Consider the following 46,622-nt stretch of genomic DNA (forward strand, 5'->3'; position numbering starts at 1 on the left):
CGATCGGCACGGCAACCGGGTTAGGCATGCCCTAACCCTTACCCTACTGCCACCGATTTAACGACTCATGACACTAGAGTGACCTCTCCAGCAGCCTCGAAAACACGGGACCGAAGTACCCGAGAATCCAGCCTGCCGGCGTTAGCCGAGGTGTTCCGGGAGCACGGGTATGACGGCGCATCGCTGAGTGTCATTTCGGCCGCTACCGGGCTCACCAACGGCAGCCTCTACCACTTCTTTCCCGGCGGTAAGGACGGGATGCTCGCGGCCGTCCTCATGAGCCTCCAGGCCTGGTCCGACACTCACCTGTTCAACCCGCTCAGGAGCGTCCCGGCGGACGACCCGGCCGCGGCCCGGCAGGCGCTGCTGGACATGGCCGCGGCGGTCAGCGACTACTTCCGGTCGGGTAAGCGCGCCTGCCTACTCGGGGTGTTATCGCTCAGCTTCCACCGCGACCGGTTCGCCACGGCGGTGGCGAGCTACTTTGACGCCTGGATCGACGCCCTTGCCCACGCACTCACCGTCTCTGGGTCGGCCGACCCACGAGGCCAGGCCAAGATGATCATCGCGGCCGTGCAGGGCGCCATCGTCCTGGCCCACGCGTTCGACGACCCGGAGGTCTTCGACGCCACGCTCAGCCTGGCCCTCAGCGCGCATCACGGCCCACGGGAGGCATGGTCGTGACTACGACACCGCTCCGCTGGCATCCCGGCGAGGAGGCGATGCACCGCCGTCTCCGCGTGCCCTACGAGGACAACCCGACCATCCCCGGTCTGCCCATGGCGTACGGGATGTGGCTGGCTGAGAGCCCGCTGCTCGCCCTCGGCGCCGTCGACCGGGACGGCGATATCTGGACGACGATCCTGGGCGGCGCGGCCGGCGTGACCGTGCCCGGGGCGGCCGGCGCTCTCCGGTTGAGCACCACGGCACACCGGCATGGGCGTACCGGATGGAAGGGTCTCGACCCGGTCCTCGACGCCCTCTTCGCCGACGGTGGGACAGGCCCGGAGCAGCGGGTGTCGGGCCTGGCGATCGACCTGGAGCAGCGGACGCGGGTGAAGCTGGCGGGCCGGATGCTGAGCGGGGTGGCCCAGGAGACTGCGGACGCCGGCCGCGTGGATATCCGGATGACCCTCGCCGTCGACGAGACGCTCGGCAACTGCCCCAAATATCTGAACCGCAAAGTGGTCCGGCCGCACGACGCGTCCCCGCAACTGATCGCCGACACTCTGCCCCTGCCGCCCGAGGCGGTGGACCTGATCGGCCGGGCGGACATCTTCTTCCTCTCCAGCCGGCACGGCGCCGAGAGCATGGACACCAACAACCGGGGCGGCGCACCGGGGTTCGTCCGCGTGTTCAGCAACTCCGACGACGAGGGGGTGACGCTGGTCTATCCGGAATACTCGGGTAACCGTCTTTATCAGACGTTGGGCAACCTCATCACCGATCACGCCGTCGGGATGACTTTCCCGGACTTCGAGACGGGCGACGTCCTCTTTCTCACCGGGCAGGCCGAGATTCTCGTCGGCGCCGAGGCCGCGGCAGTGCTGCCGCACAGCAAGCTGGCCGTCCGGGTCAAGGTCAGGAAAGTACGGTGGGTACGCGACGGGCTGCCGTTCCGTGGTCGCTTTCTGGACCCGTCGCCATACAATCCGCCCGTCCGCAAACTGGCACGCGAGCTGGACGGCGAGGACCCGGCCGCCACGCCGCTGAGCCTGGGGACGGCGACTCTGGTCGACCGGCGTCCGGTTACGCCCACGATCACGCGGTACACGTTCGGTCTGGACCCGGAAATGCCGCCGTGGCGGGCCGGGCAGCACGTCACCCTGGACTTCTCGGCGCAGCTCGACCGCGGCTGGTCACACATGCGCGACCACGATCCCCGGTCGCTCAACGACGACTACGTCCGGTCGTTCACCATCTCGAGCCCCCCGTCCGGGCGTGAGTTCGAGATCACGGTTCGCCGACAGGGGCCGGTCACCGGCCTTCTGGCCCGATGGACCCCGGCCGCGACCGTGCGGGCCACCGTTCTCGGCTTCGGGGGCGGCGACGAGGTGAGCTACATCGACGATCCCGGCGCGGTGGCCGACGTCGTCGTGGTCGCCGCCGGGGTGGGAATCACGCCGCTGCTGGCCCAGGCTCGCCAGGCACTGAAGGCTGGGCCCGGGTTGACCGTGCTGTGGGGCCTGCGGGCGGACGACGTGCCGCTCGCGGCCGACGCCTTCGACGCGATCGACGGGCTGGCCGAGCGCACCACGCTCTTCGTGACCGGCCAGGCCGACGTGCTGCTCGGCGCCAGGGTGCAGCATCGGCGAATGACCCGGGCTGATGTTCTGGGTGTGGGGGTGGCGGGACGGCGGCGTTTCCACGTGTGCGCTGGCCGCGACCTGAGGAACGCGGTGATGGAATGGGCGGCCGGCGAGGAGGTGCGGTCGGAGAGCTTCGACTACTGACCCATGTTGCCCGACTCCGGCCTCCTCGATCGGGCGCTCGGCGCACACCTCGTCGGACTCGTCGGGCTGCGTGCCGGCAAGCACCGGCCGGGGAAGGGGGAGCCTGCCCCGGCCGATGGATTTATCAGCCGGTCAGCCGAAGCGGTACGCCCGGATCACGCTCTGATCGAACGTTGTGCCGGCCGCGTCGGTCGCGTGTAGGCGCAGGGAGACAAATCCCTTGCCTGAGGGATACGTGATCTGGGCCGCGCTGTCGGTGATCGGAGCCTTTTGCCAGGTGGTGCCGTCGTCGAACGAGAAGTCCGCGGTGAGCGACTTCGTGGTGACCTTCCTGCCCGCCTGATCGAGGACTGTCAGAGGGACTGCGCTTCGGTGGCCCGCCTGCGCGGTGTTGTCGGCATCGAGGGTGGGGGTGGCCCGCACGGCGATGACTGGCACCTTGGTCTGATCGGCGGCCGACGAGAAGCCGACGGTGACGTCGATCTTGGTCGCGAGGCCGTCGATGTCACCGGTGGACGACTGGTGCACCCGGTACCGTTCGGTGGTGGCCGGCAGTTGGTCGGCGTACACGCTGATGCTGTCCTCGGAGGCGATCAGCGCGTCACCGCGGTACAGCGTGCTGGTTGTCGGGCGCCGCAAGTCGTAACCGGGGTGCCCGGAGGCGTCGCCGGTCGACGGGACGATGACCCGCATCTCGGCGCCCCGGCGCTCGAACCAGGTTCCGCGGGAGCCCAGGGCGGTGCCGAAGGGTGCCTTTCCCCAGTGCTCCTGGGTCCGCCGGCCAGCGGTGTAGGTGCGTCGTTCGCCGAAGAGGTAGTTGCCCTGGACGCCGACGTCCGTCCGCAGGCCGAGCGTGGTCGTCGCTTCCCAGGACAATCCCGCGCCCGTGCTGAAGTAGTTCGTGCGTGTGCCGGGGGCGTGCATCTGGCTCTCCGCCGTTGCGATGACGTCACCGGTAAGGGACCACAGGTCCTGCCACTGGTAGGCCCGATCGCCGTCGCCTGCGGGGTGCACAATCTGGGCCGAGGTCGCCAGTTCTGCGTGCCGGAAGGTGCGGGCGTAGCCGGCCAGCAGGGTCGCGCCGGAGACCTCCTCGGCGAGGAAGTAGGCGTACGGGCTGTTGTAGCCGTACTCGCCGGTGTCCTTCCTGACCCAGGCGCTGCTGACCCAGCTGGTGAACGGCATCGGGTCGCCGAGATGGCCGACGCGCATGTCCTCGAACCCGGTGCTGCTGTTGCCGTAGACGACGAGGGTGTTTCCCACCGGTGTACTCGTCGTCAGGCTCGCCGCGACCGTCTCTGCCGACCTGTCCGGAGCGGCCTGGCTGACCTTGGTGGTGTCGCGGGCGTCGAATACGACCGTGGTGTCGCGCGTGATGTCGAGGACCGGCTGGAAGATCAGGGCGGACCATTCGCCGGTGCCGTCCGAGCTCGGGTCGAGGTAGGTGCCGACGGTGTACCGGCCGGCCGGGACGCGCAGGGTGACGGTGCCGCTCGGATCGTACGGAAGGTCGAGGTAGTCGCCGTCAGGCTGGAAGATCTGCGTGAGGTAGTTCGGGGCCGCCCGGCCGTCGAGGGCGACATGCTTCAGGGTCAGCTGGTAGCTTTCGGTCTCCTTCTCGATGCCGACCGGGGTGACCACCGAGGTGGAGCCTGCGGTCGCCCGGAGCTGGGCCGCATGCTGGCCGAACGCCACGTCGCCGCGCGTATCGGCGGTGAGGGTCACCGGAGCCGAGCCGCCCGCGGGCACTGTCACCCGGGAGGTGTCGAGCGAGAACGCCGGGTCGGCGATCGCCAGATCCAGGGTCACGGCTGTGTCGCCGTCGTTGTGGTAGGTAACGGTCCGGGAGATCGGCTGGTCGTTGTCGTGCGGCCACTTCTGCAGTCCGAACGACACCGACGACGGCTCGGTGGTCACGGTCTGGGTTATCGCGCGTTCCACGTCGACCCTGCCCGCGCCCTGCTGGAACGCGTTGCCGTCGGGCTGAGGCTCCGCCGCGCTCATCAGCGTGGCCTTCAGCCGGCCGGCCTTCCAGTCCGGGTGTTGCTGGGCCAGCAGGATCGCCGATCCCGCGACATGCGGAGTGGCCATCGAGGTGCCGGTGAGCGCCGTGTAATACTGCCCGGCCGGAGTGCCGGCGTCTGTGCCCGCAGCGCGTGCCGCGACGATGTCGACACCGGGTGCGGTGATGTCGGGCTTGACCGCGCCGTTCTCTCTGCGGGGCCCACGGCTGGAGAACGGGGCCAGCCGGTCCGTCTTGTCGACGGCACCGACGGTCAGAGCCGTGGCCGCGGTGCCCGGGGAGCCGATGGTGTTCGCCCCGTCGCCGGTATTGCCGGCGGCGATGACGAACAGCGCACCTGTCTCGGCCGTCAGCCTGTCGACAGCTTCCTCCACCGGGTCGGTGCCCGGGTCGTCCAGACCGCTGAGGCTCATGTTGATGACCCTGGCGCGCTGATCGACTGCGGCCCACTGCATGCCGGCCAGGATCGCGGAGTCCGGGCACCCATTCAGGTCGCAGACCTTGCCGGAGAGGATGGAGGCCTTAGGAGCGACACCTCTGTAGGTGCCGTTCGAAGCGGCGCCGTCGCCGGCGATCGTGGCAGCCACGTGAGTGCCGTGCCCGATGTGGTCGTTGTTGTCCGCGGTGGTGAAGTGTGCGGAGGTCACCCGGCCGGCGAGGTCCGGGTGAGTGTCGTCGACGCCCGTATCGAGCACGGCGACCGCCATGCCCTCGCCCTGGTAACCGGCGCGCCAGGCGGCCGGTGCACCGATCTGCGGGACGCTGTGGTCGAGGGTGACCTGGCGTTTGCCGTCCAGCCAGATGTTCTGCACGCCGCCACGCAACGTCGACGTGCCGGTGATCGCTTTCCACAGCGAGCCGATGCGCTTCTTGGGCGCGGTGACGGCCGCGCCGCCTACCGCTTTGAGGTCACGGGTCTTGCGGGCGCCGTTGCTGCTCAGGGTAGACGTCATCGCCGCTGCGTCCGCGCCGGTCGCGGTCCGCAGAATAAGCGGTACGGTCGCCTGTCTGGCGTCGTCGTACCCCAGCGAGATCAGCTCCGTCACGTCGAAGAGCCGCTGATCCACCCGCTGTGCGCGAATGAGCGCGGCGGCGTCGCTGGGGATCACCATCAGGCGCCCGCGCGCGGACGACAGAGCGAACGAAATATGCCGGCGCCCGGCGCCGGCCTGTACGGCCCCGGTGAGAGCGCCGGCACTGCCGACGGTCACACGGTCGCCGGTGATCAGGGTGACGGTGTACTTCCCGGTATCAGGGGCGGCAGGGGCAGCGCCGGCCGGAAGGGAGGTGGACAGGCTCAGGACCAGGAAGGCCGCAAGCCCACCGGCCATCAGCCGTCTTGTTCGGGACAGGATCATGACCCGTAGACGGCAATATTCCGGCAAGGGTTCACTGTGGACCGATTGCCGCCACACCCGAACAGGCCCGCTCTCACTCAAGAGGTCGTGATTAACTCAGACCCTGGCCGGCGCATCCCAGATCGGTGAACCTTCACCGGGCCGCGAGCGTCGTGTCTTCTGTGATCAACTCTCGTGATTTACGGCTGCACGCGCCGATCGTCCTTCTCGGCGACAGCAGGTGTTCCGTCGTACGTGACGGGGTGGTGGACATCGGCTATGACGGCAGGATCCGTTACGCAGGCCCGGTCCCGACCGCCCCTGTCTGGGATGGTGAGGTGCGCCGGGTGACGGGCATCCTGCTGCCCGGTTTGATCAACACCCACGCACACAGTGCTATGACAGCCCTGCGTGGCCGCGGTGGTGACCTTCCGCTGATCGACTGGCTCCAGCAGGCCATGTGGCCCGCCGAAGCACTGATGACGCCGGAGGACGCCCGGGCCGGCATGCTGCTCGGCTCCATCGAGATGCTTCGCGGCGGCGTTACCACTAGTTCGGAGATGTATTTCGCCATCGACGAGCATGCAGAAGCAGTCCTCGAGACCGGTGGGCGGGCGATCCTCGCCGAGGTCATCTTCGAGCTTCCCGGCGGGGAGGACTGGGGCGCCGCCGTCGAGCGGGTCAACAAACGCATCGACTACCTTGGTCTGCGTACTGGGCCCGATGAGCGCATCGAGTTCGGCTACGGCCCGCACTCCGCATACATGCTTCCGCCGCACGCGCTGGGCGTCATCGCCGGTCACGCCCGAGACCGTAAGGCGCTGGTCCACATGCACGTTGCCGAGTCGCCCGGCGAGGACGTGGAGCAGCGGTCCCGGTTCGGTTCGGTGCCGCGTCTACTGCAGGAAACCGGGCTACTGGACGCCCGGCTGGTGGCCGCCCATGCGGTGCATCTCTCGGACGCCGACATCGACCTCTTCGCCGCCAGCGGTACCGGAGTCGCGCATTGCCCGGCCTCGAACGCCAAGCTCGCCTCCGGCATCCTGCGCCTGAAGGCGCTGCGCAAGGCGGGTGTGCCGGTCGGGCTCGGCACCGATGGGCCGGCCAGCAACGACCGGCTCGACCTGCTGGACGAGGCGCGTACGGCGGCGCTTCTGGCCCGCGTGAGCACCTCCGACGCACGGACGGTGTCAGCGGCGGACGCTCTGCTGCTTGCCACCCGCTACGGGGCCGAGGCACTCGGTCGCAACGACATCGGCGCGCTCGAGGTGGGCCGCTGGGCCGACATCGTCCACATCGGCGTCGACACGCCCGCTTTCGCGACCGGACTCGACGTCGACGACGAGGAACTGCTCGGCAACCTGATCTGGTCGGCCGGCTCCCGGACCGTCCGAGACGTCTGGGTGGCCGGCGATCGGGTCGTCGCCGACGGGGGGTCGGTCCGCACCGACCGCCAGCGCGCCCAGGCACAGGTGGCAGCGAGCGCCGCACGCCTGCGGGTGCCGCCCGGTCCCGCCGGGCCGTAGGTTCTGAGGTCGGAGTCAGCACTGCATGACGTTACCTGCGAAGTCCGCTCGAAGCGTTGCGTAGTCTCGGCATACTCCCCGCACCCGTGGCCCGACCGTCTCGCGCCAAACCACTGGAGATTCAATGACCAGCCTCCAGATGCGTCTGGTCGCCGCTTATCTGCGATATCAGCGCAAGCCTCAAATGGCCACAGTCGAGCAGGCACGACGGCGGATGGCCCGGACTGCGACACCCGCCGCGCCACCGCTCCGGCTGCTGCGCGCACACCATGTGACCAGCCGCACGGTCAACGGCTTCACGTGCTGGACCGTGGCCCCGCGGGCGCCGTCGGCAACAGCCGTCATCTACCTCCACGGCGGCGCGTACATCGCGCCGATCTCACCCCAGCATTGGGACCTGATCGCGCGACTGGCCGATGCCGGGGTCCGCGTCGAGGTACCGCTCTATGGCCTGGCACCAGCCCACACCTATCGTGACGCGTACCCGCTGCTCATCCAGGTGTACCGAGAGCTTGTCGCCGGCTCGCAGCCGGTGCGGGTACGGATAGCCGGGGACTCCGCCGGTGGTGGGCTGGCACTCGGCTTCGCTCAGGAACTGCTGGAATCTGATCTGCCCGCTCCGGTCGGACTGGTACTGATCTCGCCGTGGCTGGATCTGACCCTGTCCGGTGACGGCGTTGCCGGCGTCGCCGCCTTCGACCCGTGGCTCACGCCGGCCGGGCTGATCGAGGCGGGCCGGGCGTGGGCAGGCGGCGATGACCCGAGCTTGTCCCGCCTCAGCCCGATCAACGGCACGCTCGCAGGGCTTCCGCCGACCGACATCTTCGTCGGCGATCGGGAGGTGATGTACCCCGACGTGATGCGGCTGCGCCGGCTGGCGGCCGAGGCAGGGTGGTCCGCCACCGTCACCGAGGCCCCGGGCGCCGTGCACGACTACCCCCTTGTTCCCGCCCCGGAAGGCCGGCGTGCCCGCAAACGAATCATAGAACTATTGTCGATCGGCCCACCGGAATAGGCAGCTATCAAAGCGGTTCGGCCAAAGTCGGCACACGAGAACGCTGCGAAAAGTCACCCCGTTACCGCGCATGATGGCCGGCGCGCGCTGGAATTGGCGGCTTCGCCCGCCGTGACCACCGAGTCAACGTCGATCGTTCCTCGCAGGTCAACACCAGTGGTGCAGCCGGGCGCGTGGTCCGTGACATCGCCCCACTTCAAACCCACTCATTGGACGGCTTTGAGACGCACCGCATTAGTGGAAGAACGGCGGCTATGGAGAGGATGAGGCTCGGCGGCGGGCGTCTTCGCTGGGGGACAGCCCGAAGAGGCGGCGATACCCACGGCTGAACTGGGAGGGGCTTTCGTAGCCGACGGTATGAGCTGCGGCGGCGATGTCGTCCGGGGCGGCCGCGAGGAGGATTCGGGCCCGTTGCAGGCGTAGTTGCTTCTGGTACTGCACCGGGCTCATGGTGGTGACTTCGCGGAAGTGGCGGTTGAGGGTCGGGACGCTCACGTCGATGTGGCGAGCCAGGTCGTCGGCGCGGATGGGTTGGTCGTAGCGGCTCTCGATCCAGCGGGTCGCGCGGCGCACGAGTGCGAAACGGTCGTCGGCGCGGCCGACCTGTCGCACCAGGGTGCCCAGGGGGCCGGTCAGCAGGCGCCAGTGGATCTCCCGTTCGAGGCCGGGGGAGAGAACCGGGAAGTCGCGGGGCCGTTCGACCAGATGCAGCAGGCGCAGCACCGCGTCGAGCAGGTCCTCGTCGGCCTTGGCCACGCCCAGTGCCGGGCCGACGAGGGGCTCCGCCTCGGGGGCCAGTTCGGCCACCAGGTCGGGGCGCAACGTGAGGCCCACCGCGAGGAACGGATCGGCGCGGGTGCAGTCCGGAGCTCCAACCTCCTGCGAGGTCAGCAGCACGCAGCCCGGAAGCCAGCTGCCACGCGGGGCCAGGGCCTCCAGCCGGGGAATCAGATCGCGCAACTCGGCCAGGGCGTCCTGAGTATGGCACCGGATCTGATCTTGCAACTCTGCTGCCAGCGGCTTTGATCGGATCGTACGTCGATCTGAGCGCATCGTTATAGGTGCGGCGATCGCACGGCCCGAGGATGGAGCGGTCCCCATCGGATGCCCCAACTCCAGGAGCAACCATGACCACTTTTCTCATCACCGGTGCCGGCAGCGGATTCGGCAAAGGCGTCGCTCTGAGGCTGGCCCAGCTCGGCCACAAGGTCATTGCCGGGGTCCAGATCTGGCCCCAGGTCTGGCAGTTGGGCCAGGAGGCCAAGGCCGCCGGGGTTCAGCTGGACGTCATCAAGCTGGACACCACGAACGAGCTCGACCGATCCCACGCCTTCAGCTACGACATCGACGTGCTGTTCAACAACGCGGGCATCATGTACGCCGGTCCGGCCACCGAGGTCCCCGAGTCGCTGTGGCGCGAATCGTTCGACGTCAATCTGTTTGCCGCCATCGGGATGACTCGCGGCTTCATGCCCGCCCTGGTCAAGAAGGGCGCGGGCAAGATCGTCTTCGTCTCCTCCATCGCGGGCTTCGGCAAGGTGCCGTTCCTGGCCCCCTACGCGGCGACCAAGCACGCCTTGGAGGCCTTCGCCGGCATCCTGCGTCAAGAGGTCAAGGACTACGGCATCACCGTCCAGACGGTGAACCCCGGCCCCTACCTGACCGGCTTCAACGACGTGGGCTTCGAGTCGATGTACCAGTGGTTCGACGCCGACACCGCGACCATCGCCGCCCCGCCCGCCTCCTCCGACGACCTCCCGATCACGCAGTACGAGCCGGAGCAGATGGTCACCGCGATGGTCGAGGTGCTGACCGGGAAGTCCAACGCCTACCGCACCATGCTGCCCGCCGAGGTCGAACAGCAGATCAGGGCCGACCAGGCCGCCGAGTGGAACGGCACCGTCTGAAGATCCACCACCCGCAAACCCGACTTCGCAGGAGCTTCCCCATGACCGATCTCAGCCTCGACCGTGCCCGCGGCATCCTCGATGCCGCCCTCACCGCTGCCCATGACGCCGAGGTGTCCTTCAGCATCGCCGTTGTCGACGCCGGCGGACACCTCAAAGCCTTCCTCTCCCAGGACGGCGCCCCGCTGGCCAGCATCGACATCGCCCTCAGGAAAGCCCGCACCGCGCAACTGTTCAAGACGCCCACGGGCACCCTGGGCCAGTACTCCCAACCTGGCGGAGCGCTCTACAACATCGAACTCACCAACGGCGGTCTGGTGACCTTCCCCGGCGGTGTCCCCCTCATGGCCGGCACCACGCTACTGGGGGCCATCGGTGTCAGCGGCGGCCTCAACGAGCAGGACCTGAGTATCGCCACCGCCGGAGCAGCAGCCCTCTGAGCAACCGGCCGCCCCTGTCACCGCGCCTTGGTGTACTCCCACGAGGTGGCTGACCAGTCGGGCTTGGTACCAGAAGGTGCCAGGCCCGACTGCACCCGAATCACCCTGAAACTACCGTCACGAGGCACCCGCGACCGAGGGCCGGACCGGACACCCGCTCGTGTCGGCGATGAACCACGTACTGGAGCGATTCATCATCGGGTCAGGTTGCCGGCGAGGACTCGCCACATCACCGCCGGTTTGAACAATGAGGAGGGCGGTTGCAGCAAACCGGAGACCGCGTCGAAATCTCGGGCCAGGGATTCGTCTTTCTGACTGGCCGCGTGCAACCGGCTCATGTAGGCGCCGATGACCCGCTCGGCGAGTGGCTGTGGCTGACCGAGCTGGGCGCGGTCGGCGGAGCCGACCATCTGCCACACCGGGTCGATCACCTTGGCGGCGGCGGTGAAGTAGCGGCGGCTCAGGTCCTGCGGCCCGGCCGTCAAGGCGTCACGCAGAGCAAGGGCCTCGAGCGCGGCGACGGTCATGCCTTGACCGTATTGCGGATTGAAGCTGCACATTCCGTCGCCGATGACGAGCAGACCCTCGGGGAATCGGTGCAGCTTCTCGTAGTGACGGCGGCGCCCGGCGGGGAAGTGGTGCCGGCGGGGTTCGTCCAGCCACTCGGCTTCGCTGAGCGCCTTGGTGACGAATCCCGGAGCGATACTGGCTGCGAAAGCCTGGAAGTCCTTCAGATCCGCAGGCGGGTGGTCATCTGCGTAACCTCCGAGCGTCACCATGTGACGGTTGTCTTCGTGCTCGAAAAGACCCAAGATCCGGGGCTGGCCCGGCCCCGGGAGGATCAGGACCAGTCTCCGTCCGTCGAGCGCGCCCGGCCGTAGTCGCATGCTCCGGCTCATGTAGGCGAGGTCGATGGCGGATTCTGTCTCTGGGGGAGTCGGATAGCCGAGTTCGCGCAGCCATACCGGAGTGCGTCCACCGCGACCGGTGGCGTCGACGACCAGATCAGCCGTCAGAGCCTGCTCGTCTTCGTCACGTGGCGCAATTTTGACACCGTTGATGCGATCCTCGGATGCCGCCACGGTGAGACCCAGAACCGGACAATCGTCCACCATGTCCACATTGGGTAAACGGCGTATCCGGTCCCGGATCTTGCTGTCCAGATACGGACGGCTCGGTTGCAGACCCGGTATTTTCTCCGATCCGCCGCGGTTGAGAACGGTTACGCCGAACTGCCTCCAGATTTCGGTGCCGTGCTGAGGCCGCGGCACGCCATCGGCGGCCATCTTGTCGCTCAGTGTCGGGAAGAGCTCGTCCAGGATCTGCACCCCTCGGGGTAACAGCGCATGTCCATGCCGATCCTGCGGCACGCCCTTCCGGCTCTCTGCATCGTCCGGGAGTTGATCACGTTCGACGACGGTGACCTTGTCGAAGTGGTCGGAGAGCACTCGCGCGGCGAGCAACCCAGCAATGCTGGCTCCGAGGACGACGGCGTGACGGCCAGAACCACTCATTGATCAACACCTCCGGTTTCTGATCAGCCCTGAAGACGGCAAATACCAGGAAAAGGTTCATGCCACAGCAATCGCCGGTCGGTCAGCATTGGCGCTGCCGCGATCTACTCGGCTACGACGGCGTAGAGGTGGCCGACCCTCGCGCGATCGAGCCGGGCACGGAGGGCGCCCGGCAGCCTGCTCGAACCTGTGCGCCTGCCTGGCGGCCCGGACGGAGAACGTACAACGCCGACGCGGCCGTCGACATGATGGTGTCCTCGCCTCGCGGGCAGCATGGAGAGGACGTAGCCGAGGATTTCGGCGTCGGTGATCTCGGGCTCGTCGTCCAACGGTTTCACGTTTATCTTCATGAAGGTCGACCTGGGCGGCGATCAAATCGGGTGTGGAACACGACAGCCAGATCGGTTGGGGTTCTGCCCGGACGAGGTGCAGTCGACGGTCAGCCAAGCGAGGGTGCCCTCGAATATCGGCAGTGAACCGACGAGCGCAGCTGACGAACCATCGGCCAGGGCCGGCTGCTTTGCCAACGTTGGAAATCAATGGGACGGAAACCTTCCCACTACATTGACTGACATCTATGGTCAGGTCATGGCCTCGCGACGGGACTTCCTCAGGACGGCCGGACTCGCGGTGGGTGGCGCCGCGGCCGGAAAGACGTTGTCGGTCCAGGCCGCGGAGAGCCTCGCGGACTACGCGAGCCACACCGCGGACGGCCGCACGGTGACGGTGACCAGCACCAGCGGGCAGCGCCTGCGGATCACCGCGTACGGGGGTCACATCGTACGGGTGCGCTACGCCCGAGCCGGCGAAACCTTTTTCGCCGACACGCGCTACGAAATGGTCGATCCGGCCGCCCACGCCGGAATGGGCGGCTCGCTGACGGTCGCCGACAGCGCCGACGCCCTGACCATCAGCACGGTCCCGGCCGACGGCATCACGGTCGTGGTGGGCAAGAGCCCGCTGCGGATCGTCTTCTACCGCAAGGATGACGGCGCCCGGTTGGCCGGCGAGGACGCGACGCACAGCATGGCCTGGGACGGGACGAACCACAGTATCGTCCGCCAGAGCTTCACGGCGCCGGCCCCGGGCGAACGGTTCGTCAAGGCGGGGCACGGCTTCATGGGCCGGGCGCCGCGGGTCGACCGGACCGGCGAGATCGTCGCGCACAACTACGGGCTCGCCGGCGACCGCAGCCAGCAGTCGCCGGCCATTGTGCAGCTCTACCTGTCGTCGCGCGGCTATGCGGTCTTCGTCAACACCACCTTCGACACCACGTTCAACTTCGGCAGCGGCGGCCTGTACGAGTTCTCGGCCGACGAGCACAACACCCCAGGCGTACGCCCCCAGATGGACTACTTCGTCATCCAGGGCCCACGCTTCGCGCAGCTGCTCGACCGCTACACCCAGCTCACCGGTCGGCCCCGCCTCCCGCAGCTCGGAATCTTCGGTCTGCAGATGTCGGACAAGAACTTTCCCGGCGTGAGCGACCAGAACTGGTGGGTGAACAAGATTACCGAGCACCGCGCGAAGGGGTTCCCGCTCGACCTGCAGGTGCACGACAACCGTTGGCGCGCGGGCAGCGGCGGCTGGAACGGCTCGTGGTTCGAGTTCGACCCCGGCCGCTGGCCCGACCCGGCCGCGTTCAAGCGGTGGGCCGACGAGCACGGGATCAGCACGTCGCTCGACTACAACCGCAACAACTCATACCTGATGGCGGGCTGGGTTCCGGGTCCGCCGCCCGGTTACAGCTTCCAGCCCGCGGATATCACTGGCGTATCCGAAAACAACTCCGTGCCCGACTGGTCGAATCCGGCCACCCGGGCCTGGGTGTGGAACGTGTTCTGGACCAAAGCGCTGAACCCGGCGCTCGGCTTCCCGGGCGACGCGTTGTGGCTCGACGAGCCGGACGAGTTGGGGCCCATTCCGTACGCCGCTCTGGCCGCCAACGGTATGCGCTGGTCCGAACTGCGCAACGCCTATTTCCTGTACCTGGCCAAGGCGGTCGGACAGGAGGGGTGGGACCGCCACATCGGGCCGGGCCGGCGCCCCTTCATCTTCAGCCGCGGGGCGACGGCCGGACAGCAACGCCATGGGCACCTGTGGACCGGGGACACCCAGTCCACGTACGGGGAAATGCAGCAACAGATCCGGGGCATGCTCAACGCCGGTCTGGGCGGATTTCCGTACGCCAATGTCGACGGCGGCGGGCACAACGGCAACCCCATCCCGCCCGACATGTACCGCAACTGGGTCGCGGCCTGGGGCGCCCTCTCGCCCATCTGGCGGCCGCACGGCTATGGCGACACGGCCACGCTGGGCCAGCGGGCATCGCGCTGGCCGACCGACCAGCCGGCCGCCGAGAGCAGCGACTTCCTGCGCTACGGCCGGCTCCGTTACACCCTATTGCCGTACGTCTATTCGATCGCCCACGCCGCGCGCGCCACCGGCATGCCGATGGCCCGGGCCATGGTGGTCGACCACCAGGACAACCCGCTGGCCTACGCCCACGACCAGCAGTACCTGTGGGGCCCGTCGATCCTGGTCATGCCGGTGACGACCGGAGTGTCGGGCGCTGTCCAGCCGGTGTGGTTGCCGGCCGGCCGCACCTGGTACAACTTCTGGAGCGAGGCCAAGTCGGCCGGCTCGGACACCGCCGACAAGCAGTACGTGACCCGTCCCGGCGAGATCATCATGTACGTCGCGGCGGGCGCGATCCTGCCACGCTACCGGTACGCCCAGAGCACCAAGTTCCTCGACAAGACACACCTGGAATTGGACGTCTACACCGGTCAGGACGGCGCTTTCGACCTGTACGAAGACGACGGAGTCACCGAGGCGACGGCAGCCGCCATCACCAGCCTCACGCTTACCCAGGCCACGCTCACCGTGACCGTCGACCACCCCCGGGGGACCTACGCGGGCGCGCCCACCGAACGGCGTTACGTGGTGCGCTACCACGGCCTCTCGGCCCCGGTCGGGATGAGCATCGACGGCCGTCCCGCGCTGGCCGCGTACACCGGCGAGACCGCGGCCGTGCTGGCCGGCAGTGGCCAGGCCTGGGACGCCAACCGCAAGATCCTGTCCGTGGTCACCCCGCCGATCGCCGTGTCGGCCGGCGGCGGCATCGCGGCCACGATCCGGCCCAGCGGGGCCGCGTTCCCCGCGGTCACCGGCCCGAACGTCCACGCCGCCGAGGATGCGGCCCTGACCGGCGTCGCGATAGGCACCCAGTACGCCGGCTACACGGGCAACGGCTACGCCGACTACACGAACGCCACCGGCGACCACATCGAATGGACCGTGACGGTGCCGACCGCCGCGACCTACACGTTGTCGTTCCGCTACGCCAACGGCGCCACCGCCGGCCGCCCGCTGGCCGTCACCGTCAACGGCACGGCCGTCGCCACGGCCCAGCCCTTCCCGCCGACCGGCGGCTGGGCGGTGTGGCGAGCCAGCACCCTGACGGCGAACCTGCCGGCTGGCACAGTCCAGATCCGCGCCACGGCCACGGGCGCGAGCGGCCCCAACATGGACTGCCTCACGCTCACGGGCCTCGCCTCCTGATCTTGGACGTTTGAACCTACCGCCCTGGCCGCGTAACCCCCGAAGGACTCACGCCTGGACCACTTAGACCGCGGTGTCGATGAGGCGGCGCTGGGGCAAACGGGTGTGATGAACGAGATAGTGAGTGAGCGCTGGCTGGCCGAGGCGGTCGATCTGCTGGTGCGGTGGGTCGAGTTGGCCGGTGCGGTCATCATCTTCGCCGGGGCGATGGTGGCGTTCGTCCGGTTCGTGGTCGTCGGCTTGCGGACGCGCCGGACGCAGAGTTTCGTGCCGGTGAGGCTGGGCCTGGGTCGGTTTCTCGCGCTTGGTTTGGAATTCCAGCTCGCCTCGGACATCCTCCGGACTGCGATCGCGCCGACGCTGCGGGAGATCGCGGAGCTGGCCGCCGTCGCCGCGATCCGTACCGCGCTGAACTACTTCCTCGCCCGGGAGATCAAGGAAGAGCGGGCCGAACTCGCTCGAGCGCGCAGCAGAAGCGACGGCCCCGACCCGGCGGACACCTCTCCAGCGGGGCCGCTGCGGTGAGCACGCTGATGTCCTACGCCGCGCTGATCTGCGTGGTGGCCGGCCTTGGGGCTGGGCTGATCGCCTTGCTGGCCGTCGGCGACCCACGTCTGGCTTTGCGAACCGCTCTCGATCTGTGGCTGGCCGCAGGCCTGCTGCGTCTGGTCCTGCCGCCGTCGTGGCAATCGCTGCTGGCCGCGGCCGCGATCGTCGCCATCCGCCAGCTCGTCACACGGACGCTCCATGTCGGCACCAGCGATGAAGCGGCGAACACACCGCACCGCCTGGGCCGGTGATGTCGCCTCTTCCTGCTTTCCGTTAACGCCCAGCGTCCGGCCCAAGCCGACATATGCCTCGGCGAACGGTCGAGCGAGATGAGGTGGACCACATCGCCTATTAGTTCATCGCGATGATGTAGCACCCGTACGGCACCACCCGACTGGTCCGGCACGCCAGACGGGGCGCCCACCATGCATTGCGGGTGGCCAGCGGGGTTGGTGTGGTCGTGACTACCTGGATGAGAACGGGGGTGGTACAAGTTGGCCCCGGCCGGGATACGCGAGTCTGTCTAGCATTTTGCCTATGAGTAACGCTGTGGTGGAGCGCTTGATTGGCGCGTTGAACAAGCACGATCTCGACGGGGTGGCAGCCTGCTTCGGACCGGATTTTTCGGGTGAGTGGCCGGCGCATCCGGGCCGGGACTTCCTCGGGCCGGAGCAGGTACGACGAAACTGGGAAATGATTTTTAAGACGTCGCCGGAGATCACGGTGGCGATGACGCACGCGGTCGAGGTGGGGGACGAGGTATGGGGCGAATGGCACTACACCAATGCGGCCGGGCAGGACCTGAAGGGTGTCATCATCATTACGGTTCGTAACGGTCTGATCCGGCGGTCGCGGTTCTACATGGAGCCGATCGACGCGGCAGACACGGCTGTTCCGGGTGGGCCACGACTCGCCCGGTAGTGACATGATCGTGCCGTGCGGCGGGGATGGCGATTTCGGGACTTTACTGCGGACACTCCGCGACCGGCTCACTCCGCATGAGGCCGGGGTGCGGGCGTCGCTACCCTCCGTGCGGCGCGTGCCCGGCCTGCGGCGTGACGAGCTGGCCGGCATCGTGGGTGTTTCGGAGGAGCACCTGAAGCGGTTGGAGCAGGGTCGGCGGCGGCCGTCACCGGACGTGGTCGACGCGCTCGCCCGGGCCCTACGGCTCACCAGGTCTGAGCACGACCGGCTGCGCTTGTCGGCCGGGTTCGCCGCCTCGCCGGAGCCGAATGGCCTGGTTCCCCGTGAGATCACCGAGACGGCCCGCCGGATGCTGGATCGCCTGACCGAGGTCGCGGTTTGTGTCTGCGACGCGACGTGGACCGTGCTGGCGGCGAATAAGCTCTGGCACTCGGATGTGTGCACGGTGCCGGACGCGGGTCGCGGGCGCAACGTGGTGTGGCGCGCATTCACGGAGGCCGGCCCTTCGGTCTTCGAAGCCCCCGAGCGGCTGGACGGATTTCGCGCCACCGTCGTCGGCGAACTGCGTGAGGCGGCCTATCGCTACCCGGCCGACGCGGAGCTGTCGTCGATGATCGCCGATCTGCGCGCGTTCAGCCCGGAGTTCGCCTTGCTGTGGGACGCGCCGCCGACTCCGGGCGGGCATGCTGATCGGCTGCGGGTGCCGAGCCCGAACCATGGCCACCTGGACCTGGACCTGGACGTCCTGACGCTGAACCCCGGCGATCTGCGCGTCGTCTTCTATACCGCCCCCGCGTAACCGTCCCGGCTGGCCTGCACCGTCTCGAGAGCGCGACGGCCGGCAGCGCCGGGCCGAGCATGTGGGCGTGGCGAACAGCTTTCCCTGATGGCGTGCAGCTCCGGCGGACTGGCGTGGCACCGCAAGCTCGCGTTGATGCTCCGCAATCCTCGCATCACGCTCACCTTTCAAATCCGTGAGCACGGCCGGACGCGCGACCCTGGGCTGGTCCTGTTCCAAGGCACCGCGGAAGTGCCGCTGACGCCCGACCCGGCGATGGTGGACGCGCACTGGGAACGCGCCGCGCAGTTCGATTACACCCTGCCGCGTGGACTCTTCTGGGACTGGCTTCTTCGGGAATACCGCAATGAACGCGTCGCGATCACGCTTCGGGCTCACCGCGTCGCGCACTGGTCCCAGACTGACGGATCGGGACAACCGACGGTGACCGGTGAGCCCTGGCCGACCGACCCGCCACCGCCTCAGCAACCGCCGGGCGGTGGCACTGCTCCCCGCATCGACCAGCGACGCCTGGAGACGCTGCTACAGCCGCTGTCGCATCGATTGCTGTCTTATTGCGGCAGTGGCGGCTTCCCCGTGGTGCTCCCGGTCACGGTGCGGTCGATCGACGCGGACGGCATCCGGCTCCAGGCCCCTGAAGGCATGCTGCCACTAGGAGGCCGGCGCGCCGGCTTCACAGCCCACGCTTTCGAACCCGGCCTCCTCGGGCTGGCGAATCGTGTCCACACCGGTTGGCTCGAGGTCGGCGAGGACGGATCCGTCCTCTACGCCGCACACACAATCGGGGCTGTCGACACCGTCGAACCGCACCGTGACCCTCCTGGCCAGCGGCCTGCTGCAGAAGCGCGACCTGCGCCGGGCGCGCCGATCCGGTGCGTTGGCGAACTTGGCTCGGCTGAAGGCAGAGACTGCCGGTGCCGGAGAGGGCTGAACGACGCACGAGCAGCCCCCTTCGCCCGCCGGCCCGGCACGTTGGGCGTCTGTGATCGTGCGCTCAGACGCGGATCGAGGAAGCCGCTTCCGAGAGCTTGCCCGTCACCTCGTACTCGCCGATGAAGACGTTCTTGACGTCGGTCGGATCGTGGGAAGCGAAGGTACGGGCATCCCGCCAGAAGCGGTCGAGACCGTAGGAGTTGGCGGTGCTTCGAGCGCCGGTCAACTCGTGGACACCGGCCGCCGCACCCAGCCCCGCCTCGACGCAAGCGACCTTGGCCCGCAGGCAGTCGACGACGGACATGGTCTCCTCGCTCGCGTCAGCGACGGAGAACAGCAGCGCCCGCGACGCGGCGAGTCGGCTGGACGTCTCGCCGACGCGGCGCGGCAGGTGGGTGGCAGCTTCGGTTCCTGAGGAGTCCGTTCACGCTGAGTGCAATCGATCACGAAGCCAGTCGGAGTGCCAGATGCACGGATCTGCCGACGATAGTGCACTCGATTGTGCTGGCAGTCAGTAGGTCGCTGCTGCTGGAAGTTGAATGGGCACGGGTCGCGACAAGGCGCGAGGTCCAGAACGTGCGAGTTCAGCAGACCAAAGTAGGGATTCGTCCGGCGAAATTCCATGCCATGTATCGAGCAGCCACGCCCAACGGCTCGCTGTGCGACGGTGGAGAACCGGCCTAGCCGATCGGCTGAGCGTCTGCGGCCAGCCGGACCGCTGCGGCGACATCGGCGCGACCATCACGCCACAAATCGTCGGAGAGGGCGACCTCGACGCGGCTGTCGAAAGTCTTGTCATCGACGGTCTCTACCCAGTCTGCGAGGAGGTACAGGGCGGCTGGTGGGATGGTGAGGACATCGGCGGTAGTCAAACCGGCGGCGTCCCGGCGCAGGAAACCGCGAGCCTCGTCCGGGCCCAGTCGCAGGGTTCGACCAGTCGGCGCGAATCCGAGCCGGAGGAGCACGCTCCTCACCGCCTCATTCTCTTGGTGCACGTAGCCCATGACCGGTCGAGGTTCGGCGCAAAGCGCCTCGGCTACGGCAACTTTGAGGAGCACGGTGGCCAAACCGAAACCCCGAGCGATAGGGGCGAGGTGGAGCCCGCCCAACTCCCAGCGGGCAATCTCGTCGAGACCTTTGCCATCGGGCGCGAAATAACAAAGACCAACGAGTTCCGCGTCACGGTGCAGCGAGAGGAGTTGCCCCGCGTCGACAAGTTCGAAGAACTGGTTGCGCGCCATCGGCAGCACGAAGTCACCCAGGCTTGACGTGTGGAAGTCGTAAGCAGCGTCCCGCCCTGTAGGGGCAACACGTGCGATGAAGACTCCGTCAGTCACAGGTACCCCTTCTCGTTGGTCGTCCTTCGTCCGATGACAACGTCGGGGAGACCTGCTGAGTTCATCTCGTAACCGTGGCCGATCAGCCTCGGATGCTTCCCGCGTAATAGCCGGCCGACAACCCCAACCGCCGAGCGAGTTCCTTGATCGGCACACCCAGCCAGGTGCAACCGCCGGATTTCAGCCCACTCCTCCAACTTGATCGCCCCTCCAGAATCACGGAGGGGGCACTCCCAATCCGCCGCCAGAGGGTCAATCTCCAGCCGCCGTCGACAACTCACTTCTCGAGCGTCGTGGACCGCAACCGGACGGACCGTCCGAGGGCAGTTCAACCGCCCCGGAAAGCAGATCGGGCGGGTCTCGCCCGGCCGAGGTCAGCCGATTTCGTGCTGCCCAGCGGTGGCGAATCTTGCCATCTGAGGGTGACGCTTTCCAGACGATTGGGGCGAAACTGTTCGTACGTCATGCGCCGATGAACTCGCGCGAGCTGCGGCCCGTCCACGTGGGTGGCAGCGCGAACCCGATCGAGCGAGGAAGGACCTGACCATGGCCGACTACACAGAGGCCGAGGCCGTGTTACGGCGGCCGGTGGCCACCATCACGCCAGAGTTCAAGGCGAGGTCTCCCGTTGGGTTGGCCGAGCTGCGGGCTGGTGGTCCGGTCCGACGCGTACGGCTGGGAAGTGGTCTCGAGGCCTGGGCCGTGCTCTCGTACGACGAAGCGCGGACTGCGCTCACCCATCCGCACTTGCTGACGAACCCCGAGCCGGCGCTGGCGGTGCTGGACGCGGCCGGCTTCACCTTGCACAAGGTTGGTGCCGGATTCGGCGCCTCCATGCTGTACTCGGACCCGCCGAACCACACGCGGCTGCGTCGGCTGGTGGCTCCGACGTTCAGCGCCCGCCGCATCGATCTGCTCGCCGACCGGATCCAGATGATCGCCGATGAGCTGCTGGACACGATGGCCCGGCAGGACGAGGTGGACCTGGTCGAGGCGTACTGTGCGCCCCTGCCGATGACCGTGATCTGCGAACTTCTCGGTGTGCCGGTCGAGGATCGCGCCCAGTTCCGCGCCTGGTCGCAGGCGCTGGTCGGCATCCCTTCGCCCGAGCAGCGCGAGAACGGCCTGCTCTTCAACCGCTACCTGGCCGGCCTGGTCGAACGCAAGCGGGCCGAGCCGGCGGACGACCTGCTGTCCGACCTCATCGCCCAGCACAACCAGGAGGACGGGCAGCTCTCGCTGGCCGAACTGATCGCGATGGCCGCGCTGCTGGTCGTCGCCGGTCACGACACCACCGTCAACCTGCTCGGCAACGCCATGATGGCGCTGCTCCGGCAGCCCGAGCAGGCGGATCTGCTGCGCTCGCGGCCCGATCTGCTTGCCAGGGCGGTTGATGAGTTCCTGCGTCTTGACTCGTCGGTCGAGCAGTCCACCCTCCGGTTCGCGCAGGAGGACCTCGAACTCGGCGGGGTGCAGATCCGCCGCGGTGACCTGATCATCGCCTATCTGGGTGAGGCCAGCCGGGACGCGCCGCAGGACGATGACGCCGATCCGGCGAAGCTTGATGTGAACCGTGTCAACGCCCGGCACCTGGCCTTCGGGCACGGCATCCACCGCTGTGTCGGGGCGCCCTTGGCCCGGCTCGAGGCGAGCATCGCCATCGGCAGTCTCCTGCGCCGCTTCCCGCACCTGCAACCGGCGATCCCGCTGAGTGACGTGCCGTGGATCTTGGCCGGAATGATGCGCGGCCCGCAGCGACTTCCCGTCCGGCTCAAGGGCTAAGGACGGGCGTACAGCTCCTGCCTCCGTCAAGGGGCGTCGGGGAGACAGAACACCTTGAACGCCGTTACGCGTAGCACGCTGACCGCCGTGTCAGCCATGAGCGTCCTTTAATGACCCAACCGAGAGGCATTCTGATGTCGCATCACTTCGATACTCCGACCTCGATGGAAGACCCGCGTCTGAACCTGTGTGACTTCTACCTGTTCAGCGGGCGGCCGGGGTTCACTACCATGGCCATGGCGGTCAACCCCGAGGCCGACCTGGGCAAGGACGGGTTGTTCCGCGACGAAGGTGTCTACACCTTCCGGTTCGACACCGATGGTGACGGGGTCGAAGACGTGTCGTTCAAGGTCCGGTTCAGTGCGGCCACCCACGCCGACAACGGTGATCACGAGCAGGCGTTCACCGTTGTCCGGGCAGAGGCAAGCGCCTCACGCAGCGGGGTCGACGGCGACGAGGTCGTCAGCGGGCACACCTCGCATCTCGCCGGCAATGGTGAGGTACGGGCCTTCACCGGGCAGGCCCGCGATGCTTTCGCCGGTAATGCGGGCGGCAACGAGGCGTTCCTGGCCGCGATCGCGCAGGGCCGTTACCTGCCTGAGGCGTTCGACAGCCGGGAGGATTTCTTCGGTCCCCGGCAGGTTGCCGTCATCGTGCTCGAGGTGCCCCACAGCATGATCGGGTCCGGTCAGGTGCACGCCTGGGCCACCATCTCTCTGCACGGTCATGCCCCGGAACAGCAGGTGTCGCGATGGGGTCTGCCCCTGCTGACCCACCTGTACCTGACCACTGAAGAACAGCGTGAGGCCTACAACAGGACCTCTTCGGAGGCAGACGACAGCCCGATCACCACCCAGATCGGCGCCGCGATCCAGAACATCACGACCCTGGCCGGCACCACCGGTGATCCCGCGGCCTACGGCGAGCAGGTCCTCACCAGGTTCGGGGCACTCAACCTGCCCTACGAGATCGGGACACCGGCGGCGTTCACTCTTGCGGCGTTCAACGGCCGAGCACTGCGAGACAACGTCATGGACGTCATGCTGTCGCTGACGACGAACTCCCCGCTCGCCAACGGCTTCCACCCGGACCCGGACCGAATCTCGAACGACTTCCCCTACTTCGACGTCGTCACCCACGCCGGGCGAGGCATAGAATGACCGAACTGTCCTACCAGAACCTGCTTCTCGTATGCGCGGTCGGAGCTCTCGTCCCGTTGGCGCTCGGCCTGCTGCCCAGGCTGCGGATTCCCTCAGTGGTGGTGGAGATCGGGGCGGGCATCGTGATCGGCCCCGCGGTGCTGGGTTGGGTTGAGGCAGACACCCCCGTCGTCGTCCTGAGCTGGCTCGGGCTGACCTTCCTGCTCTTCCTGGCTGGGCTCGAGATCGAGCCGCAGCGTCTGAAGGGATCGCTCGGCCGAGCAGCCGGAATCGGCTACCTGTTCTCCTTGCTCCTGGCGGCCCCGCTGGCACTTGCGGTCGCAGCGCTCGGGTGGGTGGACGACCCCGCTCTCCTCGCGATCATCTTGTCTACCACCGCGCTCGGCCTGGTGGTGCCGGTCATCAAGGACTCGGGCACCACCTCCGGCCCGTTCGGGCAAGCGGTCATCGTCGGCGCGACTGTCGCCGACGTCGGAGCGATCCTCCTTCTCTCGGTCCTCTTCGGTGCCGAAGGCGGCCCAGGCACGCGCAGTGGTCTTCTCATTACCTTCGCGCTGGTGGTGGTGGTCCTGACAGCCGCGCTCGGTCTCAGCGCCCGCTGGACTTATCTGCAGCGGGTGATCGTGTCTCTCCAGGAGACAACCGCGCAGATCCGTGTGCGACTGGCCGTAGTGCTTCTGGTTGGTCTCACTGCCCTCGCATCCGGGTTCGGGCTCGAGACGATTCTTGGTGCCTTCGTCGCCGGTGTCGTCATCAGCGTGCTCGATCGGGAGGGTGGTCAGCACCCGCATTTCCGGCCGAAGCTAGAGGCGGTCGGTTTCGGGCTGCTGATCCCGATCTTCTATGTGACGACCGGCCTTCAGCTGGACATCAGCGGCCTCCTCTCCGACGGAGAGGCGCTGCTACGAGTTCCGGTCTTCCTGGTACTCATCCTTCTCGTACGTGGAATCCCGGCTGTCCTGTACCGACGCGAACTGGGGACGCGTCAGACGGCCGCCGCCGGCCTTCTCCAGGCAACCTCCCTGCCTTTCATTGTGGCCGCGACCCAGGTCGGCCTTGAACTGGATCTGATCGAACCGGCCACCGCTACGGGCCTCGTCAGTGCGGGCGTACTCTCAGTTGCCCTGTTCCCGGTCCTTGCCTTCACGATCCTGCGGACAGCCCCAGCCGAGAGCGACAACACCAGCCGCGAACACTCGCAGCTCAAGGTGGATTGAATCGGGGCTTCTCCCTGTCGACCATCCACCTGTATCGCTCCTTCCCGCTCAGCCGGGCGGACAACTCTTCGACTCTGGGATCACGATGAAAAGCGCTGCCGTTCCGCCGTCGCCGAGGATGCCGACACCCGGCGAGCGGTCCGGCGATGATGTGCTCCGGGCCCAGATCCTGGGCCAAGAGCACTGGAGTCTGTTCGCTACCAGAGGTGCCGTCTGGCAGGAAATCTTCAGCCGGACGGCAACCTTTCTCGCCATCCTGTCGGCTACGGTCGTAGCGCTCTCGCTGGTGGTGCAGGCAACCGGCTTCGGGCTGAACTTCCGCGTCATCGCGCTCCTGGTGCTGCCGCTGGTCCTGCTTCTCGGCACCGCGACATACATAAGGCTGATCGAGGCGGACATCGAAGATGCCTGGCTCGTGATCGGGATGAACCGCCTGCGGCACGCCTACGTCGAGCTCGTGCCCGGCATCGAGCGCTATCTGGTCATCGGCTTCTACGACGACGAAGCGAGCTTGCTGCAGACCTACAGCTTCCGCCGGCGCGTCGGAGCCACCCACCTTTTCGCCGGCTCACCAAACGTCGTAGGCATCGTGAACGCGGTCTTCAGCGGTGTGCTCGCAGTCATCGTCGGCCAGGCGCTCGGTCTGACCACCTGGCTGCAAATCGCTATCGGCGTCGTCGTGGCGCTCTCAGCGGGGGCTCTGATGGTTGCCATCTTCGTCCGGCGACTGCGCAAGTTCCCACCAGACCTGGTGCCGCAATTCCCGCGGCCCTCAGAAGACTGACTGCATTGGTGGTGCGTCGGCGGTCCAGCTGCATTCCCGGCGGGCGGACCGCCGTCTCGATCGCCGTGTAGTCGTGCTGACCATTACGACCGACCTGGAGGCCGGCTGATGAGTACCGAATTTGTGAAGGCGCGGCTCGATGCCTCGGCCAACGAGCGATTGATGGCGCTGGCCGAAGCCGGCGCAGCGGCGTTCGGTCACCAGGCATCCCTGGGGCTCGATGGCGGCGTGGCGCAGCTGGTACGGCTGCGTGTCGCACAGCTCAACCATTGCCCGTACTGCCTGACGGTCCACCAGGCTGCGGCGCATCGAGCCGGCATCGCGTTGCCCAAGATCAATGTTCTCACCGCATGGTGGGAGACCCAGCTCTTCACCGAAGCCGAAAAGGCAGCTCTGGCGTACGCCGAAGCACTTACCCTGGTCGCCCAATCCACCCGGCACCGGAGCTTCCAAGAGGTTCATGAGCGTCTTGCCGTGCACTTCAGTCAGGACGAAATTCTGGAACTCGCCGCAGTGGTCATCAACATGAACATCTGGACCCGCCTCAAGCTCGTGGAAGGGGCCATGCCGGTCGAGACCCCGTGACCATCGGGTGGACTTGCGGCGGGCCGCCGGCTGGCCGGATACGCGGTGACGCTGGTCGGTCGCGACGAGGGTCGCGGTGCCTCTGCGGCCGAGGAGGTCGGAGGCCGTTTCCTGCGCGTCGATCTGTCCGTGCTGAGCGAGGTCCGCGCCTTGGCAGCCCTGCTGGCTGCCGAAGGGGCGGTCGACCGGCTCGTCGCCAACGTCGGCGGGATGTGGGTGCGACCGTGGACGACGGCCGACGGCATCGACGGCGTGTTCGCTCTGAACCATCTGTCGCCGCTCGTCCTCACCGAGAACCTGCTCGGATCCCTGCCCGCCGTCAGCCGGGTCGTGGCTGTCACGTCGTCGTCGATCGCCACGATCCCGTGGAGCCGATTGTCTCTGCTTGCGACCGATCCGGGTTTGGAAGCCCGTTCCGGTCTGATCGTCGGCGCTGGGGGGATCCAACGCCGACCACTTGGTGGACCAGCTCACCCCGGCCCTGCGTGCGGCCGCGGCCAGTCTGACCGCCCGGACTCTGGCCGTCGCTCTGCGCTGAGCGGGTCGACCCGCCACCCCGTGCTGAGGGGCGCAGCTTGCTACGCGGCGGCGGCGTGAGCCGTCGTCGCGTAGTGCACGAAACGGGCGGTGGCGCGGGAGGACTCCTGCTTCCGCCAGACGAGCCGGATCGCGGCCGGGGCCAGCCCTTCGACCCGAAGGGCCACGACATCCGGCGGCATTCCGATGTGATCAAGGTGTGGCTTGGGCGGGAACGCTATCGCGGTGCCGAGGCGGACATGCGCCACCATCTTCAGAGGGTCGTTGACTTCCGGTCCGGCCACGGCGCTGGGTTCACCGGCCGTCTCTCCCAGCCAGTACGAGCGTTCGGGTCTGCTGCAGACTGGCACGGGCGACCGCTTGGCTGTCTCGAACGCTTGCGTGCGTCCTGCACGACCGCCGCAGCGAGCTGTCGCATCAGGTCGACCCACTGCTCAAAGCTTTCGCGAGTGGCGTGAACGGGGAAGACGACCAGCTCGACCGGGCCACTGGTCCTAGTGAGTTGCTTGAGCACCTTCGCGTTGCTCTCGTCGACGATTGCCGCCACGATCAGCGCGCGGAGGAGACCACTGCTGCCTCCTCCGCGCGCATACACCCATGCGACCAGAACTCGCGCCTCACGGGCGATATCGCCAACCTCCGTGCCGAATAACCATGTCGGACGAGAGGCCTAACGACGGCGTTGTGCACTGTCTCTCAATTGAACTGCACAGATGATCAATTCCTGGGTCTCGCAGCTGGGTATTTCTTGGTCGTTCGCATCTGTCCGGGCACGTACCTGGGGAAGGAGTCCGCCGTGCCGATCCCGAAGGCCGTCGAAATCGCGGTCGTGATGATCGATCATGTGGTCGGCCTCACGAACTCGTTCCGGACCCATGATGTGGACGCGCATGTCAGTGCCGCCGTAGGGCCGGCCCGGACCGCGAAACTGTTCGGCCTGCCGTCGCTGGTCGCGGCAGGAAGGACGCGGACCCATTCGAGTTGGAGAACCCCGTGCTGCGCGGGGCACTGGGCGACGCCGAGGTCATCGTGCAAGACAGGAACTTCAGCGCGTTCGACACTCCGGCGTTCGTCCAGGCGACGGGTCGCTGGGCCGCATTCGAGTACGGGTTGCCACGCGTAAGCATGTACGGATTACAAGTGCTAGCAACCTGAAACCGCCGGAACATCCAAGGAACCAAGGGAGAGAAGATGGGCAGAAATCGATGGCTGGCTGGCGCCGCTTCGGTGGTGTTGCTGGGGGCCGTGGCAACGGCGGCCTCCGCGAACGCCGAGACCGCCGCGCCGCTCGCGGCTCCGACCGCCACCGCCTCCACGCCGGTGTGGAACAACAACGATGTGATCAGACTGCAGAGTCGGGGAGGTGACCCGGCGCGACCGGGGACCGTCACGATCGGCTTTTACGGTCACGACTCTTTCAAGATTACCTCACCCGCAGGTGGCAGTGTTCTGCTCGACCCTTGGCAGAACGATTCCAGCGGTGCGTTCGGTACGTGGTTCACCAAGCAGTTTCCGCGCATCAATGTGGACCTGACGGTAACCACCCATTCGCACTTTGACCACAATGCTGTCAGTCGGCCCAACTCGCTCATGGTGATGGAACGCCCGGTCGGTTCCTATCGGCTGGCCGATGTGGCACTGACTGGGTTGGCCGATAAGCATCAGTGCCACGCCGAGGGCAAGGTCGACTGGGACGTTATCGGGCCGCAGCTCGGCATCGAGTTGTGCCCGCCGGATAATGATCCGGCGTTCGACAACACCATCCAGATCGTGCAGACCGGGGGACTGCGTATCGCGACCTGGGGTGACAATCGTGCGGTACCGTCGCCCGCCATCGACCGCGCTCTGCACGGATTGGATGTTCTCATCCTGCCGATCGACGATTCGGAGCACATCTTGACCTACGAAAAGGTCAATAAGATCATTGCCAAATATCGACCGAAGGCGGTGATCCCGGCGCACTATCTGATTCACGGTCTCACGACGGCCGAGTCCACTCTGGAGCCCGCTGAGGGTTGGATCGCGAAGCAGTCCAACGTTCAACGAGTTGCGGGTGGGGAGATTCGGCTCGCTCGGCGCGACCTGGCGGGAAACACGACGAAGGTCTACTATTTCGGAGATCGTTACTTGTCCGACTGATGGGCCGTGCTCATCTTGGTCGGCCTGTCCCGCCGGTCGCAGGGCCCGAAGCTCTCTAAACTGTGTGTGAGGCTGTAATGGTATTCTCTCGGTAGTCGCGACGGGAGCCGTCAGCTCATCACGCATTACTTCGATGATCCTGCCGTCCGCGAAGGCCCTCGCCACAATCTCCGCGAGTCTCACGTTTTCCGGTGAAACGAACATGCCAGTATAGCTATGGTCGTCAATCCATACGCTAGGCTTGGGGATTCAGCTCAGCGCCGCTTCCCTATTATGCTGCGGTCGATGTTTCCACTTGACCGGGGCGAATCGGATAATCATAGCGACGCGGGACTGGCTGATCGGATGTCGATCAGAGCGTTGACCAAGACGTTCCCGCTGGAGTTGGCGGGCGCGGTTGATTGACGAGGCTGAAGCGCGGAGCAGCAGAAACGAGGGCGACCAGCCGACCCCGCAGGAACCGCGGGGTCGGCTGGTCAGCATCTCTGACAGGAGTGGTCCCAGGGCCCCGGCAAAGTCGTGACGCCTTTGAACAGGGCAAGCTCGAAGCCAGCGTCTTGAAAGGCACGGGTCAGCGCGTCGGCTCGGCGTCCGTGTACCGCGCTCAGAATGGAAGCCGATGGCTTCATCGACATGTGCCTGATTGTCGGGCCCGCAGTGCAAGAAGAGCCCGGTGCCGGCCGGCGCTCGGCAATGCGGGCAGGGTGGGAGGATCTAGCCGTGTCCTTGGTCGGCCGAGCGCAGGAACTCGCCGCGGTACGTCGCTTGCTCGATCGCGCGGCGGCGGGCCTCGGCGGTCAGCTGATCGTGAGCGGGCCGCCAGGGTCGGGTAAGACCGCGATCGCCGACGTGGCGGCGACCGAGGCGCGAGCCCGCGGCCTTACCGTCACCCGGGCCTGGGACGCTTACGGCGAGAGCGGCGATTCCGGGCTGCTCGTACTGGACGATCTCGATCGGTTCGATCCGGACGCGCTGGCAGAGTTGCGGCGCCGGTCGCCGGCAGGACCCACTGCGGTACTAGTCACCGTCACCAAGCACCTGCCCGGCGTCGCCGTGCATCTGCGGCTGATGCCGCTGACCCCGGCCGAGCTGGCGGTGGTTCTACCGGGCCTGCCGCCGGAGGCGGTCCATGCGCTGTGGCTCGCCTCGGCGGGCTGGCCCGGGACGGCACTCGAGCTTGCCGCGGGCCTGCCCGACCCGCACGAGCACGACGTCCTGGTCGAGTTGGCGCTCGAGCCGCGTTACCGCATCGGCTGTCTGTCGCTCCACCACCCGCCCGAGCGCGTCGTAAACATGGTTTGCGGCCTCACCGGCAGCGTCGATGCTGACGATCAAGCGGCCTGAGGTGTCGTACACTTACTGTTTCGTACGCCCGTCAAAGTCCGTCTCGGAGATGATCCGACCAGCTTCATCAGACGAGTAGTGCCACTGATGGCCGGTAGCGTTCGTAACTGACTCCAGCCGCCCGTAGGTGTCGTAGACCTAGCCGGCGCCGTTGCGCGTATCGATCAGCTTCATCGACTTCCTTTGCCGTTATTCGTTTGCTCGTCGGACAATGTGACAGTGCGCAGGACGAAGACCCAAAGATCGATCGACTTTCCTCTGTTTTTGGGGTTATCCCTCGTCGAAAGCGCCGGGATCCGTTGGCTACGAAATCGTCAGCCAGGTAATTGACCGTCCGGGTGACCGCTCATGGCGCCTGACGGCTTGGTCGTCCCGACCCGCCCTCTGCATGGCCGGGGTGAGGTCGTCCTCCGTGGGGTGACCGAGCATGGCATGAGGGTCGCGGTTCACCACAGACCACGGCGAGCGACCAACAGGGGGCTGTTGGCTCTCAGCTCCTAGTGCCATGCGTCGTGCAGTATCACGATCGGTCAGCGTCGGCCGCTTCAGACTGTCCTGCCCTCAGGACGTCAGCACGCTTCGCCAGTTCATTGCTCGGCTGCGTCGAGGCAGCAGAGATACGCGCCGGCGCGGTCAGAGATCGACTCGATCATCGAGCGGCTGTTGTCAGTTGGAGGCCCGCGGTGATCGGGGCGGCTGCTTTGACGATCTCCAGAACCAGGCATGCCGGTGGTGGGTCGGCGGCCCTGCTCCCGGACGGCACGCCGGTGAGCCCGACCGCGAATGACTTGGATCTCCTGCCGCCTCGCGTGCAACCTGATCGGGGTTCCGCACGTGATTAACCGGACCGAAAGATGAGGGGTTCGAGATGAGCGAACGCGACGCGGCGTTTGCCGAGTACTTCGCGGCCAGATCCGGGATCATGCGGTCCACGGCGTTCCTGTTATGCGGCGACTGGCACCGAGCCGAGGACCTGGTGCAGATCGCGTTCACCAAGCTGTACGTGCACTGGAACGCGGTGGCCCGGCACGACAATCTCGACCCGTACGTACGCCGGACGCTGATACATGCGTTCATCGACGACGGCCGACGCCCGTGGTGGCGACGGGAACGTCCGCACGAGGTCATGCCCGAGCGGGAGGCCGCCTGCGACCTCGCCGACGACCGGCTCACGCTGGTGCACGCGCTTGCCAGGATTCCACCCCGGCAGCGGGCCGTGCTGATCCTGCGCTACTGGGAGGACCAGTCGGTCGAAGACACCGCGACGGCACTCGACTGTTCCACCGGCACGGTGAAATCCCAGGCCGCCCGCGGCCTGGACACCCTGCGCACCCTGCTTTCCACCCCCGTGAGCTGAGGACGACGCCATGCACGAAGACGATCTGCGAAATGCCCTGCGCACCACGATGACCATCGATCAGCCGCCGCCGATGACATCGGCCGACATCATCAGATCCGGAAAGAGGGCCGTACGCCGGCGGACGGCCATCGCGTCCGCTGCCGCGATCGCCGCCATCGCCGTGGCGGCGCCCACGGCGTACGCCCTGAACCAGGGCCCGCCAAATATCGGCACGGCCGGCATGCTGGACCCCGTCGCCCACGCTGGCCCACATTACGAGCAGGGCGTTAAGCTGCTCGATCTGGTCCTGGAGGACGTCCCGGCGGGCTTCACCGCCGCCGGGAACGGTCTGCCCGACGGCACCCCGACCCGGGGCCACCGGGCGACAGCCGAGGGTGATCCCGTCGGCACCTCGTGGCGCTACACCGCGCACACCATGATCACCGACAAGAACGGGAAGACGGGAAGCTTCCTGGTCGAGGTGCGCACGCCCGGCAACGGGCTGGACGGCGATCTGTGCACAGTCGCCCGTGCTTTCGGGAGCCCGGATGACACCTGCCGGCGGGTCTACGCCGGCGATTTCGAGACGGCGGTGGTCACCTCGAAGACCGTGCCGCGCGCCATGGACCAGTGGGCCGCTTCCCGGTACTACGACGGCACGATCGTGTTCGCCGCCCAGTCCAGGGGTAAGCTACCGAACCTCCCGATGTCCGCGCAGGAGCTGGGCGCGCGCGCCGCCGACGGGCGCTTTTACCTCGGCTGAGCCGTGGTCGAGGACCTACGACAAGTTAGCCGTCCGCTTCCAAGCCGTCTTGACCATCACCGTCATCAGCGAGTGGCTCTGACCGGCTTGTGAAACACGCCTTAGCTTGAGTTTTAACGTGCGGCCGGGTGGCATCGACCCCGGTTGATCATGAGGACAGCCCTTGATTGATCATTCTTCTTGTCTAGGGAAGAAAACCGAATCAAGGGCTGTCTGATGATCAGTGTGCCTGACGTCGATCCGGCTGGTGCTTTCGGGCGTCTGGCCGGGTTCCGGGCCGAGTTGCACCGTTGCCTGACCGCGCGTAGCGATGCGTTGTTCGAGCTGGTAGACGCCGTGTTGTGCGGGGACACGCCGGTGCGTTCGCTGGCCGAGCTGTCGTTGTCCGGCGCGCATCGGCGCGGTCACGGGTCGGTGTATGCGGGCCTGAACCGTGGCCGTATCGACATCGACCGGCTGCGCAGCGCGCTGGCCGTGGTCCCGGTGCCGCGGGCCGCGGACGGCCGGATCGTGCTGGCGGTGGACGTGACGTGCTGGCTACGTCCGGAGGCTCACACCAGCTCAAGTCGGGTGTTGTGTCACACCTACGGCCGGGCCAAGGACGCTCATATCGGAGTTCCTGGCTGGCCGTACTCGGTGGTGGTCGCGCTGGAAACGGGTCGTCACTCCTGGACCGCGCCGCTGGACGCCCGCCGGCTGCAACCAGGCGACGACGCCGCGACAGTGACCGCCGATCAATTACGCGATGTCGTGCAGCGCCTGATCGACGCCGGGCACTGGCAGCCCGGCCAAGCCGACATCTGGATCGTCGCGGATGCCGGCTACGACGGTCCGAGACTGGCTCTGCTGCTGCAGGACCTGCCGGTCGAAGTCGTGGTCCGGATGCGTTCGGACCGGGTTCTGCGCCGCGCCGCCCCCTTTCGCGAGCCGGGAACGATGGGCCGGCCGAAACGACACGGCGGCGAGTTCCTCTTCAGCGACTCCGCCAGCTGGGGCACTCCCGACACCAGCATCACCACCGACACCCGGCTTTACGGTGCTGCGACCGTCCTGGCCTGGCAACGCTTACATCCGCGGTTGACACACCGCACCGCCTGGATCGGCCATACCGGCACCCTGCCGGTCATCGAGGGCACCGTCATCCTGCTACGCGTTGAACGGCTGCCCTCGGGCGCGACCGCGAAACCGGTGTGGCTGTGGTCCTCGATCCCCGACGCCGACCCAGTCACCGTTGACCTGCTCTGGCAGGCGTTCCTACGCCGTTTCGACATCGAGCACACCTTCCGCATGCTCAAGCAAACCCTCGGCTGGACCAGCCCGAAACTTCGCGACCCGGCCGCCGCCGACCGCTGGACCTGGCTCCTGCTGGCCGCCTACACCCAGCTCCGGCTGGCCCGGACACTGGTCGCTGACCTACGCCGGCCCTGGGAACGGCCCGCCCTGCCACACCGGCTCACCCCGGCCCGCATCCGGCGAGGGTTTCGGCACCTGCACGCCCAGACAGGCACTCCCGCCAGCGCACCGAAACCCTCCCGACCAGGCCCCGGACGACCACCCGGGCGACGCAACAACCGGCCAGCCACCCGCCACGACGTCCACATCGCTACCAGAAGCGATCGCCCTAACAGCACCACCAGACACAAGCCCTCAGCCGCTCCACGACCACGCCGCATAGGTTAAAACTCAAGTTAGCTTGAGTTTCAACGTGTGGCTGGGTGGTATCGACCCCGGTTGATCATTAGGACAGCCCTTGATTGATCATCTTCTTGTCTAGGGAAGAAAACCGAATCAAGGGCTGTCTGATGATCCTGAGAGAAGACCTCGACCACCCCGCGGCCTCGCCGCACGGGGTGAAACTCAAGCTAGTTCTGGATCCGCGGCGGGGGTTTTGAGCCCGAGCGGAGAACCTGCTCAGGCGATGACGGTATGTGCCGAACAGGCTTTCGTGGCGTTCGTGCGGCGGCTGCGGCTGCGAAGTAGGCTGACGGTCAGTTTCGCCCTGGTGATGACTTTGCTCGGCGTGGTCGTGCTAATCGGTGTGGTCGCGCTCGGCCGGCAGTCCGGGTCCGCCGAAAAGCTGCGCGTGCTGCAGTCCATGGTGAGCCAGGTGGCCGAGCAGAGGTTCTACGTCGGGGACATTTCGGGCTGGCAGGTCGCCTACGCCTGGGATGCCTACCGGCTGGGGCCCGTACAGGCCGTACAGCCCACGTCGGGCAACCGTGAGGGCTTCCTCGCCTCCAAGGGCAAGTTCGAGGCCCTGCTCGATGTGACCCGCACCGATGTCATGACCCCCGGCGAGAGGCAGACCTTCGACCAGCTGCGCGCCGCCTGGACCGGTTACTTCGAGGTGGATGACCGGGCCGCGGCCGCCTTCTCACGCAAGGACATGGCGGCCGCCAGCAATCTGATCCTGGGTCCCGGGTACGACATCTTCGGTCAGATCACCCAGCTCACCGACAAGCTCATGCAGTCGGTTACCGTGCGCGCCGAGGCGACCGTGGACGAGGCGCAGACGAGCGCGGCGTCGGCCCGCACCACGATCGTGGTCGGCTTCGTGCTGGCGGTGTTGGCGGCCGTGCTGCTGGTGCTGCTGGTGACCCGGAGCGTCGTCAAGCCCCTCTCGGCCGGGGTGGTCGCCCTCCGTGGTCTCGCCGCCGGTGACCTTTCCGTACGCGTGGGAGACGCCGCCGGTGACGAGGTCGGCGACATGACGCGCGCCATGGACACCGCCGCCGAGGCCCTGCGCCGGACCGTGACGGGCATCAACGACGACGCCCGCGAGCTGGCGGCCGCTGCCGACACCCTGTGCCGGGTCAGCAGCCGGATCGACGGTGCCGTGCAGAACGCTTATGAGCAGGCCGACCTGGTCGCCGGTACGGCCGGCGGGGTCAGCGGCAACGTGCAGACGGTCGCCGCCGGCGCCGAGCAGATGGGCGCCTCCATCTCCGAGATCTCCCGCAACGCCGCCGACGCGGCCGGGGTGGCCACCTCCGCGGTCACGGCCGCCCGCGACACCAGCGTCACCATCAACCGCCTGGGGGAGTCGTCGGCCGAGATCGGCAGCGTCATCGGCACTATCCAGGCGATCGCCGCGCAGACCAACCTGCTGGCCCTGAACGCCACCATCGAGGCCGCGCGGGCCGGTGAGCTCGGCAAGGGCTTCGCCGTGGTGGCCTCCGAGGTCAAGGATCTGGCCCAGGAGACGGCCCGCGCCACCGAGGAGATCTCGCAGCGCATCAACGCCATCCAGGCCGACACGGGCGACGCCGTGGCCGCCATCGACGGCATCAGCCAGATCATCCAGCAGATCAGCGACTACCAAACCACGATCGCCTCCGCCGTGGAGGAGCAGAGTGCCACCACCGCCGAGATGAACCGGGGAGTGAGCCAGGCCGCCGAGGGCGCCACCAGCATCGCTCAGGGCATCTCGAGCGTGGCCCGCAGCACAGCTTCCTCCCGGGACGCCGTGACCGAGGCAACCCAGGTCACCGACAACGTGAACACGCTGGCCGAGCGCCTGCGAACCGCGGTGGGCCGCTTCACGACATAGCCGCAGTTGTCCGCGGGCTGTTCGGCACCGTGTCAGGGCATGGAAGAACAGCGCCGGGACCGTTGCTCGCACCCGCCGAAGTTGCCCCGGGCATACGTGAACCGGGGCAGCTTCTCCCGTCTGAAGGGCGTCCCTTGTCTCCGGCTTCACCCGATGATGCGGAGTGCAGTCCATCAACATGGATCGCCCATGAATGAGATCAGTGCGCGCCAAAAGGCGTGCACCGACACTTTCCTTCTGGACGGGATCGACCATTTGACAAGCGTCATGGGAACGATCGGAGACGATGCCGAGCCCGATCTGCACGGAGAGGGCGGCGAGGTGGCCGAGCTGGAGCGGGAGATCGCCGACCTGTTGGGCAAACCAGCGGCGGTGTTCCTGCCCAGCGGGACAGGCACCTGGCCGAGACGGAGAAGCTGTGGGTCTGGCCGGGAGCACAGGCCGCTCCGTTGCCGGGTTACGTGACCACCGAGTTCGAAGTCGGTCGCGCGGCGCTCCGCCACACACCGGCATTCATCGCCGAGACGATCGCGAAGCTGGTCTGAAGGCCACGAACAGTACTGAGGCGCTCGCTGCTGTCTCCCGGGATGCCCACGCTCCCGGCCGGGTTCCCGAGGGCATGCTCGTGTTCGGCGGCGGGCAGTACAGCTTCAATCCTCCATCAGGCCAGGCATGACGGTGGCCGCGTTGGCGGGGCTCGTCCTGCGCGATGCGCTCGCGGCCGGGATACAGAATCTGGCCCGTCGTTACTTCGCGGCCGCCGCCAAGGTGGGTGAACCCGGTATGTCAGATGGGTGTGGCCGAGGTGGCGTCGGCCCGTGAACCAATCCCCAAGCCGAGCCGTCGTAGAAGACGTTGCATCGGCCAGTGCCGGGGCACACTGAGCCGAAGGAGACATCAGTCGTGACCATTGTGCTTGTTCACGGTGTCCCGGAGACATCCGCTGTCTGGGATCCTCTGGTCGACGAACTCACCGCGCTCGGTCATGGCGACGTCGTTCGCCTGTCGCCGCCGGGCTTCGGGGCGCCGCTGCCGGTCGATTTCGGTTGTACGGCCGGAGAATATCGCGACTGGCTCGTCGGAGAGCTGTCACGGATCGGGTCACCGGTCGATCTGGTGGGTCATGACTGGGGTGGAGGGCACGTCCTCGGGGCCGCCGTGCAACGACCGGACCTGCTGCGCAGCTGGGCCATCGACGTGATCGGGCTTTTCGAACCGGATTATGTCTGGCACGACCTCGCCCAGGCTTGGCAGAGGCCGGGCGACGGAGAACGACAGATCGAGCGGGTGTTCGGCGGCAGTCCGGCCGACCGTGCCCAGCGGATGGTTCGTTCCGGCGTGTCCGAGCCCGCAGCCGGTGCAATGGCGATGGAGCAGGGCGAGGAGATGGGGCGCGCAATTCTGGCCCTCTATCGGTCGGCTGGCCAACGGATGCTGGCGGAGCTCAGCCGTGACTTGCCCAAAGCGGCCGCTCGGCCAGGTCTGGCTGTCATTCCGACCGAGGATTCGTTCGTCGGCACGGTGGCGGCTCGAGTCCGGGGAGCGCAGCGAGCGGGCGCGGTGGTTGAGATGCTCGAAGGCCGGGGTCACTGGTGGATGCTTGAGGACCCGAAGCAAGGAGCGCTCGCACTGAGTGCGTTCTGGAGATATGTGAAGGACCAACCCGCAGCTGCCTGACCGCGGTGCACCAAATCGTAGTTTCATCCGTCGTGGTCTAGGGCGCCGACCGGTGCCCTTGTCGCTGCGAAGAGGACCGTAGGTGAGCTCAGTCAACCGATAGACCACCACGGCTCTTCCGACCGGTTCATCAGCAGCCGTGGGGACGGAGATTGAGGACCGGAGAGAGGAAACTCGCGTGCGAGTAGAGACTGACTACCTCGTGATCGGAGCCGGCGCCTCAGGCATGGCCTTTGCCGACGCTCTGGTGACCCACAGCGACGCGGACGTCGTCATTGTCGACCGTCGTCATCGCCCCGGCGGCCACTGGAACGACGCCTACCCGTTCGTTCGCCTGCACGCCCCGTCGGCCTATTACGGCGTCAACTCGATGCCGTTGGGAAACGACACCATCGATCGGGACGGGCCCAACGCCGGCCTTTATGAGTTGGCCACCGGCGCGGCGATCTGCGACTACTACACCCGGGTGCTCGACGAACGGCTGATCCCATCCGGGCGAGTGCGGTTCCTGGGAATGCACGATTACCGCACGAACGACACGGGAGTCAACCGGGTCGTCTCCCGTCTCACCGGCGCAACCAGCGACATCACGGTCAACCGCAAGGTGGTGGAAGCGAACTATCTGCAGTCCGATGTGCCCGCCACCCACACTCCGACCTTCACGGCCGACCCCGGCGTGCACGTGGTGCCGATCAACGAGCTGGCCAACCAGCGGGAGCACAGCGCTGGATACACGATCATCGGGGCCGGCAAGACCGCCATGGACGCCTGCATCTGGCTGCTCCGTAACGGTGTCGACCCCGGCCGCCTGCGCTGGATCCGTCCGCGCGATGCTTGGCTGGTCGACCGCGCGAGCCTCCAGCCGCTGGATCTGGTCTCGTCGATCGTGGACGGAGCGTCGCGTGACTTCCGGGCCTTGGCCGGCGCGACCTCGGTCGACGACCTGTTCCGGCGGCTGGAGCAGGACGGGCGTCTGCTTCGCCTGGACCCGGACGTCACGCCGACGATGTATCACTGCGCCACCGTGTCCCGGCAGGAACTGACCGAGCTGCGGCGCATCGAGGACGTGGTCCGTCTCGGGCGGGTTCAGCACATCGGGTCGGACCGGGTGACGCTGGATGGAGGGTCGATCCCGCACGACCCGAGTCACCTGTATGTGGATTGCAGCGCTTCGGGCCTGCGGCGGCCTCGCCCGAGGCCGATCTTCGAGCCCGGCCGGATCACGCTGCAGCAAGTACGGACCTGTCAGCCGGTCTTCAACGCAGCCCTGGTCGCCTATGTGGAGGCTACCCGGCGCGACGATCCGGCCAAGAATGCCCTTTGCCCGGTGAACCCGTACCCCGACAACGCGCTGGACTGGCTTCGGTCCATGGCCGTCAGCGTGGCAGCAGCGGCCGCCTGGTCGGCCGAGCCGGACCTGAAGTACTGGCTCGCCAACTCGCGCCTCAACTTCCTCCGCGGAGCGTCCGAGCGCGCTGACGAACCCGCGATGCAGGAGGCTGCTCAAAGGAGTCGCGAGTTCGCCCAGCTCGCGATGAAGCGCCTGCGCGAGCTGATCCCCGTCCGGCTCTGAAGCGGCCGCCCGTTCAGCGAGGGAAATCCAGTGCGCGCCCGGACCGTCAGCAGTTCTCCGGCGTTCACTGTCAAGGCCGTGAGGTCATCGCGGGAGACTCGTCCTCGTGCGGTGACTGTTCCCGCGCGACCGCACGCAGGTGCACATTGGTCGGAACGACAGCGAAGGCGAACCGCTCGCGAACCTCGCCGGCCGTGCGGTCCAGGTTGAAGTCGAAAGATCGGGCGAGCACCGAGGTGACCATGGCCGCCTCGATCAGAGCGAGGTTCCGGCCGGGACAGAAACGCGGGCCGCTGCCGAACGGCACGAACGGCAACGCCTCCGGCGGGAGAGAACCCTCGAGCCAGCGTTCGGGGCGGAACCGGTCGGGGTCGGGGAAACGGGTGGTGTCACGGCGGGCCCCGTAGTTGGTGAGGAGGTAGATCGGCTGGCCCGCCGGTACGGCCAGGGAGCGGCCGTCGCTACCGGTGAGGGTGAGGTCCTGGGTGGGCTCGACCACGAGAGCGGGGACGACCGGCTGGACCCGCAGGACCTCGTTGATCACCGCGGTGGCGTATTCGAGACGGCCGACCGTGGCCGGGTCACCGGGCAACCTTCGGTCACCGAAGACCCGGTCGGCCTCGGCGCGGACCTTCGCATGGATCGCGGGGTGCTCGGCCAGGAAGTAGAGTGCCCACGCCGCCGTCGACGAGGTGGTGTCCTCGCCGGCCAACAGCATCTGCAGCACGTTGCCGCAGACCTCGTCGTCGGTGATCTCCGGTTCGTCGTCGAGCGGCCGCATCAAGGCCTCCAGGAACGTGGACGGCGGTTCGCTCCCCGCCCGCGCCCTCGCCGCCGCGAAGCGCTCCCTGATCACGGCCTCGATCTCGCTGACAGTCGCGTCCAGCCGCCGGTCCCGCGGCAGTCTGAGGTAACGCCAGTAGGCGAAGGGTGCGCTCATTCGCCGGCCGATCGCCGGGAAGATCACCGGTGCCCGCCGGTGCAGGCCGTCGCCGGTGTTTTCGAGTGAGTTGAGGTCGTGGCCGGTCGCCAGGCCCGCGGTTACGTCCAGCGTGTAGCGCACCATCTGATTCAGGACGTCAATGCGTGCGCCGGAGGCGGCCGCCGTCTCCCACTGCCGATGGAGCCGCTCGGTGACCCGGGTGATCGTGGTGAAGTACTGCCGCAGGTAGGCGGCATTCAGCGACTGGGTAGCGGCCTTGCGCAGACGGCGCCAGCGGTCGCCCTCGGCAGTGAAGACTCCGTCCGAGATGATCTCTTCGATCAGGCCGGACATCCGGGAGCCACGCCGGAAGTCGTCCGGCCGGCGACGCAGGGCCGCTTCGACGTGGGCCGGATCGGCGGTGACGACGATGGTCTGGCGGCCGACGCGGAACCGGTAGGTCAAGCCGTACTCGTCCGCCCAGCGTTCCAGAACACGGTGCGACTGCCGGTCCTCGGTCAACTCCGAGACGTTGCCGGAGAGGGGACGAGGGCGTGGCCCAGGAAGCTTGTCGACGGTGATCACGTGGTGGAGACGGCCACCACCGACGCCGGGTTCATCAGACTCTTCCAGTTCGCTAGGCGCCGGTCCGCCGTCTGTATGGTCGCGGCGCCGTCCCGGGCGAACGAGTTCAGCCGCGGGGAGTGGCGTGCAGGTAGAGGTTGGTCGGGTAGGAGGCGAACTCGAGCCGCTCGGTGACCGGTGGGCCGGAGCGATCCGGATTGAGTTCGAACGCTCGGCCCAGCACTGAGGTGACCATCGTCGCCTCAATGATGGCCAGGTTGCGGCCGGGGCAGAAGCGCGGGCCGTTGCCGAACGGGGTGAAAGGCAGGGCTTCGGGTGGGAGTTTGCCCTCGAGCCAGCGTTCGGGCCGGAAGGCGTCCGGATCCGGGAAGCGCGCGGTATCGCGACGGGCGCCGTACGAAGTCAGCAAAATCATTGGTTGACCCTGATCCAGGTGCAGTTCAGCGCCGTCGCGCCCGGTCAACCTCTGGTCCCGCTTCGGCTGAGCGCCGACGATAGGGGCGACCGGCTGCACGCGTAGCACCTCGTGGACGACGGCCTCGGCGTACTTGAGGCGGCCGACAGTGGCCGGATCGCCGGGGATTCTCTGCGTGCCGACCACCTCGTCGGCCTCGGCGCGGACCTTTGCGTGGATCTCCGGGTGCTCGGCCAGGAAGTGCAGCGCCCACGCGGCCGTCGACGAGGTGGTGTCCTCCCCGGCCACCAGCATGGTGAACACGTTGCCGACAACCTCCTGGTCCGTGATGGCCGGTTCGTCGGCGATCGGCTTCACCAGCGCCTCGAGGAAGTTCGACGGTGGTTCGCCCGCGGCCACCCGCATTTTCGCTTCGCCGTACCGTGCCAGTACGAGTGATTCCATCTCCCGTACGGTCGCGTCGAGCCGCCGGTCGATCGGTAGCTTCACGTAACGCCAGTAGGGAACCGGCGTTCTGGTCCGGCGTTGGAAGGCCGGGAAGATCATCGGGATGCGGCGGTGCAGCCCGTCGCCGGTATCCTCCAGGGAGTTCAGGTCGTGGCCCATGGCCAGCCCGGACGTCACATCGAGGGTGTACCGCATCATCCAGTTGAGCACGTCGATCCGCTCGCCCGACGAGGCCAAGGCGTCCCATTGCCGCACCAGCCGATCGGTGACCCGATTGATGGTGGTGAAGTACTGGCGCAGGTAGGCCACGTTCAGCGACTGGGTGGCCACCTTGCGCAGGCGGCGCCACCGGTCGTCCTCGGCGGTGAATACACCCGGCCCGATGATCTCGTCAATGGTTGCCGACGTCCGTTGCTCACGCTGGAAGTCGTCCGGTCGGTTTCGCAGGATCGTGTCGATGTGCGCCGGGTCGGCGGTGACGATCAGATCGCTGCCACCGAGCTGGATGCGGTAGGTCAACCCGTACTGGTCGGTCCAGGCCTCCATCACGCGGTGGGCCCTGCCGCCCCGGCTGAATTCGCGAAGGTTGCCGAGGAACGGCAGGGGCTTTGGCCCGGGAAGGTCGCTGATCAGTGTGGGCGTGCGCTCGGTGCTCATATCGCCGTTGACGGGCAGGGCCGATGAGCGGTTCATCGCAGCAGAGACATTGTGGAGCCTTACCGTACCGGCGGGCTGGGACAGACCTGCGGAAAGACGATTGAGGTAAGACTCTCAGAAATAAATCTACGAGCCATGCCGCAGATTGGCGCCAGCGTGCATCTACCCCATCGCAACCAGAGTCCTTTGAGGAACAAGGTAGGGAACAGATGCGCAGGAGACGAGTGGGCGCCGTTGTGGTGGCGCTGGGGACTGTCGCGGCCCTTGTGGCGGGCCCTCCGGCGGTGGGGGCTGAGGCGGTGGCGCCCGCGGCCGCCCCGGCCGAGAAGTTCATGGTCACCCTGATCACCGGCGACCGGGTCACCGTCGCGGGGCCGGGAGTCACGGTCGAGCCCGGCCCCGGCCGGGCCGGCATCCGCTTCTCGAGCCGGCTGGTCGACGGCCACCGGCACGTGGTCCCGCTCGACGCGATGCCGCTGCTACGGCAGGGCCGGCTCGACGGGCGTCTGTTCGACCTGACCACCCTGAAAGAGTTCGGATACACCGGGGACAACGATCTGCCGTTGCTGCTGGCGTACCCGAAAAGGGGTCAGCGCAAGGGCCCGGCCGGCGTTCGGGCCGCGGTCGGAGCGACGGCCCGGGTCGGCCGCGATCTGGCGGGATCGGGCTTGTTGGCGGCCCGCGCATCGCGCTCCGAGCGGGGCTCGCTCTGGACCTCGTTGACCCGGGGTACGCCGGCCGCACGGACCCTGAGCCCGGACGTCGACCGGATCTTCCTGGACGGTAAGCGCACGCCCAGCCTCGACGTCAGCGTGCCCCAGATCGGCGCGCCGGCCGCCTGGCAGCAGGGACTGGACGGCACCGGCGTGACGGTGGCGGTGGTCGACACCGGTATCGACACCACTCACCCGGACTTCGCCGGCAAGATCGTGGCGAGCGCGAACTTCACCGAGTTGCCCGGCATCGACGACCGGCTCGGCCACGGCACCCACGTCGCTTCGATCATCGCCGGCAGCGGCGCGAAGTCGGGCGGCCGCTACCAGGGGGTGGCGCCGGGCGCCAAGCTGGCTATCGCCAAAGCCTGCGAGCGTTCCTGCTTCGAGTCCGAACTGCTGCCCGCCATGGAGTGGGCCGCTCAGCAGGCGCCGGTGGTCAACGTCAGTATCGGCGGTACCGACTACCCCGGGATCGACCCGCTGGAGCAGGCCGTCGAGGACCTCACCGCCGCGTACGGCACCCTGTTCGTCGTGTCGGCCGGCAATTTCGGGTTCGGGCGCCCGGAAACGGTCTACTCGCCGGCAAGTGCGCCGGCCGCGCTGGCCGTCGGATCGGTCGACGACCGCGATCAGCTGGCCGTGTCCTCGGGACGTGGCCCGGGCGTCGACGACGGTGCGATCAAGCCGGATCTGACCGCGCCCGGGGTGAACATCGTGGCCGCCCGGGCGGCGAACGGCGAGCAGGGTGGGCCGGCCGCGGACGGTTACGTGGCGATGAGCGGCACGTCGATGGCCGCGCCGCACGTCGCCGGAGCGGCCGCCATCCTCACCCAGCAGCACCCTGGCTGGTCGCCCAGCCGTCGTAAGGCGGCCCTGATGGGCGCGGCCCAGCCGACCACCGGACTGGACGTGTTCGCACAGGGTGCCGGCCGGGTCGACGTGGCCCGGGCCGTCCGCCAGCCGGTGACCGTTGACGAGGGGAGCGTGAACTTCGGCCGTCAGGAATGGCCGCATTCCGACGACATCCCGATCAGCCGGACTCTCACGTACCGTAATGGCGGGTCGGCGCCGATCGTCCTGGATCTCACGACCGAGAGCGCCACGAGCACCTTCTCGGTTACGCCGGCGAGCCTGACCGTGCCGGCCGGAGGTGCCGCGACGGCCACCGTGGTCGCCGACACCAGCGGTGATGGGACGGACGGCTTCCAGCAGGGCCGTGTCGTGGCGACCGGCGCCGGCAACATCAGGCTCGGTACACCGATGGCGGTCAATCGCGACGTCGAGCGATACGACGTGACGTTCCGCCACATCAACCGCGCTGGTGCGCCCGACCCGGACGGTCACTGGGGCTTCCTCGTCCCGCTCGATCGCCAGAGCAACAGCATCCAGGTCAGCGACGGCGCCGACGAGACGGTCAGCCTGCCCCGGGGGAGCTACGGGTTCCACACCGAGTTCTACGACACTGACGCCACGAGCGCACTGGTCCATCCGAAGCTCGTCGTCGACCGGAAGATGACGGTCACCCTGGACGCGCGTACGGCCCTTCCGGTCACTGTGACGGCACCGCGCGCCGACGCCCGACAGGCGGCCACCTTCGTGACCGCCATGTGGACCCCGGTGGTTGGCGGTCTTGCCGGAGCCACCAGTTTTTCGTACGTGCCCGATGACCTGCGCAGCGCAAGAGTCGGGTCCGGAGGGTCGGCCGACGAGTTCACCACCCTGGTCAACAGCGTGTTCGCCCGGTGGAAGAACGACGATGAGGGATTCCGCGACAGCCCGTTCACGTACGAGACGGCGTACTCGACGAAGGGTGACTTCCCGACCGGATTCCGGAAGCAGATCCGGGCCGGCGAGCTGGCCACGGTGAAGGCCCGGTACGCCCGGGAGGCGGACGAGGTCACCGGCGCCAAGTCCCACAGGCCGGAGATCGGCGGCTGGAGCGGCGGCGCCGAGGCCCTGCCGTTCACGCTGCCGTTCGAGCGCACCGAGTACGTCGGCGGCGACAGCACCGTCGGCTGGCGCGGCGAGTTCCAGCAGCAGCGCGGCTACGAGATCCTGCACCGCACGGTCGGGCCGCGTCAGATCCTCGTCCCCGGCACGGTCTACCCGCAGAGCTGGAACACGCCGGTGTTCGCGCCCTCGGTCGCGACCGACGATGTCACCGGAACGGTGATCCGCACGGGTGACACCGTCGGGGTCGGCTTCCCGCTGTTCGCCGACGGCTCCGGCCGTTGGGGGGCCACGCTGACGCCGGACACACACCGGACCGCTCTCTACGCCGGCGACACGCTCATCGGCGATAGTGGAGACGACTTCCCCGCGTTCGAGGTTCCCGCGGGGCGGACGGCGTACCGGCTGGAGGCGTCGGCCACCCGGTCGGCGCCGTTCCGGCTGAGCACCTCGGTCAGCGGCGTGTGGACGTTTGCCTCCACGTCCGGTGACAGGGTGCTGCCTCTGTCCAGCATCCGCTTCAGCCCTGGGGCCGGTGCGCGGACGGGCAGCTTCGCCATCCCGGTCACGGTGGATCGCGCACCCGGGTCGGCGGCGGCATCCAACCGTACGCTCACCGCGGAATTCTCCACCGACGACGGCCGCACCTGGCAGACCGCGACGGTCAGCAGGGACCGCGGGACCGTGCGGGTCACCAACCCGTCCTCCGGATTCGTCTCCCTCCGGGCCACCGCCACCGACACCGCCGGCAACACGGCCGCGGTCACCGTGATCCGGGCCTACGAGGTCGCCTGAACCTCGGCTCCACCGGCTCCTGACGGAGCAGGCGCACCCCCGTCAGGGGCCGGCTCGGCCGTCCCGGGTCAACGAGCGTCCGCGGCTGGGTCCGGTCAGTCACTCCGGGCAGTGGCCAGTAACAGGCCCGCCAGGATCACCGCGCTGCCCAACCACTCCACCGGCGACAGACGCTCGCCCAGCAGCACCATGCTCAGCAACGCCGCCGACGGGAGTTCGAAGAGGCTCAAGGTGCCGGCCGTGCTCGCCTTCACCTCACGCAGGCCGTGACTGTAGAGGGCATAGGCGACGGCGGTCGCCACGAGTCCGAGCCACGCGATGAGCAGCCATTCGCTCATCCGGGTCAGATGGGGGAGACCAGTCAGCAGAAGCGGTGCCAGCAAGGCCGCACCGACGAGCATGGTGACGCCGGTGGCGAGGTTCACCCCGGTCGCCCGCGACCGCGTCGCGATCTGCTTCGCGCAGTACGTATAGGCGGCGAAGAGCGCGCCCGCGCAAATGCCGCAAGCCACCCCGGCTGCACTGATCGAAGTCCCGCCGGGCACCTCCGGCGTCAGGAGCAGTACGCACCCGGCCAGCGCAACGGCCGATCCCAGCATCCAGGCCCGATTCACCCGCCCTCGATCAAGGAACCGGACCCCCAAGGCCGCGAACAACGGAACGGCGGCGACCCCCACCATGGTTCCGAGCGCGGCCCCGGACATCGAGATCGAGGTCAGGAACACCACTTGGTAGGCGGCGCTTGCCACCCCCGCAGTGACGACCCAGAGCCACCAGGACCGGCCGGCCCGGCGCAGCGTCGCCCAGTGACGAAACGCCATCGCCGTCATCACCAGTCCGGCGACCAGGTGCCGCCATCCGGCCAGGGCGCCCGCGCCCGCTGTTCCCGCACCCATCTCCGAGGCCGGGCCGATCGTGCCCCACAGCGAAGCCACCAGGAGGATACGGTCACCGGTTCATGCCGCCGGCGGGCGTCCCTGGTCGGCTCGGCGACCGGTCAGCCGGGCCAGCAGAACGACAGATCCCGGACGGCCAGGCCGCCGTTGAAGGGTGCGGTGGCGCAATCGGCGCCAGCCGCGGCGAGCTGATCATCGGACCACGGCGTCAGGTGACTTCGGCGGGTCGGGCTGCCCGGGCTGGAGGGGCGACGTTGGCCCGGCTCTCCGCGAGGCGGGTCAGCACAGCGGCTGACGATCGTGTGATGTTCACGGAAGCTAGGAAGGGCGGGCCGGCGGCCGGGTTCACCGGCGCCCACCATTGGGGCAGATCCAGCAAGAGGTTGGTGGTTGAGTTCCCCCCGCTTTCGTGGAGCTTCTCAAACATGATCGACTGATCATGGGGAGGAAGCATTTGTGGCTGCACCG

The 46,622-nt window shown here is 67.5% G+C and carries 37 protein-coding genes; 27 read left to right on the top strand and 10 right to left on the bottom strand.

Annotation, left to right across the window (positions count from 1 at the left end):
* The first annotated feature begins 150 nt into the window (after nucleotides 1-150).
* Nucleotides 151-684 carry a TetR/AcrR family transcriptional regulator gene (locus tag KXC43_RS47295; protein ID WP_221382863.1) on the top strand — a complete coding sequence of 178 codons (534 nt, stop codon included), beginning with the start codon at nucleotides 151-153 and terminating at the stop codon, nucleotides 682-684.
* The gene (locus KXC43_RS47300) at nucleotides 681-2,453 is read left to right on the top strand and encodes a pyridoxamine 5'-phosphate oxidase family protein (RefSeq protein WP_221382864.1); all 1,773 of its coding nucleotides are present in this window, start codon (nucleotides 681-683) and stop codon (nucleotides 2,451-2,453) included. The genes KXC43_RS47295 and KXC43_RS47300 overlap by 4 nt, the downstream gene beginning before the upstream one ends.
* Before the next feature lie 132 nt (nucleotides 2,454-2,585).
* Here KXC43_RS47300 and KXC43_RS47305 read toward each other — a convergent pair whose 3' ends face one another.
* Complete coding sequence (locus tag KXC43_RS47305) at nucleotides 2,586-5,807, bottom strand: S8 family serine peptidase (protein WP_221382865.1); 3,222 nt, start codon at nucleotides 5,805-5,807, stop codon at nucleotides 2,586-2,588.
* 353 nt (nucleotides 5,808-6,160) lie between these two features.
* On the opposite strand from KXC43_RS47305, the gene KXC43_RS47310 reads away from it, so the two are divergent.
* Together KXC43_RS47310 and KXC43_RS47315 are read left to right on the top strand one after the other, a co-directional pair.
* Nucleotides 6,161-7,339 carry an amidohydrolase family protein gene (locus tag KXC43_RS47310; RefSeq protein ID WP_221382866.1) on the top strand — a complete coding sequence of 393 codons (1,179 nt, stop codon included), beginning with the start codon at nucleotides 6,161-6,163 and terminating at the stop codon, nucleotides 7,337-7,339.
* Nucleotides 7,340-7,463: 124 nt separating this feature from the next.
* Complete coding sequence (locus KXC43_RS47315) at nucleotides 7,464-8,354, top strand: alpha/beta hydrolase fold domain-containing protein (protein ID WP_221382867.1); 891 nt, start codon at nucleotides 7,464-7,466, stop codon at nucleotides 8,352-8,354.
* A gap of 252 nt (nucleotides 8,355-8,606) precedes the next feature.
* Here the strand turns inward: KXC43_RS47315 and KXC43_RS47320 are convergent, their stop codons facing one another.
* Nucleotides 8,607-9,359 (bottom strand): AraC family transcriptional regulator, encoded by a 753-nt coding sequence (locus tag KXC43_RS47320; protein ID WP_221382868.1) that lies wholly within the window; start codon nucleotides 9,357-9,359, stop codon nucleotides 8,607-8,609.
* A 122-nt stretch (nucleotides 9,360-9,481) separates the two neighbouring features.
* On the opposite strand from KXC43_RS47320, the gene KXC43_RS47325 reads away from it, so the two are divergent.
* Nucleotides 9,482-10,261, top strand: coding sequence for an SDR family oxidoreductase (locus KXC43_RS47325; RefSeq protein ID WP_221382869.1), 780 nt, complete (start codon nucleotides 9,482-9,484; stop codon nucleotides 10,259-10,261).
* 41 nt (nucleotides 10,262-10,302) lie between these two features.
* The gene (locus tag KXC43_RS47330) at nucleotides 10,303-10,701 is read left to right on the top strand and encodes a GlcG/HbpS family heme-binding protein (RefSeq protein WP_221382870.1); all 399 of its coding nucleotides are present in this window, start codon (nucleotides 10,303-10,305) and stop codon (nucleotides 10,699-10,701) included.
* 194 nt (nucleotides 10,702-10,895) lie between these two features.
* On the opposite strand, the gene KXC43_RS47335 is transcribed toward KXC43_RS47330, so the two are convergent.
* Nucleotides 10,896-12,215: an FAD-dependent oxidoreductase gene (locus KXC43_RS47335; protein ID WP_221382871.1), complete on the bottom strand. Its 1,320-nt coding sequence runs from the start codon at nucleotides 12,213-12,215 to the stop codon at nucleotides 10,896-10,898.
* A 588-nt stretch (nucleotides 12,216-12,803) separates the two neighbouring features.
* On the opposite strand from KXC43_RS47335, the gene KXC43_RS47340 reads away from it, so the two are divergent.
* From KXC43_RS47340 to KXC43_RS47360, 5 genes are all read left to right on the top strand, one after another.
* Entirely contained in the window at nucleotides 12,804-15,779 is a 2,976-nt protein-coding gene (locus KXC43_RS47340; protein WP_221382872.1) for a TIM-barrel domain-containing protein, read from the top strand.
* Nucleotides 15,780-15,887: 108 nt separating this feature from the next.
* A complete protein-coding gene (locus KXC43_RS47345) occupies nucleotides 15,888-16,304 on the top strand; it encodes a DUF1622 domain-containing protein (RefSeq protein ID WP_221382873.1) in 417 nt (138 codons plus the stop codon).
* Complete coding sequence (locus KXC43_RS47350) at nucleotides 16,301-16,579, top strand: DUF1622 domain-containing protein (protein ID WP_221382874.1); 279 nt, start codon at nucleotides 16,301-16,303, stop codon at nucleotides 16,577-16,579. Before KXC43_RS47345 ends, KXC43_RS47350 begins: the two co-directional genes overlap by 4 nt.
* A gap of 286 nt (nucleotides 16,580-16,865) precedes the next feature.
* Complete coding sequence (locus tag KXC43_RS47355; protein WP_221382875.1) at nucleotides 16,866-17,249, top strand: nuclear transport factor 2 family protein; 384 nt, start codon at nucleotides 16,866-16,868, stop codon at nucleotides 17,247-17,249.
* Between the two features lie 4 nt (nucleotides 17,250-17,253).
* Nucleotides 17,254-18,051, top strand: coding sequence for a helix-turn-helix domain-containing protein (locus tag KXC43_RS47360; protein WP_221382876.1), 798 nt, complete (start codon nucleotides 17,254-17,256; stop codon nucleotides 18,049-18,051).
* Between the two features lie 994 nt (nucleotides 18,052-19,045).
* On the opposite strand, the gene KXC43_RS47365 is transcribed toward KXC43_RS47360, so the two are convergent.
* Together KXC43_RS47365 and KXC43_RS47370 are read right to left on the bottom strand one after the other, a co-directional pair.
* A complete protein-coding gene (locus KXC43_RS47365) occupies nucleotides 19,046-19,375 on the bottom strand; it encodes an acyl-CoA dehydrogenase family protein (protein WP_221382898.1) in 330 nt (109 codons plus the stop codon).
* A 289-nt stretch (nucleotides 19,376-19,664) separates the two neighbouring features.
* Nucleotides 19,665-20,321, bottom strand: a complete 657-nt coding sequence (locus KXC43_RS47370) for a GNAT family N-acetyltransferase (protein WP_221382877.1) — start codon at nucleotides 20,319-20,321, stop codon at nucleotides 19,665-19,667.
* Nucleotides 20,322-20,867: 546 nt separating this feature from the next.
* On the opposite strand from KXC43_RS47370, the gene KXC43_RS47375 reads away from it, so the two are divergent.
* From KXC43_RS47375 to KXC43_RS47400, 6 genes are all read left to right on the top strand, one after another.
* Nucleotides 20,868-22,103 (top strand): cytochrome P450 family protein, encoded by a 1,236-nt coding sequence (locus KXC43_RS47375; protein ID WP_221382878.1) that lies wholly within the window; start codon nucleotides 20,868-20,870, stop codon nucleotides 22,101-22,103.
* Nucleotides 22,104-22,237: 134 nt separating this feature from the next.
* Complete coding sequence (locus tag KXC43_RS47380) at nucleotides 22,238-23,263, top strand: DUF4331 family protein (protein WP_255646065.1); 1,026 nt, start codon at nucleotides 22,238-22,240, stop codon at nucleotides 23,261-23,263.
* Complete coding sequence (locus KXC43_RS47385) at nucleotides 23,260-24,480, top strand: cation:proton antiporter (protein ID WP_221382880.1); 1,221 nt, start codon at nucleotides 23,260-23,262, stop codon at nucleotides 24,478-24,480. The genes KXC43_RS47380 and KXC43_RS47385 overlap by 4 nt, the downstream gene beginning before the upstream one ends.
* Before the next feature lie 85 nt (nucleotides 24,481-24,565).
* Nucleotides 24,566-25,264, top strand: a complete 699-nt coding sequence (locus KXC43_RS47390) for a hypothetical protein (RefSeq protein WP_221382881.1) — start codon at nucleotides 24,566-24,568, stop codon at nucleotides 25,262-25,264.
* Between the two features lie 108 nt (nucleotides 25,265-25,372).
* Nucleotides 25,373-25,849, top strand: coding sequence for a carboxymuconolactone decarboxylase family protein (locus tag KXC43_RS47395; protein ID WP_221382882.1), 477 nt, complete (start codon nucleotides 25,373-25,375; stop codon nucleotides 25,847-25,849).
* Between the two features lie 45 nt (nucleotides 25,850-25,894).
* Complete coding sequence (locus tag KXC43_RS47400) at nucleotides 25,895-26,446, top strand: Rossmann-fold NAD(P)-binding domain-containing protein (protein WP_221382883.1); 552 nt, start codon at nucleotides 25,895-25,897, stop codon at nucleotides 26,444-26,446.
* Here KXC43_RS47400 and KXC43_RS47405 read toward each other — a convergent pair.
* Nucleotides 26,428-26,637 (bottom strand): hypothetical protein, encoded by a 210-nt coding sequence (locus KXC43_RS47405; protein WP_221382884.1) that lies wholly within the window; start codon nucleotides 26,635-26,637, stop codon nucleotides 26,428-26,430. The genes KXC43_RS47400 and KXC43_RS47405 overlap by 19 nt on opposite strands.
* A 940-nt stretch (nucleotides 26,638-27,577) precedes the next feature.
* Here KXC43_RS47405 and KXC43_RS47410 point away from each other — a divergent pair.
* The 9 genes from KXC43_RS47410 (at nucleotide 27,578) to KXC43_RS47455 (ending at nucleotide 38,771) form a co-directional block, all read left to right on the top strand.
* Nucleotides 27,578-28,525, top strand: a complete 948-nt coding sequence (locus tag KXC43_RS47410) for an MBL fold metallo-hydrolase (protein WP_221382885.1) — start codon at nucleotides 27,578-27,580, stop codon at nucleotides 28,523-28,525.
* A gap of 609 nt (nucleotides 28,526-29,134) precedes the next feature.
* Complete coding sequence (locus tag KXC43_RS53655; protein WP_221382886.1) at nucleotides 29,135-29,869, top strand: ATP-binding protein; 735 nt, start codon at nucleotides 29,135-29,137, stop codon at nucleotides 29,867-29,869.
* An 868-nt stretch (nucleotides 29,870-30,737) separates the two neighbouring features.
* Entirely contained in the window at nucleotides 30,738-31,226 is a 489-nt protein-coding gene (locus tag KXC43_RS47425; protein WP_221382887.1) for a SigE family RNA polymerase sigma factor, read from the top strand.
* A gap of 10 nt (nucleotides 31,227-31,236) precedes the next feature.
* Nucleotides 31,237-31,971, top strand: a complete 735-nt coding sequence (locus tag KXC43_RS47430) for a hypothetical protein (RefSeq protein ID WP_221382888.1) — start codon at nucleotides 31,237-31,239, stop codon at nucleotides 31,969-31,971.
* A gap of 216 nt (nucleotides 31,972-32,187) precedes the next feature.
* Nucleotides 32,188-33,651 carry an NF041680 family putative transposase gene (locus tag KXC43_RS47435; RefSeq protein ID WP_221382889.1) on the top strand — a complete coding sequence of 488 codons (1,464 nt, stop codon included), beginning with the start codon at nucleotides 32,188-32,190 and terminating at the stop codon, nucleotides 33,649-33,651.
* A gap of 238 nt (nucleotides 33,652-33,889) precedes the next feature.
* Nucleotides 33,890-35,521, top strand: coding sequence for a methyl-accepting chemotaxis protein (locus KXC43_RS47440; protein ID WP_255646058.1), 1,632 nt, complete (start codon nucleotides 33,890-33,892; stop codon nucleotides 35,519-35,521).
* 189 nt (nucleotides 35,522-35,710) lie between these two features.
* Entirely contained in the window at nucleotides 35,711-35,986 is a 276-nt protein-coding gene (locus tag KXC43_RS47445; RefSeq protein WP_221382890.1) for a threonine aldolase family protein, read from the top strand.
* Between the two features lie 438 nt (nucleotides 35,987-36,424).
* The gene (locus KXC43_RS47450) at nucleotides 36,425-37,198 is read left to right on the top strand and encodes an alpha/beta fold hydrolase (RefSeq protein WP_221382891.1); all 774 of its coding nucleotides are present in this window, start codon (nucleotides 36,425-36,427) and stop codon (nucleotides 37,196-37,198) included.
* Nucleotides 37,199-37,376: 178 nt separating this feature from the next.
* Nucleotides 37,377-38,771: an NAD(P)-binding protein gene (locus KXC43_RS47455; RefSeq protein WP_221382892.1), complete on the top strand. Its 1,395-nt coding sequence runs from the start codon at nucleotides 37,377-37,379 to the stop codon at nucleotides 38,769-38,771.
* Between the two features lie 70 nt (nucleotides 38,772-38,841).
* Here KXC43_RS47455 and KXC43_RS47460 read toward each other — a convergent pair whose 3' ends face one another.
* Nucleotides 38,842-40,278 (bottom strand): cytochrome P450, encoded by a 1,437-nt coding sequence (locus tag KXC43_RS47460; RefSeq protein ID WP_221382893.1) that lies wholly within the window; start codon nucleotides 40,276-40,278, stop codon nucleotides 38,842-38,844.
* 106 nt (nucleotides 40,279-40,384) lie between these two features.
* Entirely contained in the window at nucleotides 40,385-41,833 is a 1,449-nt protein-coding gene (locus KXC43_RS47465) for a cytochrome P450 (RefSeq protein WP_221382894.1), read from the bottom strand.
* A gap of 173 nt (nucleotides 41,834-42,006) precedes the next feature.
* Here KXC43_RS47465 and KXC43_RS47470 point away from each other — a divergent pair, with 173 nt between their 5' ends.
* Entirely contained in the window at nucleotides 42,007-45,258 is a 3,252-nt protein-coding gene (locus tag KXC43_RS47470; RefSeq protein WP_221382895.1) for a S8 family serine peptidase, read from the top strand.
* Between the two features lie 95 nt (nucleotides 45,259-45,353).
* On the opposite strand, the gene KXC43_RS47475 is transcribed toward KXC43_RS47470, so the two are convergent.
* Nucleotides 45,354-46,193 (bottom strand): DMT family transporter, encoded by an 840-nt coding sequence (locus tag KXC43_RS47475; protein WP_221382896.1) that lies wholly within the window; start codon nucleotides 46,191-46,193, stop codon nucleotides 45,354-45,356.
* A gap of 169 nt (nucleotides 46,194-46,362) precedes the next feature.
* A partial coding sequence (locus KXC43_RS47480; protein WP_221382897.1) for a hypothetical protein occupies nucleotides 46,363-46,622 on the bottom strand: 260 nt, incomplete at its 5' end.

It is taken from the genome of Paractinoplanes polyasparticus, from assembly GCF_019710575.1.
GTDB classification, from domain to species: Bacteria; Actinomycetota; Actinomycetes; order Mycobacteriales; family Micromonosporaceae; genus Actinoplanes; species Actinoplanes polyasparticus.

Bases quoted from the DNA above. Each gene is read 5' to 3' on its own strand.
- KXC43_RS47390 (WP_221382881.1), top strand. From the start codon at position 24,566: ATGAAAAGCGCTGCCGTTCCGCCGTCGCCGAGGATGCCGACACCCGGC.
- KXC43_RS47385 (WP_221382880.1), top strand. From the start codon at position 23,260: ATGACCGAACTGTCCTACCAGAACCTGCTTCTCGTATGCGCGGTCGGA.
- KXC43_RS53655 (WP_221382886.1), top strand. From the start codon at position 29,135: ATGGAAGCCGATGGCTTCATCGACATGTGCCTGATTGTCGGGCCCGCA.
- KXC43_RS47360 (WP_221382876.1), top strand. From the start codon at position 17,254: ATGATCGTGCCGTGCGGCGGGGATGGCGATTTCGGGACTTTACTGCGG.
- KXC43_RS47435 (WP_221382889.1), top strand. From the start codon at position 32,188: ATGATCAGTGTGCCTGACGTCGATCCGGCTGGTGCTTTCGGGCGTCTG.
- KXC43_RS47465 (WP_221382894.1), bottom strand. From the start codon at position 41,833: ATGAACCGCTCATCGGCCCTGCCCGTCAACGGCGATATGAGCACCGAG.
- KXC43_RS47425 (WP_221382887.1), top strand. From the start codon at position 30,738: ATGAGCGAACGCGACGCGGCGTTTGCCGAGTACTTCGCGGCCAGATCC.
- KXC43_RS47325 (WP_221382869.1), top strand. From the start codon at position 9,482: ATGACCACTTTTCTCATCACCGGTGCCGGCAGCGGATTCGGCAAAGGC.
- KXC43_RS47395 (WP_221382882.1), top strand. From the start codon at position 25,373: ATGAGTACCGAATTTGTGAAGGCGCGGCTCGATGCCTCGGCCAACGAG.
- KXC43_RS47375 (WP_221382878.1), top strand. From the start codon at position 20,868: ATGGCCGACTACACAGAGGCCGAGGCCGTGTTACGGCGGCCGGTGGCC.
- KXC43_RS47330 (WP_221382870.1), top strand. From the start codon at position 10,303: ATGACCGATCTCAGCCTCGACCGTGCCCGCGGCATCCTCGATGCCGCC.
- KXC43_RS47445 (WP_221382890.1), top strand. From the start codon at position 35,711: ATGAATGAGATCAGTGCGCGCCAAAAGGCGTGCACCGACACTTTCCTT.
- KXC43_RS47430 (WP_221382888.1), top strand. From the start codon at position 31,237: ATGCACGAAGACGATCTGCGAAATGCCCTGCGCACCACGATGACCATC.
- KXC43_RS47340 (WP_221382872.1), top strand. From the start codon at position 12,804: ATGGCCTCGCGACGGGACTTCCTCAGGACGGCCGGACTCGCGGTGGGT.
- KXC43_RS47335 (WP_221382871.1), bottom strand. From the start codon at position 12,215: ATGAGTGGTTCTGGCCGTCACGCCGTCGTCCTCGGAGCCAGCATTGCT.
- KXC43_RS47380 (WP_255646065.1), top strand. From the start codon at position 22,238: ATGTCGCATCACTTCGATACTCCGACCTCGATGGAAGACCCGCGTCTG.
- KXC43_RS47305 (WP_221382865.1), bottom strand. From the start codon at position 5,807: ATGGCCGGTGGGCTTGCGGCCTTCCTGGTCCTGAGCCTGTCCACCTCC.
- KXC43_RS47345 (WP_221382873.1), top strand. From the start codon at position 15,888: ATGAACGAGATAGTGAGTGAGCGCTGGCTGGCCGAGGCGGTCGATCTG.
- KXC43_RS47405 (WP_221382884.1), bottom strand. From the start codon at position 26,637: ATGGTGGCGCATGTCCGCCTCGGCACCGCGATAGCGTTCCCGCCCAAG.
- KXC43_RS47440 (WP_255646058.1), top strand. From the start codon at position 33,890: ATGACGGTATGTGCCGAACAGGCTTTCGTGGCGTTCGTGCGGCGGCTG.
- KXC43_RS47410 (WP_221382885.1), top strand. From the start codon at position 27,578: ATGGGCAGAAATCGATGGCTGGCTGGCGCCGCTTCGGTGGTGTTGCTG.
- KXC43_RS47470 (WP_221382895.1), top strand. From the start codon at position 42,007: ATGCGCAGGAGACGAGTGGGCGCCGTTGTGGTGGCGCTGGGGACTGTC.
- KXC43_RS47355 (WP_221382875.1), top strand. From the start codon at position 16,866: ATGAGTAACGCTGTGGTGGAGCGCTTGATTGGCGCGTTGAACAAGCAC.
- KXC43_RS47315 (WP_221382867.1), top strand. From the start codon at position 7,464: ATGACCAGCCTCCAGATGCGTCTGGTCGCCGCTTATCTGCGATATCAG.